Annotated in this window: 57 protein-coding genes and 10 pseudogenes (2 of these 67 running past the window's edge); 48 read left to right on the forward strand and 19 right to left on the reverse strand. The window is 51.8% G+C overall.

Annotated elements, in window-relative coordinates:
* The 6 genes and pseudogenes from ACHHV8_RS10700 to ACHHV8_RS10725 all read left to right on the forward strand — a co-directional run.
* Positions 1-312, forward strand: a pseudogene (locus ACHHV8_RS10700) (DegV family protein) (it extends 544 nt beyond the left edge of the window).
* Positions 313-317: 5 nt separating this feature from the next.
* A pseudogene (recG, locus tag ACHHV8_RS10705) lies at positions 318-2366 on the forward strand (ATP-dependent DNA helicase RecG).
* A gap of 140 nt (positions 2367-2506) precedes the next feature.
* Positions 2507-2794 (forward strand): stage VI sporulation protein F, encoded by a 288-nt coding sequence (locus ACHHV8_RS10710; RefSeq protein ID WP_395158258.1) that lies wholly within the window; start codon positions 2507-2509, stop codon positions 2792-2794.
* 184 nt (positions 2795-2978) lie between these two features.
* Positions 2979-4316 carry a right-handed parallel beta-helix repeat-containing protein gene (locus ACHHV8_RS10715; RefSeq protein WP_395158259.1) on the forward strand — a complete coding sequence of 446 codons (1338 nt, stop codon included), beginning with the start codon at positions 2979-2981 and terminating at the stop codon, positions 4314-4316.
* A 200-nt stretch (positions 4317-4516) separates the two neighbouring features.
* Positions 4517-4798, forward strand: a complete 282-nt coding sequence (locus ACHHV8_RS10720; protein ID WP_395158260.1) for a hypothetical protein — start codon at positions 4517-4519, stop codon at positions 4796-4798.
* Positions 4799-5101: 303 nt separating this feature from the next.
* Positions 5102-6911, forward strand: a pseudogene (locus ACHHV8_RS10725) (glycoside hydrolase family 35 protein).
* 22 nt (positions 6912-6933) lie between these two features.
* On the opposite strand, the gene ACHHV8_RS10730 reads toward ACHHV8_RS10725, so the two are convergent.
* From ACHHV8_RS10730 to ACHHV8_RS10740, 3 genes and pseudogenes are all read right to left on the reverse strand, one after another.
* Positions 6934-7428, reverse strand: a complete 495-nt coding sequence (locus ACHHV8_RS10730) for a YhjD family protein (RefSeq protein WP_395158261.1) — start codon at positions 7426-7428, stop codon at positions 6934-6936.
* A pseudogene (locus ACHHV8_RS10735) lies at positions 7425-8670 on the reverse strand (DNA polymerase IV). Before ACHHV8_RS10735 ends, ACHHV8_RS10730 begins: the two are co-directional and overlap by 4 nt.
* 27 nt (positions 8671-8697) lie before the next feature.
* On the reverse strand, positions 8698-9069 hold the full coding sequence (locus ACHHV8_RS10740) for a YhjD family protein (protein WP_395158262.1): 372 nt from the start codon (positions 9067-9069) through the stop codon (positions 8698-8700).
* A gap of 237 nt (positions 9070-9306) precedes the next feature.
* Here ACHHV8_RS10740 and ACHHV8_RS10745 point away from each other — a divergent pair, with 237 nt between their 5' ends.
* The 9 genes and pseudogenes from ACHHV8_RS10745 (at position 9307) to ACHHV8_RS10785 (ending at position 16624) form a co-directional block, all read left to right on the forward strand.
* Positions 9307-9753, forward strand: coding sequence for a hypothetical protein (locus tag ACHHV8_RS10745; RefSeq protein ID WP_395163469.1), 447 nt, complete (start codon positions 9307-9309; stop codon positions 9751-9753).
* A gap of 187 nt (positions 9754-9940) precedes the next feature.
* Positions 9941-10234 carry a hypothetical protein gene (locus tag ACHHV8_RS10750; protein WP_395158263.1) on the forward strand — a complete coding sequence of 98 codons (294 nt, stop codon included), beginning with the start codon at positions 9941-9943 and terminating at the stop codon, positions 10232-10234.
* Positions 10235-10719: 485 nt separating this feature from the next.
* Positions 10720-12259, forward strand: a pseudogene (locus tag ACHHV8_RS10755) (extracellular solute-binding protein).
* A gap of 143 nt (positions 12260-12402) precedes the next feature.
* The gene (locus ACHHV8_RS10760) at positions 12403-13638 is read left to right on the forward strand and encodes a glutathionylspermidine synthase family protein (RefSeq protein WP_395158264.1); all 1236 of its coding nucleotides are present in this window, start codon (positions 12403-12405) and stop codon (positions 13636-13638) included.
* 15 nt (positions 13639-13653) lie between these two features.
* Positions 13654-14088 (forward strand): DUF350 domain-containing protein, encoded by a 435-nt coding sequence (locus ACHHV8_RS10765; RefSeq protein WP_395158265.1) that lies wholly within the window; start codon positions 13654-13656, stop codon positions 14086-14088.
* A gap of 1 nt (position 14089) precedes the next feature.
* On the forward strand, positions 14090-15001 hold the full coding sequence (gene sigJ / locus ACHHV8_RS10770) for an RNA polymerase sigma factor SigJ (RefSeq protein ID WP_395158266.1): 912 nt from the start codon (positions 14090-14092) through the stop codon (positions 14999-15001).
* A gap of 95 nt (positions 15002-15096) precedes the next feature.
* Positions 15097-15540: a carboxymuconolactone decarboxylase family protein gene (locus ACHHV8_RS10775; protein ID WP_395158267.1), complete on the forward strand. Its 444-nt coding sequence runs from the start codon at positions 15097-15099 to the stop codon at positions 15538-15540.
* 198 nt (positions 15541-15738) lie between these two features.
* Positions 15739-16059, forward strand: a complete 321-nt coding sequence (locus ACHHV8_RS10780; RefSeq protein ID WP_395158268.1) for a hypothetical protein — start codon at positions 15739-15741, stop codon at positions 16057-16059.
* A complete protein-coding gene (locus ACHHV8_RS10785; protein ID WP_395158269.1) occupies positions 16019-16624 on the forward strand; it encodes an ABC transporter substrate-binding protein in 606 nt (201 codons plus the stop codon). The genes ACHHV8_RS10780 and ACHHV8_RS10785 overlap by 41 nt, the downstream gene beginning before the upstream one ends.
* A 477-nt stretch (positions 16625-17101) precedes the next feature.
* Here the strand turns inward: ACHHV8_RS10785 and ACHHV8_RS10790 are convergent, their stop codons facing one another.
* From ACHHV8_RS10790 to ACHHV8_RS10820, 7 genes are all read right to left on the reverse strand, one after another.
* Entirely contained in the window at positions 17102-17842 is a 741-nt protein-coding gene (locus ACHHV8_RS10790; RefSeq protein ID WP_395158270.1) for a polysaccharide deacetylase family protein, read from the reverse strand.
* 180 nt (positions 17843-18022) lie between these two features.
* Positions 18023-18229, reverse strand: coding sequence for a hypothetical protein (locus tag ACHHV8_RS10795; protein ID WP_395158271.1), 207 nt, complete (start codon positions 18227-18229; stop codon positions 18023-18025).
* A gap of 158 nt (positions 18230-18387) precedes the next feature.
* The gene (locus ACHHV8_RS10800; protein ID WP_395158272.1) at positions 18388-18837 is read right to left on the reverse strand and encodes a NucA/NucB deoxyribonuclease domain-containing protein; all 450 of its coding nucleotides are present in this window, start codon (positions 18835-18837) and stop codon (positions 18388-18390) included.
* A 90-nt stretch (positions 18838-18927) separates the two neighbouring features.
* Positions 18928-19305, reverse strand: coding sequence for a YhjD family protein (locus tag ACHHV8_RS10805; protein WP_395158273.1), 378 nt, complete (start codon positions 19303-19305; stop codon positions 18928-18930).
* Positions 19306-19497: 192 nt separating this feature from the next.
* Positions 19498-19647, reverse strand: a complete 150-nt coding sequence (locus ACHHV8_RS10810; RefSeq protein ID WP_395158274.1) for a hypothetical protein — start codon at positions 19645-19647, stop codon at positions 19498-19500.
* A 108-nt stretch (positions 19648-19755) separates the two neighbouring features.
* Complete coding sequence (locus tag ACHHV8_RS10815; RefSeq protein ID WP_395158275.1) at positions 19756-20304, reverse strand: DUF3231 family protein; 549 nt, start codon at positions 20302-20304, stop codon at positions 19756-19758.
* 75 nt (positions 20305-20379) lie between these two features.
* Positions 20380-20805: a CBO0543 family protein gene (locus ACHHV8_RS10820; protein WP_395158276.1), complete on the reverse strand. Its 426-nt coding sequence runs from the start codon at positions 20803-20805 to the stop codon at positions 20380-20382.
* Between the two features lie 299 nt (positions 20806-21104).
* Between ACHHV8_RS10820 and ACHHV8_RS10825 the strand changes: the two genes are divergently transcribed.
* From ACHHV8_RS10825 to coaD, 7 genes are all read left to right on the forward strand, one after another.
* Positions 21105-21794, forward strand: coding sequence for a peptidylprolyl isomerase (locus ACHHV8_RS10825; protein WP_395158277.1), 690 nt, complete (start codon positions 21105-21107; stop codon positions 21792-21794).
* A gap of 8 nt (positions 21795-21802) precedes the next feature.
* Entirely contained in the window at positions 21803-22339 is a 537-nt protein-coding gene (locus tag ACHHV8_RS10830) for a GNAT family N-acetyltransferase (protein ID WP_395158278.1), read from the forward strand.
* Between the two features lie 359 nt (positions 22340-22698).
* Entirely contained in the window at positions 22699-23016 is a 318-nt protein-coding gene (locus tag ACHHV8_RS10835) for a pyrophosphohydrolase domain-containing protein (protein ID WP_395158279.1), read from the forward strand.
* A gap of 33 nt (positions 23017-23049) precedes the next feature.
* Positions 23050-23694 (forward strand): hypothetical protein, encoded by a 645-nt coding sequence (locus ACHHV8_RS10840; RefSeq protein ID WP_395158280.1) that lies wholly within the window; start codon positions 23050-23052, stop codon positions 23692-23694.
* 94 nt (positions 23695-23788) lie between these two features.
* Positions 23789-24553 carry a hypothetical protein gene (locus ACHHV8_RS10845; protein WP_395158281.1) on the forward strand — a complete coding sequence of 255 codons (765 nt, stop codon included), beginning with the start codon at positions 23789-23791 and terminating at the stop codon, positions 24551-24553.
* A 306-nt stretch (positions 24554-24859) separates the two neighbouring features.
* Positions 24860-25471 (forward strand): 16S rRNA (guanine(966)-N(2))-methyltransferase RsmD, encoded by a 612-nt coding sequence (gene rsmD / locus ACHHV8_RS10850; protein WP_395158282.1) that lies wholly within the window; start codon positions 24860-24862, stop codon positions 25469-25471.
* The gene (gene coaD / locus ACHHV8_RS10855; RefSeq protein ID WP_395163470.1) at positions 25467-25970 is read left to right on the forward strand and encodes a pantetheine-phosphate adenylyltransferase; all 504 of its coding nucleotides are present in this window, start codon (positions 25467-25469) and stop codon (positions 25968-25970) included. Before rsmD ends, coaD begins: the two co-directional genes overlap by 5 nt.
* A 24-nt stretch (positions 25971-25994) precedes the next feature.
* Here coaD and ACHHV8_RS10860 read toward each other — a convergent pair whose 3' ends face one another.
* On the reverse strand, positions 25995-27314 hold the full coding sequence (locus ACHHV8_RS10860) for a nucleoside recognition domain-containing protein (RefSeq protein WP_395158283.1): 1320 nt from the start codon (positions 27312-27314) through the stop codon (positions 25995-25997).
* A 132-nt stretch (positions 27315-27446) separates the two neighbouring features.
* On the opposite strand from ACHHV8_RS10860, the gene ACHHV8_RS10865 reads away from it, so the two are divergent.
* Positions 27447-28535 (forward strand): SepM family pheromone-processing serine protease, encoded by a 1089-nt coding sequence (locus tag ACHHV8_RS10865; RefSeq protein WP_395158284.1) that lies wholly within the window; start codon positions 27447-27449, stop codon positions 28533-28535.
* Between the two features lie 321 nt (positions 28536-28856).
* Here ACHHV8_RS10865 and ACHHV8_RS10870 read toward each other — a convergent pair whose 3' ends face one another.
* Entirely contained in the window at positions 28857-30104 is a 1248-nt protein-coding gene (locus tag ACHHV8_RS10870; protein ID WP_395158285.1) for a nucleotidyltransferase, read from the reverse strand.
* A 224-nt stretch (positions 30105-30328) separates the two neighbouring features.
* Between ACHHV8_RS10870 and ACHHV8_RS10875 the strand changes: the two genes are divergently transcribed.
* The 25 genes and pseudogenes from ACHHV8_RS10875 (at position 30329) to ACHHV8_RS10995 (ending at position 53164) form a co-directional block, all read left to right on the forward strand.
* Positions 30329-30850: a YceD family protein gene (locus ACHHV8_RS10875; protein ID WP_395163471.1), complete on the forward strand. Its 522-nt coding sequence runs from the start codon at positions 30329-30331 to the stop codon at positions 30848-30850.
* 58 nt (positions 30851-30908) lie between these two features.
* Positions 30909-31082 carry a 50S ribosomal protein L32 gene (gene rpmF, locus ACHHV8_RS10880; RefSeq protein WP_028550384.1) on the forward strand — a complete coding sequence of 58 codons (174 nt, stop codon included), beginning with the start codon at positions 30909-30911 and terminating at the stop codon, positions 31080-31082.
* Between the two features lie 208 nt (positions 31083-31290).
* A complete protein-coding gene (gene fapR / locus ACHHV8_RS10885) occupies positions 31291-31884 on the forward strand; it encodes a transcription factor FapR (RefSeq protein WP_395158286.1) in 594 nt (197 codons plus the stop codon).
* Entirely contained in the window at positions 31868-32866 is a 999-nt protein-coding gene (gene plsX, locus ACHHV8_RS10890; RefSeq protein ID WP_395158287.1) for a phosphate acyltransferase PlsX, read from the forward strand. Before fapR ends, plsX begins: the two co-directional genes overlap by 17 nt.
* A gap of 3 nt (positions 32867-32869) precedes the next feature.
* Positions 32870-33856 carry a beta-ketoacyl-ACP synthase III gene (locus tag ACHHV8_RS10895; RefSeq protein ID WP_395158288.1) on the forward strand — a complete coding sequence of 329 codons (987 nt, stop codon included), beginning with the start codon at positions 32870-32872 and terminating at the stop codon, positions 33854-33856.
* 49 nt (positions 33857-33905) lie between these two features.
* Entirely contained in the window at positions 33906-34844 is a 939-nt protein-coding gene (gene fabD, locus ACHHV8_RS10900) for an ACP S-malonyltransferase (protein WP_395158289.1), read from the forward strand.
* Between the two features lie 50 nt (positions 34845-34894).
* A complete protein-coding gene (gene fabG / locus ACHHV8_RS10905) occupies positions 34895-35635 on the forward strand; it encodes a 3-oxoacyl-[acyl-carrier-protein] reductase (RefSeq protein WP_395158290.1) in 741 nt (246 codons plus the stop codon).
* A gap of 149 nt (positions 35636-35784) precedes the next feature.
* On the forward strand, positions 35785-36018 hold the full coding sequence (locus ACHHV8_RS10910) for an acyl carrier protein (RefSeq protein ID WP_395158291.1): 234 nt from the start codon (positions 35785-35787) through the stop codon (positions 36016-36018).
* A gap of 132 nt (positions 36019-36150) precedes the next feature.
* Positions 36151-37388 (forward strand): annotated as a pseudogene (fabF, locus tag ACHHV8_RS10915) (beta-ketoacyl-ACP synthase II).
* 57 nt (positions 37389-37445) lie between these two features.
* Positions 37446-38143: pseudogene (gene rnc, locus ACHHV8_RS10920) on the forward strand (ribonuclease III).
* A gap of 201 nt (positions 38144-38344) precedes the next feature.
* Positions 38345-41915 (forward strand): annotated as a pseudogene (gene smc / locus ACHHV8_RS10925) (chromosome segregation protein SMC).
* A gap of 47 nt (positions 41916-41962) precedes the next feature.
* A complete protein-coding gene (gene ftsY / locus ACHHV8_RS10930; RefSeq protein WP_395158292.1) occupies positions 41963-42970 on the forward strand; it encodes a signal recognition particle-docking protein FtsY in 1008 nt (335 codons plus the stop codon).
* Between the two features lie 124 nt (positions 42971-43094).
* Positions 43095-43445: a putative DNA-binding protein gene (locus ACHHV8_RS10935; protein ID WP_395158293.1), complete on the forward strand. Its 351-nt coding sequence runs from the start codon at positions 43095-43097 to the stop codon at positions 43443-43445.
* A 119-nt stretch (positions 43446-43564) separates the two neighbouring features.
* Positions 43565-44938: a signal recognition particle protein gene (gene ffh / locus ACHHV8_RS10940; protein ID WP_395158294.1), complete on the forward strand. Its 1374-nt coding sequence runs from the start codon at positions 43565-43567 to the stop codon at positions 44936-44938.
* 52 nt (positions 44939-44990) lie between these two features.
* Positions 44991-45263 carry a 30S ribosomal protein S16 gene (gene rpsP / locus ACHHV8_RS10945; protein WP_094016497.1) on the forward strand — a complete coding sequence of 91 codons (273 nt, stop codon included), beginning with the start codon at positions 44991-44993 and terminating at the stop codon, positions 45261-45263.
* 21 nt (positions 45264-45284) lie between these two features.
* Positions 45285-45515: a KH domain-containing protein gene (locus ACHHV8_RS10950; RefSeq protein ID WP_395158295.1), complete on the forward strand. Its 231-nt coding sequence runs from the start codon at positions 45285-45287 to the stop codon at positions 45513-45515.
* Positions 45516-45586: 71 nt separating this feature from the next.
* Positions 45587-46090, forward strand: a pseudogene (gene rimM, locus ACHHV8_RS10955) (ribosome maturation factor RimM); the annotation flags it as partial.
* A gap of 18 nt (positions 46091-46108) precedes the next feature.
* Positions 46109-46858, forward strand: a complete 750-nt coding sequence (gene trmD, locus ACHHV8_RS10960; protein ID WP_395163472.1) for a tRNA (guanosine(37)-N1)-methyltransferase TrmD — start codon at positions 46109-46111, stop codon at positions 46856-46858.
* A gap of 260 nt (positions 46859-47118) precedes the next feature.
* Entirely contained in the window at positions 47119-47460 is a 342-nt protein-coding gene (gene rplS / locus ACHHV8_RS10965) for a 50S ribosomal protein L19 (protein ID WP_094016501.1), read from the forward strand.
* Between the two features lie 90 nt (positions 47461-47550).
* On the forward strand, positions 47551-48126 hold the full coding sequence (gene lepB / locus ACHHV8_RS10970; RefSeq protein ID WP_395158296.1) for a signal peptidase I: 576 nt from the start codon (positions 47551-47553) through the stop codon (positions 48124-48126).
* A 41-nt stretch (positions 48127-48167) separates the two neighbouring features.
* Positions 48168-49068 (forward strand): annotated as a pseudogene (gene ylqF, locus ACHHV8_RS10975) (ribosome biogenesis GTPase YlqF).
* Positions 49069-49528: 460 nt separating this feature from the next.
* A complete protein-coding gene (locus ACHHV8_RS10980; RefSeq protein WP_395158297.1) occupies positions 49529-50140 on the forward strand; it encodes a ribonuclease HII in 612 nt (203 codons plus the stop codon).
* A 127-nt stretch (positions 50141-50267) separates the two neighbouring features.
* Positions 50268-52475 carry a hypothetical protein gene (locus ACHHV8_RS10985; RefSeq protein ID WP_395158298.1) on the forward strand — a complete coding sequence of 736 codons (2208 nt, stop codon included), beginning with the start codon at positions 50268-50270 and terminating at the stop codon, positions 52473-52475.
* Positions 52472-52786 carry an EscU/YscU/HrcU family type III secretion system export apparatus switch protein gene (locus ACHHV8_RS10990; protein ID WP_395158299.1) on the forward strand — a complete coding sequence of 105 codons (315 nt, stop codon included), beginning with the start codon at positions 52472-52474 and terminating at the stop codon, positions 52784-52786. The genes ACHHV8_RS10985 and ACHHV8_RS10990 overlap by 4 nt, the downstream gene beginning before the upstream one ends.
* 3 nt (positions 52787-52789) lie before the next feature.
* Entirely contained in the window at positions 52790-53164 is a 375-nt protein-coding gene (locus tag ACHHV8_RS10995; protein ID WP_395158300.1) for a YraN family protein, read from the forward strand.
* On the opposite strand, the gene ACHHV8_RS11000 is transcribed toward ACHHV8_RS10995, so the two are convergent.
* From ACHHV8_RS11000 to ACHHV8_RS11030, 7 genes are all read right to left on the reverse strand, one after another.
* Positions 53161-53526: a magnesium chelatase subunit ChlI family protein gene (locus ACHHV8_RS11000; protein ID WP_395163473.1), complete on the reverse strand. Its 366-nt coding sequence runs from the start codon at positions 53524-53526 to the stop codon at positions 53161-53163. The two genes, ACHHV8_RS10995 and ACHHV8_RS11000, sit on opposite strands and share 4 nt — an antisense overlap.
* Positions 53527-53600: 74 nt before the next feature.
* A complete protein-coding gene (locus ACHHV8_RS11005; protein ID WP_395158301.1) occupies positions 53601-55625 on the reverse strand; it encodes a recombinase family protein in 2025 nt (674 codons plus the stop codon).
* Between the two features lie 87 nt (positions 55626-55712).
* Positions 55713-56168 (reverse strand): recombinase family protein, encoded by a 456-nt coding sequence (locus tag ACHHV8_RS11010; protein ID WP_395158302.1) that lies wholly within the window; start codon positions 56166-56168, stop codon positions 55713-55715.
* A complete protein-coding gene (locus tag ACHHV8_RS11015) occupies positions 56156-56653 on the reverse strand; it encodes a hypothetical protein (RefSeq protein ID WP_395158303.1) in 498 nt (165 codons plus the stop codon). Before ACHHV8_RS11015 ends, ACHHV8_RS11010 begins: the two co-directional genes overlap by 13 nt.
* Positions 56643-56891 (reverse strand): hypothetical protein, encoded by a 249-nt coding sequence (locus ACHHV8_RS11020; RefSeq protein ID WP_395158304.1) that lies wholly within the window; start codon positions 56889-56891, stop codon positions 56643-56645. Before ACHHV8_RS11020 ends, ACHHV8_RS11015 begins: the two co-directional genes overlap by 11 nt.
* A 170-nt stretch (positions 56892-57061) precedes the next feature.
* Positions 57062-57418 carry a hypothetical protein gene (locus tag ACHHV8_RS11025; RefSeq protein WP_395158305.1) on the reverse strand — a complete coding sequence of 119 codons (357 nt, stop codon included), beginning with the start codon at positions 57416-57418 and terminating at the stop codon, positions 57062-57064.
* Positions 57400-57671: the 3' portion of a hypothetical protein gene (locus ACHHV8_RS11030; RefSeq protein ID WP_395158306.1), read on the reverse strand. Its footprint extends 43 nt past the window's final position; the window shows 272 of its 315 coding nt (coding positions 44-315); the start codon falls outside the window, past its right edge; its stop codon occupies positions 57400-57402. Before ACHHV8_RS11030 ends, ACHHV8_RS11025 begins: the two co-directional genes overlap by 19 nt.

The raw sequence follows: 57671 nt of genomic DNA on the forward strand, positions 1-57671 counted from the left end.
GTCGGTTCGCTGCTGAACATCAAACCAATCCTGTCGATTTCCGATGAAGGAGAAGTCTACTCGGTGGATAAAGTGCGGGGACATAAGAAGGCGATGGCCCGCATCATTGAGCTGCTGCAGGCGGACTTTGCGGGAACGCCGATTCATGTCACAGTGGCTCACGCGAATACATTGGCTTCGGCAGACGAGCTTAGCGGCCTGCTGAAGCAGCATTTTGAGGTGAAAAGTATGCTTTATACAACGATTGGTTCCGTCATCGGAACGCACGCCGGCCCCGGAGCCGTAGCGGCTTTCGTCACGCCGGCGACATGACGGGCATGAATTTATACCATATTCCGGTCAAGGATGTTCATGGAGTCAAGGGAAAGAAGCTCGAGGAGTTGTCCGTTCTGGGCATCGCCACGGTTGGCGACCTGCTGGATTATTATCCGTTCCGCTATGAAGATTACACGATCCGCGATCTGACGGAAGTCAAGGACGGCGATAAAATTACCGTGAAGGCGACGATTGTCGGGATTCCGATGGTCCAGATGTACGGACGGGTGAAGTCGCGGCTAACCTGCAAGGTCATGGTGGATTCGCTGTTTGTCACGGCGGTCTGGTTTAACCGGCATTTCCTGAAAGACCAGCTGAAGAACGGAACGGAAATGGTTCTGACCGGAAAATGGGATCAAAAAAGGCTGCATCTGACCGTATCGGAGTCCGAGTTTCCGGGGAAGGAACCTCCCAGATCGGTACGCTGCAGCCTGTTTACTCGGTGACCGCGGCGCTGACGCAGAAATGGATGCGCCAGACGTTAACGCAGGCGCTGACGCAGTACGGCGGGCTTATTCCGGAAGTGCTGCCACAGGAGCTGCTCTCCAAGTATGATTTGATGCCCCGCAAGCAGGCGGTAACGCTGCTCCATATGCCGGGTTCGATGGAGGAGGGGCAGCGTGCCCGCAGGCGGATGGTATACGAAGAGCTGTTTATGTTCCAGCTGAAAATGCAGGCCTACCGGGCGCTCAACCATGATCGGGCCGATGGCGTCGCGCATCCGCTGGACATGCCTGCGGTACGCGCCTTCGTGCGCGCGCTGCCGTTTACGCTGACCGGCTCGCAGAAGAACGTGCTGGCCGAAATTTTGCATGATCTGCAGCAGCCGTTCTGCATGAACCGTTTGCTGCAGGGCGACGTAGGTGCGGGGAAGACGGTCGTAGCGGCGTCCGCGCTGTACGCCGTCGTGAAGGCCGGCTACCAGGGAGCGCTGATGGTGCCTACGGAAATATTGGCCGAACAGCATAAACGGTCGCTGGAGCGGCTGTTCGAGCCTTACGGCATCCAGGTGGCGCTCCTGACGGGAAGCTTGACGGAACCGGCAGCGCAGAGACGTGCTTGGCTCGCTGCAGATGGGCATGATCGATGTCGTCGTGGGCACGCATGCGCTTATCCAGGAAGACGTGTTCTTCCGCAAGCTCGGTCTGGTCGTGACCGATGAGCAGCACCGGTTCGGCGTCAACCAGCGCAGTATACTGCGCCGCAAAGGCTTGAACCCCGATGTGCTGACGATGACGGCGACGCCGATCCCGAGGACGCTGGCTATTACCGCCTTCGGCGACATGGACGTATCGACGCTGAGCGAGCTGCCGAAGGGGCGCAAGCCGATCAAGACGTATGCGGTCACGCATGACATGCTGGAGCGTGTGCTCGGTTTTATTCGCCGCGAGGTAGCCGAGGGACGCCAGGCTTACGTCATCTGCCCGCTTATTGAGGAATCCGAGAAGCTGGACGTGCAGAATGCAATTGACGTGCACGCCCAGATGCAGTTTGCCTTCCCGGATTATAAGGTCGGCCTGCTTCACGGGCGGATGACGCCTGCGGAGAAGGATGAAGTGATGCGCGAGTTCAGCGCGAACCGCGTTCATGTGCTTGTTTCGACGACCGTCATTGAGGTTGGCGTCGATGTGCCTAACGCTACGCTGATGGTCATCTACGATGCCCACCGCTTCGGGCTGTCGCAGCTCCATCAGCTCCGCGGCCGCGTCGGCCGGGGAGAGCATCAGTCCTACTGTGTGCTGATCGCCGATCCGAAGAATGAGGTCGGCAAGCAGCGAATGAAGGCGATGACGGACACGAACGACGGCTTCGAAATCGCCCGGCGCGATTTGGAGCTCCGCGGGCCGGGCGACTTCTTCGGAACGAAGCAGAGCGGGCTGCCGGATTTCCGGATTGCCGATATGGTGACGGACTTCGAAGTCATGGAGCAGGCGCGCGACGATGCCGCGGAGCTGGTACGGCGCCCGGACTTCTGGACCGCCGCGGGCTATGCGCACCTGCGCGAATTTTTGCAGCGGGAGCATATTACCGAAAGCGAGCTGCTGGATTAATGCCTATTTGTTATTCGAGCGGAATTTTATAGGACACATGTCCGAGCCCTCCGTCATAAACTTACGGTGAGAGGTTTGCAGCATACCCGAATTGGATGAGCATACCTGTATTCATATCCGTTATCGGAGGTGTTCGTGACATGAGCTATCAGAAATACGGGTTCGATCCTGCTTTTGTGGAACGCGTCAAGCTGAAGATGAAAAATCCGGATACGAAAGAACGGATTAAAATGATTCTGCAAGGGGTGACGAAAACGGATCTTCAAGACCGCACGAAGGTCAGAAGGTTTGTCGCCATGCTGTCCAAGGTGCTGGGGGAGAGACCTACCGACCAGCAGACGGAGCATATGGTTAATTTCGTCATCGCGCAAAAAATCGACCCCAACAACACGTTTCATCTTATTAAATTATGGGGGATGTTTCGTTAAAGCGGGCCGAGGCCTGCCAAGGAAACGGATTCCAGGCATTGAAAACAGGCGGACGGCCTGTTTTCTTTTTTATTCAGGCGTCTCCCAAGGATTGGTATCCCAGCCTGCTGACTGACAGGGTTGCCTTCTTTCTCTATGAAAGCTATAATTTTCATAGAATTGCCATGAAGAGGGGGAGCTTTTCGTGCCAACCAACGACACACCGAACGATCAGAATCAGAAGCCTATGACCCGCAGGCAGCTGCTGGCTTCTATGGGCGCGGCGGGCGCTTTGCTTGCTGCGGGCGCAGGTTTTGGGGGAGGGGGAACCGCCTACGCCGCTTCCTCTGCCGCTCCTGCGAACAGCACCGGAATCTATTATAATGTAAAAGATTTCGGCGCCCGGGGAACCGGCCGGCTGGACGATGACGACGGTCCCGCGATTCAGGCGGCTGTTAACAGCGCTGCGTATTCGGGAGGTACGGTTTTTTTTCCGGCGGGGACTTATACCATTCGATCGACGATTTTTATTAAATCCAAGGTTCATTTATTAGGCGAAGGCGCAGAGGCCACGGTTCTCAAATCCGGGGTGAATAACCTGCAGATGCTGATCTTCGGCAGCAGTGCAAGTCATTGTTCCATTCAAGGATTTACGATCGAGGGCATCGGGGTGCCGAACGGAGCGTCGGCTGGCGTGGAGAAAGGCGTTACGGCGTTCGAAGCCTCGCACATTCTCATCAGCCGATGCGCATTTAAATACATAACCAATGGTATTTATTTGACCCGCGCCGAGCATGTTTCTATTCATCAATGTACTTTCCAGTTTATTTTAGGCTCCGAAAGCTTGTACGAAGGCTACGGCATCGTTGTAGAAGGCGGAGTGAACCATACCATAGCGGGAAATCATTTTAAAAATGTGTATCGCAACTGCATTTATCTTACATCGGGCAGCACCTACTCCACGATTGTTAATAATGTCATAGAGCAGTGTAAAGATACCGCTATTCTCTTATCCTCCAAGCTGAGCGTATGTTCGCATCATCTGATTGAAGGGAATATGATTTCGGCTTCCGGACTGGGCTCGGAGGAGACGAGCTGCACTTACGGCATCCGTCTGAAGGATGCGAGCAGCTTCAATACCGTAGTTAATAATGTCGTAGCGCAGGCCGCCTCTGCCGGCATCCAGCTGGATGCGGAAGAAAATGCCGGAGACGACCGTCCTTACGGCAACAGCATAGCGGGCAATACGGTTTATGATGCGCCGCGGGGGATTGCCGTGCTGAACGGCGACGGCAATGCGATCAAAAATAACGATGTGCGCAAAACGGAAGCCGGTATTTTGATCGATACGATCGGCGAAGGGAGCGGCTACTCGGCCAAGGGGAATCTCGTGACCCATAACAGCCTCTTTCAGTGTTCGGCTGCAGCAGTGCGGATCGGTTCGGCTCGATGCCAGTTGAATACCGTATTCAGCAATGCCGGGACAGGCAATACGGAAGGGCTGCAAGACAACGGCACAGATACGGGTACAGCCGGATTTTGAATAATCCATCGAAAGTCGTCCTCCATTTCATGGGAGGGCGGCTTTTTACATGGTTGATGAGATAAAGGCGGATCCATTAGCGGGCAGCCGTCCAATTTGCCGCCTAAACCGTAAGGATAAGCATCTATTCCGATTTGGACGGCATAAGTTGTGGAGGTAATGAACCATCTTATCGACATGGAAAAGGGAGGATTTTCTCAATGGCTCAAAATAAAAGATCGTACCAGCAATATCCTCAGCAGGGAACGCAGCAGCAGCAGTGGATGCATCATCACCCTCATCCGCACCCTTATCACCCTTACGTCTACCATCCGCATCCCTATCATCCTTATCACCCTTACGGGCATCATCCGTATGGCTATCATCACTATCCGCACTATCCTTACGGGCACGGTCATGGATATGGTCACGGACATGGGCACGGACAGGGCCACGGACAGGGCCACGGTCAGGGACATGGATACGGGCAAGGCCACAGCTAACTTCAGGTAAGCACAAGTCCCGTCAACGGGCTTCAGGGAAGGTCCGTCCATCTTGCCTCCTTGGGCGGACCTCGCAATGAGGCCGACAGGCTGATGGCGGGGCGTCACAGCGCCGCAGCGAGCGCTTGGATAGATGTCTTTTCTTTCTCCTCATAGACCTTTCCGGCTCTAAAAAAGAGTTCCTTTCCCATTAAATGAGATTGTTATCGTCAAATATATGATTGAAACCATCAAATCTATGAAATATAATTACATATATTATAGAGACATCCTATATTTAGATGAGAGGAAGCTGCCGGTTTGATGACACCGTTAGAGGTGAAAGGAAATCAGTTTCTTTGGAATGGAGAGCCGGTCAGGCTGTTGTCCGGCGCTATTCATTATTTTCGCGTTGTTCCCGAATATTGGAAGGATCGCCTGCTGAAGCTGAAGGCTTGCGGCTTTACTATTGTAGAAACGTATGCAGCCTGGAATGTGCATGAGCCGAAGGAGGGTGTATTTTGCTTTGAAGGCATGGCGGACATCGTCCGTTTCATTGAATTGGCGGGCGAATTGGACTTGCAGGTGATCGTTCGTCCAAGCCCGTATATTTGTGCCGAGTGGGAATTCGGAGGCCTTCCGGCCTGGCTGCTCGGTTATTCGGATATGCGTCTGCGCTGCTCGGACCCGCTCTTTCTGTCCAAGGTCGACGCTTACTATGATGTGCTGCTGCCGAAGCTGAAGCCGCTGCTTAGCACAAACGGCGGACCGATTATTGCAATGCAGGTGGAAAACGAATACGGCAGCTACGGTAACGATAAGCAGTATCTGGAATATTTGCGGCAGGGCATGCTGAGCAGAGGCATTGACGTGCTGCTGTTTACTTCCGACGGTCGCTACTGACGAAATGCTTCAGGGCGGGACGCTGCCCGGCGTGCTGGCGACGGTCAATTTCGGTTCGAGGGCGCTGGAATCGTTCGCCAAGTTCCGCGAGTATCGTCCGGACGAGCCGCTGATGTGCATGGAGTTTTGGAACGGGTGGTTCGATCATTGGATGGAGCCGCACCATACCCGAGACGGGGCCGATGTAGCGGAGGTGCTGGAGGAGATGCTCGAGGCGGGCGCCTCGGTGAACTTTTATATGTTCCATGGCGGGACGAATTTCGGATTTTACAGCGGGGCCAATCATATTCGGGCGTATGAGCCCACGGCGACCAGCTATGACTACGATGCGCCGCTCTCCGAATGGGGCGAGCCTACGGCTAAATTTTATGCGGTGCGCGATTTGTTGAGAAAGTATTCTCCAAAGGCGGAAGAAGCGTGGGAATTGTTCCCGGCGCCTATACCGCGCAAGAGCTACGGCGAGGTGCGTTTGGCACGATACGCCCGGCTGCTGGAGCAGCTGGACCGTTTGGGGATTCGAGCGGAGCTGACGTATCCGGAGCCGATGGAGAAGCTTGGCCAGCAGTATGGATTTATTGCGTACACGACCCGCGTGAGCAGCTCGCGCCGGGGGCAGGAGCTATGGCTGCAGGAAGTGCGCGACCGGGCGCAGGTTTTTATCGACGGCGTGCCGGTCGGCGTCGTGGAGCGTTGGGATCCTAAGCCGCTGCGAATCGATATTCCCGCCGAAGGCGCGGAGCTGACTGTGCTTGTTGAGAATATGGGACGCATTAACTACGGCCCGCTGCTGCAGGACAGGAAAGGGATTACCGAAGGCGTGCGTCTGGACAATCAGTTTTTGTATGGCTGGACGGTGTATTGCCTCCCGCTGGAAACGCCGGAAGGACTGTTGTTTCAGCCGATGCCGGAGAGACCGGTTTCTTCGCCGGAAGGCCCTGCTTTCTATGCAGGCACCTTTCACGTAGACGAGGCGGCCGACACGTTCATCCGGTTTGACGGCTGGACGAAAGGCTTGGTGTTCGTAAACGGCTTTCATCTGGGACGTTATTGGGAACGCGGGCCCCAAAAGACGCTGTACCTTCCGGGTCCGCTGTTAAAGCCGGGCGAGAACCGTCTTGTGGTCTTCGAGCTGCACGGCGCCGGCGAGCCGGTTGTGCTGCTCACGGACACGCCGGATCTTGGCGAGCCGGCGGGTGTAGATCCTGATGTATTGAGTTTTACAGAACAATGATCGCATGGACGGCGGCAGGGGATTAACGATCCCTTGCCGCCTTTTGAATAGCTGCCGCCAGGCTTCTTGCGTACCTGCCGATCTTCAGGCTGATCTCGGCCCGCATAAAGTCTTTGGTCAGCAGCAGCTTATCCTCATACCCTCGGCACACGTAACGGTAAGTGAGCTGTGTATCATCCTTGGCCTCCTCGAACATCCGGATGCTTTGTTCCGCCAGCCGTTTTCTCGACTGCTGCAGCTCATCGCGAATATGACCGGCCAGCACCTTCGCGGCGGCGGCGTACAGCAGCTTGAGCGTCTGCCCCGACAGCTCAATTTCTCTGCAGTTTTTCTCTACAATATGAAGGGCGACGGGAAGGATGATACAGTCCTTCATCAGCTCCAGCTCTTTTTTCGTCGGGGGCTCGCGCTTGAGAGAGGGCTTGGAGTTCTGAAGCGACAAGGCCTGCTCTTTATGCTGAGGCAGCATCATCCGGCTGGATTCCCATAATCCGTTGCCTTCCAGCTTTTTGCTCATTTATAGTGCCCCCCGATTTTCTGTGATCTGACTTGCGCCTGTCCGGAAGCTGTGACCGAGGAGGCTCTGACGATCGACGCGCTGCCATAGCGTTCTTTGATCCGGTCGGTAGCCTGATCCAGAGCTCTGAGCTTGACCTGATCCTCAAACAGCGTCAGCTGATAGCCCCGGTCGTCTATCAGGCTGCTCAGCGTGACGCCTACGCGGCGTACAGGCATTTGGTCCCAGTAGCGGTAAAACAGCAGCTTGACTGCTTCATACACGGCGCTCGTATGATTCGTCGGATCAGGCATTTTCATCTGCCGGGAAAATCCGGTCGGCGACTCGAACGGACTGCACATGCAGCTGACGGTAACGACGCCTCCCATATATCCGCTGCGCCGGCAGTCGCGGCATACCTCTTCTACAAGCTCAAGCAAAATGGTGTTGACCTCGGAGGACTCCGCGTAGTCTCTGGGCAGCGTCATCATGTGGCCGATCGATTTCGGCGGCGTATTGAACGTGCCCGGAGTAACGGGGGAGTCATCGAGCCCGTTCGCCGTGCGCCACATGACCTCGGCGTGAATATCGCTTTGCCTGCCGAAGTGGGCCCGGAACCGCTCTTTCAGCCGCGTCAGCGGCGTTCGGGCGATATCCCCGATGGTCAGCATGCCGAGCCGGGCGAAATGAGCGGTCATCCGGGAGCCGACGCCGAACATTTTATGGACGGGCTCTTTCCACAGCAGCTCCTGCACATCCGAAACCGGCAGGGTGAAAATGCCGCTGTCGTTCTTTTTAGCCCAGATGTCGGTGGCGATCTTCGCCAATACTTTATTGGAGCCGATGCCGATCCGCACCTTGACGCCGGTTTGCCGGAGTACCTTCTGCTGAATCGAACCGGGCAATCGACTCGGGATCGCCGAGCATGCGCATGCTCCCGGACAGATCCAGAAACTGTTCGTCGATCGAAAATATTTCGACAAGGTCGGTATATTCTTTGTAAATTTGTGTAATCATGAGGGAAACGTCGATATAGTGCTGCATCCGGGGGCGCATGACGATAAGCTGCGGGCACTTGGCCAGCGATTCGCCCAGCCGTTCGGCCGTGGTGACGCCGAATGTTTTGGCGACCGGACAAGCTGCGAGAATAATGCCCGAGCGCAGCGCAGGGTCTCCGGCTACCACGACCGGCTTATCGCTCAGCCCCGGGTGCTCGGCCTTCTCCACGCTGGCGTAAAAGCTCTGGCAGTCCGCCAGAAAGATGGTGCCTTTCGTTGGTTAGGGTTCCGCTCATTCTGCTCGCCTCCGTACATTCATAAGCATGTTCATCAGCTCCGCTTTGATCAGGCTTCGTAACATATTGAAATGATGGATATAGCCGCGAACCTTGTATTCCACATCAATGCCCAGCGCGTTCGTTTCCGTATGCAGAATCTGAATGTTCTGCTTCCTCATCCGGCCCTTCAGCCGGTACAGCTCCTCATGAATCGATGTCTCCACTTCTTTCAGGTAAGCAATCGCATGATAATAAACAATTTTCCCTTGATGCAGGGCCAGCTCGTCGATATCCCTTGCCAGCATATCCAGCAAAATGGGCAGTAATGTGTGATCTTTCACGATTTGAACGTCTTCTTCCGTCTCGAGTCTCGGGTTAACAGTCATCTTCTACACCACCATAATACGAACGTGTATTCGTATTCTATTATATACAGAACACACGTTCGTTATGCAAGTGAATTTTCTGGAAGTTGGCGTGGGATTTATTTCCTGCCGCCGGAGGCTCGTTCTGCAAAATTGAGAACAACGGCCTACGCATCTTTTGGCGGGCTTGCGCGTATTACATACATCACGGTTCAAGTCATGGTGAGTATTATCCACAAGGGAGAAAGGGGCATGCGCTTGGCACGCTTGGAATATCGTTTATATGAAGAAGGCGGGGATCTGCCGCTATTGTATTATTACGAGGCTATCGAACGCGAAGAAGCGGCTTTACGGTTCGCTTGCGATTATTTGATCAAGGACGGGACGGTCTATGAGAAGACTTCCTGCGCGGTGGAGCCGGACTGTTACGTGATTTATGTGAAGACGGCGGAGGATGAGAAGGCTATGCCTTGGGACCGACCGTCGCCGGGAGTGTCCGGCGGTTTATGTATGGAGCTTAGGGAGTATCGGGAGACGGGGGCTGATTATCGCCTCGTGCATACGTTCAGCTTCCAGGACAGCCTTGAGGCTATGCTTCATCTGCAGGCGAATTATTTGTACGTGGACGGCCAGGAATGGTACCGGACCTCGGTAGAAATCGATGAAGAGCGCGAGACGTTCGTTTATTATGCGGAGATGACCTGAGCATGATTTCGATGAAGCGGAGACAGGGAGGGCTTGCCTGGGCGATAAAGCCGGTGCAGGCCCGTCTTCGCGGAAAAGGGCTCTTAACTTGAAACGTTGATGCGGGCGGAGAATCGCCTGAAGGCAGATCCCGTGCAAGCATTCGAAGCAGGCAGCGCCGAAGGCGTGCTCTTGGGAGGAAGGTAAAGTGGAACAGAACAGACACGGCAAGACGCATAAGCTGGTTACTCTGTTTGTAGCCGCTGCGCTGGTAGCGGGAACCGGATGCTCGAATACGAGCGCCAATTCAAACTGCGTCGACCAGAATAAGGACGGGTATTGCGATAACGGAGGCGGAAGCAGCTCGACTTCGTCCCGGAGCTTCTTTCATTCAGGCTCCTCGTCCAGCACGGGGGGAGCCTCGGACGGCTCCTCCGGCATTTCCCACGGTTCTTCGTCACACGGAGGGATCGGCAGCAGCTCGGGCTCCAGCTCGAGCTAACCTTGAACGAACCTCAAGCTAATGAGGGAGCAAAATACGCGTTACATGCGATATTCTAAAATTAACAGCGTGCGCTGAGCGTACGCTGTTTTTGTTGCTGCGGGCGTTTGCGCAGTCTGCGCGCAAAGGGCCATAAAACCGCGGAAACCGCGCGGCTGCTGGCATAACAGAGGTTCGGGAGGAAGTTAAATAAAGACGATTGTTTGTTATTTGAACGCCAACGTATAATTTGCTTATCGCAAGCGGAGCTGGTTCTGCGAGCGGAGGGCATCGGTTCTCGGATGAACCAATCAACAAAATAAATGCGCTTACATGAGAGGGGTTTCGTGTCGAAGGGGGTATCGGAAATTATACCGGGACTGCAGCCTTATCAGACGGCAAGGTAAAAAACGAAAAAATGAAAACGTTGTCAAAAAACGCGTGTGACTCGTGTCCGTATGGGGGACAGCGCCCATGCAAATAATGATTAAAGGAGTTAGTGCCTAATGAACAAGAAACGTAATAAATGGATCGCGGCTGTAGGAGCCGTTACTGTAGCGGCTGGCGTACTCGCAGGCTGCGGAGGAGAAACGCCGGCCCAAACCGCTCCGGCAGGCGACAATAAAACGGCGGCGAAAGAAGATACGACTCCATTGGAGCTGTCGGTCGTTATTCCTCAGGTCGGGGATATTCCGGCTAAGGGCAACGTCATCGAGCAGGAGATTGAGAAATATACGAATACGAAGCTGAACATTCAGTGGGTGCCAAACTCCACCTATGACGAGAAGGTCAATGTTATGATCGCGGCGGGGAGCCTGCCGAAAATTCTCAGAGTCAACTATATTCCTACTTCGATCAGCGCTATGCAGTCGGGCCAATTCTGGGAATTGGGGCCGTATTTGAAGGATTATAAAAATTTATCCGCACAAAACCAGCAGTATTATGAGAATATCAAGGTAGACGGCAAAATTTACGGCATTCCTCAATTCCGCGAGATTGGCCGCAATGCGATTGTATACCGGAAGGATCTGCTGGATAACCTCGGCCTGCAGGTGCCCAAAACCATCGACGAATGGTACAACGTATTAAAAGCGATGACTTTGAACGATCCGGATAAAAACGGGAAAAACGACACCTACGGCCTTCTGCTGGATAAGAAGTATAACGACGGCACGGCTTCTTCCTTGACCCGCTTTGCGGTGACGCAAGGCGCTCCAAACCGCTGGGGCGTGGACAACAACGGCAAGTTTACGCCGGAGTTTGTTACGCAGCCTTTCATGGATACCTTGAAGCTGTTCAGAAAGCTGTATGCGGAAAAGCTGATCAATCAAGACTTCCCTGCGCTGGATTCTACGGAGCTGGAGAAGCAGTTTGAATCCGGCCGCGCCGGCATGAAAATCAACAGCGTAGCGACGAATGCTACGGGGCTGCAGGACCGCATCGTGAAAAATATCCCTTCGGCCGTGATCGACGTTACGCCGTGGGAAGGAACCGCAGGGCATCCGCATCGCCGGCGGTACAGGCAACAACGGTATTCTGGTCATTCCGAAGTCGTCCGTCAAAACCGAAGCCGAGCTGAAGCGCATTCTGACCTTCATGGATAAATTGTTCGATCCTCCAATGTCCGTACTGCAAAAACGCGGTATTGAAGGCACGCACTACAAGAAAGTCGACAACGGCATGGTAGAATGGGTAGATTTCACTGCATTTAACCGCGAGGTAAAGCCTTACCGCGATAACTTCTTGAACTTCGAAACCTACAACGTGCCTGTAGTAAAAGATACGCCGCTTGGTATGAAAGCTACGAAAATGGAGCCGGACGGTTTGAAATACTCCGTGGCTAACCCTGCCCTGAATTTGACGTCCCAAACGTATTCCGAACGCGGAAGAGACCTGGAGCTGATGATCACGGACGCGGAGACGAAGTACATTGTCGGCAAAATCGACGATGCGGGCTGGCAGGCAGCAGTTGACGCGTGGCGCAAAGCAGGCGGTGACAAACTGATTAAAGAGTACGAGGAGTCCTACGCCAAAAACAAAAAATAAGGCTGTGAGAAGCGGAAGCGGGCTGCCGGAAGGCGGTCTGTTTCCGCTTTAACGTCTATGGGAATATTGCCCAACATCTCCGAAGGGGGTATACTAACAATGTGACAGGATCATGAATACATACGACAAAGGATTGAAGAGCTTTGACCTATCGTCAAAACAGGGCTTCCATCTATGATCGAATGAAGTCCGAAGGCATATTTACATGGGACCACATCGACGGGGAAGAGTATGCGCTCGCTTCCGTTATCACGCTTCCCGGGGAGCTTCACCGGCAGCTGCAGGAGGCGGCGTCAGGGCTCGCGGGCATCTTCAAGAAGACCTTGAGCATCGTTCAGCATAACGACGAGCTGATGCTCCAGCTGGGCATCCCGGAGGCGGCGCTGGAGACAGTGAAGCTGACGATGGCTTCGCAGGCCCCGACGGTGGTGGGGCGCTTTGATTTTGCCAACACGCCGCAGGGCTTGAAGATGCTGGAGTTCAACAGCGATTCGCCCACGTCCGTAGTCGAGGCCTATTATGTGAACGGCATCGTATGCGAGCATTACGGGTTCAAAAATCCGAATGAGGGATGCAGCCGCCACATCGAGGAGGCCTTCTCGGAAGTGGTCCGCGACTACCGGGAGCAGGGCTGCGCTTGCGAGTCCGTTTATTTTACGGCGCTTGAGTGGCATGAGGAGGACGCGGGCACGACGCGTTATTTATTGAAGCAGTCGGGGCTTAACGGGCAATTCATCGATTTGGCCGACCTGCGCGTCTATGAGGATACGCTATGCGCCTGGGACGGGGAGGAGCACACGCCCATCGATCTGCTGTACCGGCTGCATGCGCTGGAGAAAATCGCCTATGAAACGGACACCGACGGGTATCCGACAGGGGAGCATCTTCTGGATCTGATCGCACGGCGGAAGACGGCGATCATTAATCCGCCCGAAGCTTTTATAGCGCAGAGCAAAGCGTTTCAGGCGCTGGTCTGGGGACTGCATGAGGCGGGGGAATTTTATACGGCGGAAGAGCACGAGTTGATCGGTATCTATATGCTGCCGACCTATTTGGACAACAAATTTATAGGCAGCTCTTCTTATGTCACGAAGCCGATTTACGGCAGGGAAGGCGGCGGAGTCGCTATTTTTGACCGGGAGGGCGCTTGTTCCGTTAAGGATGAGGGAGAATATTATTGGGAGCAGCCGATGGTGTACCAGCAGTTTGCGGAGCTGGAACGGATTCAGGTCGAGACGCTCCGGGGGGAGAAGGAAGGACACCTTTTATGGGGGGCCTTTGTGATGGGAGGCAGGCCGTCTGCCGTCGCAGCCCGCTTGGGCGGGCGGATTACGGACAATAACGCCTATTTTGTGCCCATACGCTGTGAAGATAAATAAAGAGGGGGAGAACGGGTGACACAGCTTGACGCTATCGTTAATTTTTTAATTTATTTGGGGATTACCGCTCCGATGCTGGGACTGGGCATTTTATTTTTTGCCTGGACGACGCCTTACAGCGAGTTCAAAATGATTCGGGAAGGTTCGAATGTGACCGACCCCGTCAAAGTAGGGGCGGCCCGTGCCGCGGCTTACGATCTGGGCGGGAAAATATTGGGTCAGACGCTGGTGCTGGCTTCAGCGGTGTACCACTCGGTAGGCCTGGTCGATTTGATCGTCTGGGGACTGCTCGGCATTGCCTTCCAAGTCATCGTGTTCTATTTATTCGAGCTGCTGACACCGTTTAAGGTGCTGGCGGAGATTCCGAACGGCAACGTATCCGTGGGGCAGTTCTCCTTTTGTCTGAGCCTGGCTTCTGGGCTGCTCATGGCATCGCTGATCAGCTATTAGTATGGAAGCGGAACTGGAAGAGCTTTATGCGGCTTACAAGCCGCTGCTGCAATCGATCGCCTACCGGATGCTTGGCTCGATTACGGATGCGGAGGACATGGTGCAGGACGTTTTCGCCGCAATGCAGCGGACTCCTGCCGGAGACGTGCGTCATATGAAGGCTTACCTCGTCAAAATGGTGACGAACCGCTGCTTGAATGTGCTGAAGTCAGCGGCTCGGCAAAGAGAAGTGTACGTGGGGCCATGGCTGCCCGAGCCGGATATCGGTGACGTGTTCTCCGTGCCGACGATGATGACGCCCGAGGAACGCGCTGTGCGGGAGGAGACCGTTTCTTATGCCGTGCTGGTGATGCTTCAACAGCTTTCGCCTGTCGAGCGGGCGGTGTTTGTGCTGCGCGAGGTGCTGGCTTACGACTATAAGGAAATCGCCGGGATACTGGGGAAGACGGAGGCGGGCTGCCGGAAAATATACAGCCGGCTCCAGCCGAAATTAGCGCCGGAGCCGGGATCGGATAGGCTGAAGGCCGTGTCTTCCGTGACGCCTGCCGACGCATCGCCGCTTGTGGCGGCCTTTCTCCAGGCGTCGAGAACGGGGGATTTTCAGCCCTTCATCCATCTGCTGGTGGATGACGCGGTGCTGGTGTCCGACGGCGGAGGCAAGGTGCGCGCGGCGATCCGTCCTATCCTCGGCAGGGACCGTGTTCTGGCTTTCCTGGAAGGGATAAGCGGCAAAGGCTCGTTCCAAGGCGAGCTGCGGCCGGCCCGGATCAATGGGGAAGCAGGCCTGCTTCTGGTCCGGGACGGCATCCTGCAGGCAGCTGTATGCTTCGGCTGGGCCGACGGCGGGACGTCCCGCTGGAAGACGATTTATCTTATTACCAATCCGGATAAGCTGCAGCGGCTGCGCTCCTGATTTATTTTTTGCTGAAAGGGCCATGACGGTCACAAAATCTCTTCGCCAATTGTCTTAGTTATGGAAAGACAGAAACTAGACGAGGAGAGATCGATATGGAACCAAGAATGGATTACAGGAGCGTTTACCCGGAGGCTTTTCAGACGATGCTGAAGCTGGAACAGTTTATGGCAGGAACAGGAATCGATAAGCACTTGTACGAGCTGATCAAAATCCGCGCTTCCCAAATAAACGGCTGCGCCTTTTGTCTCGATATGCATACGCGGGATGCCCGCAAGCTGGGCGAATCGGAGCAGCGGCTGTACCTGCTCAGCGTCTGGCACGAGGTTCCTTTCTACACGGAGAAGGAGCGGGCGGTATTGGCATTGACCGAAGCGGTGACCCGGATTTCTGACGCGGGCGTGCCCCAGGAGATCTATGATAACGTGCGTAAGCACGTGAGCGACAAAGAATATGTCACGCTGCTGATGGCGATCAATACGATTAACTGCTGGAACCGGATTGCCATTTCCACTCAGATGGTTCCGATTGAAGGCTAACGGAAAAACATAATCGTTATACATCACATCACCTTAATCTGATACGTCAGGTTAAGGTGCTTTTTTATGTGGATAGCTGCACCGCATACCGTTCAATTTCATTGTTCACAAGAAATGATGTAAAATATATTTACATGTACATAACATAAATATATAGTGGATAGAGAGCTGTTTTACAGATAGAGAGGAGCCTGTTGTATGTGGAGAAAAACGAAAACGAGAAAAAAAGCGGTGTACGGCTTAACGATTGCCCTTCTGCTGTGCTATGTGTCCGGCTGTGCCTCTTCGGCCCCTGCAACGGGATCGAAGGAAGCTGAAGCCGGAGCCGGAGGAGAGCGTAATGCGGCTGCGAAGCCTCTAGTCCCCGCCAAGCTGATTACCGCCTGGTTTGCCAAAGGAAACGACGGAGGGCTGTTTGCGGCGCTCCAGCAGGGCTATTATAAGGACAACGGCATCGATATGACGATTCAGTCCGGCGGTGCCCGGCATTTCAGCACTGCAGATCGTTTCATCCGGTAAAGCGGATTTCGGCATCAGCTATGCCGACGATATTTTGAAAGCGAGAGAACAAGGCATTCCGGTTGTCGGTCTGATGACCACGTTTCAAGTCGACCCTCGGGTGCTTATTTACCATCAAGGGAATCCGATTTCCAAGTTCGAGGATCTCAACGGGAAGAAGCTGTTTGTGAGCAACGGCGTGATGTATTGGGAGTTTGTCAAAAACAAATATCACCTGGATCAGGTGAACCAGATTAACTATTCCGGCCAGCTGGCAAATTTTATTTCGGATAAGGATTCGTTGAATCAAGGCTACATTTCCAACGAGCCTTTTGTATTGAAAAAGCAGGGGGTGGATGTGTCGTATTTGAAAATCGCCGATTCGGGCTATGCGAATTATGCCAACATCTTGTTTACGACGGAAAAATTTATTGCCGAGCATCCGGACGTAGTTGAGGCCGTTGCTAAAGCGAGTCAGAAGGGATGGGAATATTACAACGAACAGTACCAGACGGTTAACCCGCTGATCCATCAATATAACCCGGATTTGCCGGTTGAAAACTTGGATAATGAGGCGAAGACCTAAAAAGACCTGATCGTATCCGGTGACGCCGCTTCCCACGGGCTCGGATATATGTCGAAGGAAAGATGGATCACGCTGCAAAACCAGCTGCTGGAGTTGGGCATCTTGAAGGAAAAGCAGGATGTCGCTGCGATGTTTACGATGAAATTTTTACAGACGAAATAAGCGGCTGCAGAGTGGAAGTGGAGGGGGCGGCATGAAAAAAAGCCGCTCAGCGGCCTTTTTCGCTCCTTCCGGCAGGCTGGTTGCCAGCTCGCTTCTCCGTGTCCTCTCCGCGTTCTTGAATCTCTGCGCTGAACTCCGCCGGTGCTTGCCCTGTGATGAGGTCGAAGGGAGCATGGTCCTGAGCCGGCATCCTTCGGTTTGACCGCATTTTGGAGAAGACGATGCCTGCGAGCAAAAGGATGGGAACGATTAATGACAGTGTAGCGTAAAACCCGAAGCCGTACATACCATCTCCCCTTGGACGCCATAATCTCTTTATTTTTTGACCGGATTGACCTTGCTGTATGTGAGCAGCTCTGAAATGGTGACGAACCGGTATCCTCTCTGCTTCAATTCAGGAAGGATGATTTTCAAAGCCTCTACGGTTTGCGTTCGTCCTTCGATATAGTCGTGGAACAGGACGATATCTCCGTTTTTCGTATGGTTCAGCACCCGGCTCGTTATTTTACTGACCCCGGGCGTTCTCCAATCCTTCGTATCCTGATGCCAGGACCACAGCACTACTTTATAGCCCTCCTCCTTGGCGACAGCAATAAGCCGTTCATTAAAAATACCGCCCGGCGGACGGAATAAGTGGCATTTTTGCCCGGTAATGCCGTAGATCAGCTCTTCCGTTTGATTGATTTCCTTCTTGATGTTCAAGTTTCGGCTCAAGTAGGCGTGCGTGTAGGTGTGATTGGCCAGCTCGTGCCCTTCGGCCACCTCTCGTTTGAGCAGCTCGGGAAAGCGGGCTACTTTGTTGCCGACAACGAAAAACGTCGCCTTGGCATCGTACTGCTTGAGCAGATCAAGAATTAGAGCCGTATGCTCCGGATGAGGACCGTCGTCAAAGGTCAGCGCGATAATTTTCTCCTCCGTCGGCACTTCCCACACGACCTCGCCCCGGTTTTCGTAGTAGGCGCGATCTTTTTTGGGGGCGGCCGCCGTTTCGATCGGGTACAGGAGCAAAGACAAGACGGATGCGGTAAGCGTTAGTTTGGTCCAGCGAAATCCCATGGGCTCTCCTCCAAAGCTGTAGTTAAACATGATTAAGATTACATTTTCCTGTGGGAATTGAATCTATACATGTATAAACAACATGGGCGGGAGCGGCAGGCCGGAATACGTTGAATCTGCAGGCAAAAAAAAGAGAAGGACGGCATCCTTCTCCAATAAAAGGGATATTCGAATTCGAGTTTATTTTAAAAGCGCAAACAAAATAAGAATGACAATGACCAAAGCGATGATGCCGAAAATAATTTTGGAAGCGTTGTTTGCGGGCTTCTCGGCCGTCAGAGCGGAAGCGTCCGTGGTGTTGTTCTTGACAGGCACATTGCAGTACTTGCACAATAACCAGTCTTCTTCTACTCTTTCGTTGCAATTTGAGCAAATTTTAAATGCCATTTCGTTCACTCCCCAATCCCATGAGATTTAAGTGAAACATAGCAATACTTATCAGTATGTGCATGAAATGAGATTATTAATGCTCAAATGCGAACAGTGTCCAAGCTAATAGGCTGAAAAGTCATATGGGACGGGCTGCGGCCAGTCCATTCTTACTCTTATTTCACTAAAAACTGGACTCTTGTGCCGTCGGGATAAGCGTCCAGCTGATTGCTGACCCAGCTGCCGGCTCCGCGGTTATCGGACGGCGTTATGTATCGGATATCTGCGCCGGAGCCGCCCTCGTCGCACATGGCCATCGGCCATTCGTCACGGTCATACCCCTTGCGGGTAGGATAATCGTGCAGCGATTTTTTTCGGTTCTCCTCGGCTCCGGCCCGGTCGATGGTACAGATGGAAGATTCGCCGGCCGCGATGGCCTCTTTAATGTGCTTTCCTGTTTCGGGATAACGGTTCGCCGGAAAGACCAATTGGACGGCCGCTTCGCTGTTGGTGACCGCATCGTAAGAGGGATGATACTTCTCGTACAGCGCGGCTGCGATCAACAACAGGAGTGCGATAACGATAGTTATGCCGCGGGGTTTCTGTTTCCTTCGTCGTTTCTTCACTGGAACGCTGCCTGCCCTTCAAGTCAAATTTCGATAATTTAAAATTGTAAAGGTTTGGGCTGCAGGTTGTAAAGCCTGAATTCCTCCTCCTTATGAACAGGAAAACCGCAAGGCTTCCTTCATATACCGCTTTAGCCTGGCTTTGATCTCCTGCCTTGCCGTTTCTTTCTGAATGACAAACTCAAGGCGCCGTCCCTGATAGAGATAGGGAAAACGGCCCCAGTCACCGTCCTGCTGTTCTTTAGTATGAATTACCGAGATGTTGAGCTCCTTCAATTGGCCGCGCACGGATTCGAGATCCGCCCGCATTCGGTTGATAATGATTGAAGCAATGGCAGTGTAGAGCGAGCGGAGCGTGTAAGGGGAGTCCTTCAGCTCTAATCGGTTTTTGTTGACAATGGTAATAACGATGGGGAGGATGAAATAATCGCAAATCAGCCTGAGTTCCTTCTGATTGTCAGAAATCATAAGGCTCCCTCCATTCAACCTGGGTAAGAACAATGGTTCCCTGATGCATTTGGAGATATACAAGAAACAGAACATATGTTCTTGTTTAATTATAATACAAAACGGGGACGGGAGTAAAGGCGCTTCGTGCAGTATGGATGTCATGCCGTGGGAAGAGAGGTAATTCAATCTTGGGGGGATAAAGGAGGACGCTTAGTCCTCCGGGGTACGATCGAGGAAGAGGCGTGTGACGGAAGTGTAATCGCCTTGACTCTTTTCTTCCTCTGTTGCTTTTTCTTCCAGACCATCGTGGGTGTTCATACCTGGGGCGATGGTAGGCTCTTCATCATGCTGGTTCTCCATTGTTTATCACCTCAGCGGTTAGCATTGACCATGCGCTGCCAAGAAATACACGGACGGGCTGAACGTTGAAAAATGGCCGCCGGCAATCTTTTACCGTGGCCATTCAGATCAGGATTTCGGCAATCCTGGCGGGTTATAGTACGGAGGCGACTTGAGCCAGCTCCGTTTTTTCATCAGAGCTTTGAGCGTAGCGCCATATTTGAGCTTCTCGGCCTGAAACTGTGTAAACATCATACCGACATCGCTGCGGATGGATTCGGAAGCGGATGCCGCGCAGTGGAGGATGGCCGCAACGGTTTTGATGCTTGATCCGTTGGCGATTTCATCGTCCGTCATTTTGACGCCGATCGGAATATCGTCGGGTTCCGACTTCGGCTTCGCTTCCGATGTCGGCGGTAAAGAGAGGCCTTCGTGTCTCATGAAGTCCGTTAACTGCCTGGATTCAGACTGACACTGATCTCTCGAATCGACTAATGATTGAGACAGGTCTCTGTCGGTCGTCGTATTCAGAGCGATCTCAAGATAGCGGGAGGCCTCGTTGAGAATAGCCAGATAAGTCCAGCATGCCATCGCTTCGCCGATATGTAAAGGCGGCTTCGGTTCATCGTCCATAAAGGTTTCGAACACACTTTTTAAAGCTTCTATAGCCGTTGTCATCGTGTCACCTCCTTCTGCATTAATATCTCACATTTGCGGCAGGAGGATTCTTTAAGCCATACTTTTGGCAAACGGTCATTGCAATTTATTGTAACGCTCCCTTTTAGTAAAGTAATAAGCTATCAAATAAATCAGGATTTGAATCGGAACGGAATAGGTATATTTCCAGTTTTTCGTAACATAGATGCCAAGCCAATGAAAGATCGGTTCGCCGATATACGAGGTTAACAATCCGAAGATGACGGCTTTTATAAAAGGACTTGCTTTCGGTTTAATTTGAAGCAAAAACATAATGGTGACGGGCATTAGAGTCAAGTCCCAGGGAAAGTAGGTGGGCAGGATCGGAATTAAGTTAAATCGGTAGTACCAAAAACCGAACTGGTCGCCTAAAACATCCAATACGAGCGCGGTAATCATCACGAACAGTCCGGCATGCATCAACCGGTCGGAGCTTTGCTTTTTTCTAAATACAATCCATAGGATCCAAGGAATAATGGACAAGCAAAAGGCGAGCCACCAATAAGAGGAGAACACCACGTGTTCGGAACCAGATTTTTATTTTTTGGTGGATTAGCTGCTGAATTTGTTCCGTATTTTCGTCGATAAGCTTGGCTATTTTAGCTTTTTCGTTGTCCACGATGGATCTCCTTGCAATTGAGGCGGATTTTTATGTTTAATTTGCCCATAAATAATTAGGAAATTCCGGAGCGGGCGGTTTAGCTTGGCCGTTCTCTATATATACTTTTTTGGCGAATTTTGTTATTTTGTTATTAAACTTTTATAAAAGGAGAGATACAAGCATGAGTTCAGGTATACTAGGCCTATTTTTGCTTCTGGCTGCTTCTCTGCACTTTATTAGTACAAGCAATGACAGTTCCGCGGCCCTAAACGATAAACGAACGGAGCAGCGGGTCGAGATCGATAATAGTGCTGTTGTGAAAGAAGAGGCCGGCAAAAAACAGTACGCCAATCCGCCGGAAATGACGATTGATGTGAATAAGTCGTATCAAGCGCGCTTCAAGACGAACAAAGGTGATTTTACAGTTGAGCTTTATGCTAAAGCGGCGCCCAAAACAGTCAACAATTTTGTGTTTCTTGCGAGGGAAGGGTTTTATGACGATATCGTATTCCATCGGATTATTAAGACCTTTATGGTTCAAACCGGAGATCCTACAGGCACCGGCACAGGCGGTCCGGGGTATCAGTTCGAAGATGAACTAAGCTCGCAGTATACGTATGAGCCCGGCATTGTAGCGATGGCTAACGCAGGCCCCGATACCAACGGCAGCCAGTTTTTTATTTGTACGGGGGAAGATAGCAAGAGCTTGGATCAATTCCCGAATTATACGATTTTCGGCAGGGTTACTGACGGCATGGATACGGTTTTGAAGATCGCAGATACGAGGGTGGAAAGAAGCAAGATAACGGGCGAGGAAAGTCAGCCGGCTGAGAAAGTAATCATTGAATCGATTATCATATCTGAAAGTTGAGAAGGAGAGTGAACAACCCAGTCTATATTTATGAAAGCGAGCGGCTCAAGTTTCGAAGAATCGGCATAGAAGATTATGACGATCTGGCAGAAATGCTCACAGATCCCGAGGTCATGTACGCCTGGGAGCATACTTTTACACGGGAGCAGATAATAGAGTGGATAGACCGGCAGCTTGAGTATTACCATCGGGACGGTGTCGGCTATTTTGCGGCGGCCTCTAAGGATACAGAGGAAATTGTCGGCCAGATAGGACTGCATTACAGCGACTTTCAGGGGAATCGCGTACTGGAGGTTTGCTACATGCTGAAGAAACGGTTCTGGAATCAAGGCTATGCGCTGGAAGGCGCGAAGGCCTGGTTAGATTACGCGAAGGAGCAACTAGGGGTAAACGAAGCTTATGCCTTCGTGAGGACATCCAATCCATCTTCCATGCGCGTGGCCGAAAAAGCCGGGATGCACAGAGCAGGCACTTTTGTGAAGCATTATAATGGTATGGATATGGAGCATTTTATTTATTTGGTGAGATGGAAGGGGGAGTGTTAGTGCGGTGGTTGAGGAAAAGAGGTCAACGGAGCACGTAAAGTTAGGATCCTAGAGGAAGATGAGATCCCACGTAAACCTTTGGGCAAGTCCAACGAGACGCCTTCAATAGATTATGTTGTTCCCTAGTCCTATTTACTCCGATGATAGTATATGATCACCTAAACTGTAATAACAGTAAATCGAATGTCATCCCTTCTGAGAGTGTAATTATAGAACTGGAGGAAAAGAAGCTGAGGCCGCTTAATCAGCTATGAGCATCTGGAATAAATAAGGACAAACATATATACAAACTTGAATTTGCAATTCAAAATAATCCGGTACGGAAATTCTGGATTTCATGCCAGGGATAGGTGAGGAAAATGAAAATCTATAATAAACTCATCCGTGATAAAATTCCCCAAGTTATGGATGCAAAAGGGGTTACATATTCAATTCGAAAGCTGAGCGATCAGGAATACGTCGAGAAACTTAATGAGAAGTTACAAGAAGAACTGAACGAATATCTGGAGGCTGATGAAGAGGACCAAATTGAAGAACTTGCAGACTTGGTGGAACTTGTATATGCTGTCCTAGATAACAAAGGAGTAAGCCTAAAGGATTTTGAAAAGGTAAGGTTAGAGAAGAGAGAAGAGCGGGGCGGATTTGAACATAAGTTATTATTGCTTGAGACAGATTAAATCAACATTTACATCAAGAGGGGTCATTAAGAAATGCAAAGCAAAAACTCAGGTACCACAGTAATGGCTATAATTATTATTGTCTTGTGTTTATTTGGAATACTTTTACGGAGTTGCCGTGAGTCAGAGAAAGAGAACCGCGAGAAGGAGCTAATAAATAACTTTAAGAAATATAACATTGAATCCATGTTGTTTGATGAAGAAGATATTGCTAAAAAGATGAAGACAGAATATAACATTATCTTCGCAAAAAATAAGGAGCCAAATCCCGATACATATGTCGCAGAAATAAGAAAGGGAACATCAGTACTATTACATGCTTATGATGAGGATTATCATAAGGATAACTTTGCTCATAAGGTAGCGTCTGTAGCAATTTTATCCGAACCTGAATATTTAGCATCGCCAGAAGGTATCCAGTTAACGATGCAGTTGTTAAAAGCATTAAATAAATCTTTAACTGAGAATGAGATTAAGGAAACCAGTCTCAAGTTTTTCGAGAAAGTAAAAGGAAAGAAATGTGTCTATGGTGAGGAGTCATTAAAGGAAATCGAATATGAGCGTAGTTGTGGATCGAAGGGATTAGACATGACTGCATTGAGAATTAAGGTTCTAGAAGAGAACGTGGTCAAATTAGCAAGAGAAGCCGAGGCAATAAATAAGAAGAAAGAGCAGTAAATAGATTTCCAGGAAGAGCTATACGAATATTGGGAAGCCGCTTATATCTACTATTTAAATTTATTGTAAGAAATTAAAGCAAGGGGAATTCAAAGTGAACAGTAGGTTCTGGGAATTTTATTTAGTTAGGTATCTTGCTGGTACAATATTTGGCATCTTAGTTCTATGGTATTTGTTTTTGAACCATGGACCAGAGATTAGTAAGTCATTCTATAATGGGAACCTTGATAATTATCTACCTAAGCAAATTTACGGTATGTTATTTGAAACTACATATACCCTTGAGAATTTAAATATCAACATTGATGGAAACGACATTGACTTGAGGGATAAAATTGTTTTTGATGGATATAACTTAGGAACCCGAAACTCAGATGGAGTGGTTACTTTTAAACAAGATGGTCTTACGGTATTAACATCAGTAATTTTAGCAATTGCTGGATTTTTGTATATGTATATTTCGAGCATGTTTATTCTTGTATATCATTCACTTAGAATTATAATTTTTAGAGGAGAAAAAAGTAAGGGGATTTACAAGTTCTATAGAAGCTTAAGTCAGCTTAGGGCTAGAGGGAACTTTAAGAAAACTATTAAAACTGATATGGGCCTTCTCAAAAAATCAGAAAAGATAAGTTATAATGAAATAAAGGAATTTGTAGAATCTTATAGGCATCTAAGAGAGCATGGGAATGCATTCTTTATTTTACTATCAGAAATATTATTTGCTGCTTGGTTAATCCTTTTCGATTTTCATCTTTCCGGATTGATTATATGGTTTTCTATTGGAACAATAGCGTGGTTTATTGGGACATATCTTGAAATAAAGTTTGTTGAGGATACCTCAAGTAGTGATCGCTAAACGAATTGTAGTTGGATCCATTTTAATGGGTCTTTTTTTATGCTTGGTATATCAACGTTTTTGAAAAACTATTCCATAAAATAAATTCGGGCCCCCTTGCGGGAGCCCTTCATGGGAGAGGAGAAACCGGACGAAGAGCTTATGGGGAACGTAAGTCTTCTCCGCGGTTGTCTACGACATTTTCGGATGTCGATGATATAAGGATAGACACATTTGGGCAGTTGTATACATCGTTCTACAAAATTTTGTGCAAAACTTTCCGTTTGTGGTACGATAGCATTACTATCCGGTAAAAGGTGGACAAGCATGAGAGTCATTTCAGGAACTGCCAAGGGAAGGTCGCTGAAGGCCGTACCCGGCATGAACACCAGGCCGACAACCGATAAGGTGAAAGAGGCCATTTTCAGTATGATCGGCCCTTATTTTGATGGGGGCCATGTGTTGGATTTGTTCGCCGGCACAGGCGGATTAAGTATTGAAGCGTTAAGCCGCGGGATGGACCGGGCGGTATTGACCGACATCGAGAAGAAAAGCATCGATACCATCAAACATAATCTAGAGGTTACAGGGCTGAGCGGACAGGCGGAGGTTTACCGCAACGAGGCGGCTCGGGCTTTGAAGGTTCTGCACAAAAGGGAGGCGAGATTCGATCTGGTGTTTCTGGACCCGCCTTACCGGTTAAAGGTTATCAAGGATCTGATTGAACAGCTGGACCATAACAGCATGTTGAATCCGGATGCAACGATTGTGATCGAGCATGATGCCGAGGATACGTACAGCGATCCGATCGGCCGTTTGGAGTGGGTACGGCGGGCCGAATACGGAGATACGGCGGTTACCATTTATAGAAACACCGCTTCGGGGAATACAGTAGAGCAAGCGGAAGCGACGGAAGGAGCTGAAGGACGTGAGCATTGAGCATTTTGGCGTCAAAATAGCCGTCTACCCGGGGAGCTTTGATCCGGTAACCAATGGGCATCTGGACATTATTCATAGAGCGTCCAAAGTATTTGACAAGCTGGTTGTAGCCGTTTTGAACAATACGAGCAAAAATCCGCTGTTCAGCTTGGAGGAGCGCGTGGAACTGCTGCGTCAGGTGACCAGCGATCTGCCGAATGTCGAAATCGACAGCTTCCGGGATTTGCTTGTTAATTATATGAGGCAAAAAAATGCGCACCTGATCGTCCGCGGACTGCGGGCGGTGACGGATTTTGAATATGAGCTGCAGCTGGCCTCGATGAACCGTAAGCTGGACGATAAAATTGAAACGTTTTTTATGACATCGACGCCGCAGTACTCGTATTTAAGCTCCAGCATTGTAAAAGAAATCGCCCGCTTCCATGGACCCGTCGGCGATTTGGTGCCTGACGAAATCGAACGGGCGCTGCGGGCGAAATATGGGAGCGAAAGTAAATAACATATAGACCAATACATAGAATAATTAAGATTTGGCATTCCCGTCCGGACTGCGAAGAGCAAGCGACGTGAAAAGGGACAAGACCAGCATGACCAGCAAAATGCCGCTGAACCAGAGCATGGCGGGGCTAATCATAGGCCATAGATTAAAGCCGTCCAGGCTCCATGCCTTTGCGGAGACGGAAGCGGAAGCGTCGGGCTCGGCAAGTATGGTCATATGCTGCAGCGTCGGGGAAGCTTCGAAGACGAGCCTGCTGAGCGGCTGCCACAGCGTTCCTGCGGCAGCGAACGAGAGGGCTGCGTGGATCAGCCGGGCGCGCAGAAAAGAGCTGTAACGGATATCTGTGGAGAAGGTAAAGCTTTTGACCTGGGCGTGTGTGGACAAGCCTCCCCAGGCAAACAAAGCGCTAAGCAAGGCGTACTGCCACGACCCGGAAATCGCATCGCTTTGACCGAGTGTGAAGGCGCCCAGATGCATTTCGAACAATCCCGGCAGGAGCGCGCTCAATACATTCTGCACGTCGGCGGAGCTGCTTATGCCGAAGGCGGACACGAGATGTCCCGCAAAGCTGAGCACTTGGGTTAAGGTCACGACATGGATCAGCACGGAGAACATCATCATCAGGCCGCCGACAGCCATAAGCTGCTGCACCGCATGGACGACGGAATCGCCGAGCAGCTTGCCGAAGCTCCGCCCGTCTTCCGCCTGTGCATGCTTCCAAGCCGTCAGGCTTCGACTTACCAGACCCTGTCCGTTAAACAGGCTTTCAGCGGCCCGCCGGTTTACGACCACATCGGGCTGAGCAGGCACCCGGGGCTGCGACAGCCGATGCCAAATCCCGAGCAGCAGCGCGGTACCGTAATGAATAACCGCAAGGACAAAGCCGGTTTGGGCATTATTTAAAAAGCCCACGCCGACAATAGTGACAAGAAATACGGGGCTGAGCACATGGCTTATCGACAAGAGCCGCTCGGCCTCTTCGCGGCTGATTAGCCGGTCGCGGCGCATTTTGCTTACGGCTACGGCGCCGGACGGAGCTCCTGCGGTAAAGCCCAGAGCGATAGCCCAGCCGCTGATGCCGGGGAGACGGAATAAGGTTCGCAGCAGCGGATCGAACAGCGAGCCCAAGGCGTGAAGAACACCGAGACCGCGGGCAATTTCCGTCACGATGAGGAAGGGGAGCAGGGCCGGGAAAACTAGCTTCCACCACAGGTTCAACCCCTGAAGCGACGATTTAAAGGCTTGATCCGGGAACAAAATGATGCTGACGACAAGCAGCAGCGCCAGGCCTCCCAAGACGAGGGTAGTCAAGCGCTGAGAAGACATTAAGGCTAAGCGAGCCATAGGGAACCAACTCCGGAACATAGGATGGTACATGTTTACGCTTTGTCCGTATGGTTTAGACCAAGCAGGTCAACCCTACTGACGAGAAGAGCTGTAAAAGGAGCGGCGGCAAGCGAGGTAAGGGGGAAGAGGATGGAAGACGCCAGACACATGAAACAAGCGTCACGTATTGTCATTTCCGTTTTTGCAGCGATAGCTGTAGTGTATTTGGTTTATTTTTTACCGCTGCCTTTATTTATTTTTTCGGCGGGGACGGCTGAGGTGACGAGACCGATGGTTCAAGTGAAGCCGGATTCCTTCGAGGAGAAGGGATCCTTAATGCTCACAACGGTACGGGTCAGCGACGCCAGTGTATTTAGTTACTTATTGTCCTTTTTCCGGCCTTATGACGAGCTGCACAAAAGATCCGAGCTGCTGAACAAGGACGAGTCCGAGGAGGAGTATACCCAGCGGCAGGAAGTCAATATGCTTTCTTCGCAGTCCGATGCCATTCAGGCGGCCTACCATAAACTAGGCATCCCTTATCATATCAGTCACGATGGTGTAGTTGTCGTGCAGGTATTTAAGGATTTTCCTGCGGCAGAGGTGCTGCAGCCGGGGGATTTTATTGTGAAAATCGACGATGCGGAAATTCAGGACAGTGCGGATCTGCAGAAGCGGCTGAAGGATAAAAAAGCCGGAGACACCGTGAAGGTGGAATACAAACGCAAACAAGCCGTCCAAACGGCCACTCTAACGTTGGCCCTCCTGCCGCCGGATCCAGGAGCAAAGCCGGAGGAGCGCAGAGCGGGACTTGGCATCTCGCCTGCCAATCTGCAGAGCGTGAAGGCGGATGACGAATCGAAGCAGGTGACGATTCAAGCCGGAGAAATTGGCGGCCCCTCGGCCGGACTCATGTTTTCGCTTGAAATTATGAACAAGCTGACGCCGGAGGATCTGACGAAAGGCTACCAGATTGCGGGTACCGGCACCATTGATGTCCAAGGAAACGTAGGCGTCATCGGAGGGATTCAGCATAAAGTGATCGCAGCCGACAAAGCCGGCGCGGAAATTTTCTTTGCTCCCAAAGATTATGTATCCTCGGACGGTCAAAGAATTAATAATTATACGGATGCGATTCAGCGGGGCGATGAGATTCATACCAAAATGAAAATCGTTCCGGTCGGAACGATGGATGATGCGCTGCAGTATTTGCAGTCGCTTCCGCCTAAAGCCCCATAAATAAAGCCTCCAGTCTTCGTGCCGGATAAGTTATCCGGAGCGAGGGCTAAAGGCTAGGAGGCTGCGAACAGCTCGGGGCTCACTTGGTTCTGGGCTATCGCATGGGAAAGACCCAGCCGGCGCGAAGCACGACAAAGCGCGCCCGGATTCGCATGCGCTGGATGGCGGGGCGGCTCCCCTGTAACCCTGTAAGTTCTCTGTTATCTTAGATAGCGGAAGAAAGCTCGATCGCCGCCATGTGCCCGGCAAGTTCCAAGTGCACTCGCCCGGTATTCGAGTATGTTGGAACTTACCGGTCGCAGATGCAGGCGTCCTTCGCCATTAAAGCTGGACAGGGGGCTCGTAGTAGTCCCGGAACAAATCTTTGTCCGTGGGGGAGGCGTAGCCCAGCGCATAGACTGAAGTCGCTTGCAGGTCAAGCTGCAGCAGCGGCAAAGCTTCCGGAGCGTTCGCCACTTTGGTGATGATCGGAGCTTTAGCCGTTTTTTTCATTCGCTTCAGCAGCTCCCGGCCCACAGGGCTAAAGCCGAGCACGCGAAGGTACGGCACGCCCTGCCGGAGGACGTCAGCGGATAGTTGCGTCTTCCGGTGGTTCAGCAGGATGCGCAGCAGCATCCGCTGCAGCTTGGTGCGCGTGTAGCGCTTCGTCTTGAGCCGCGCGAGAAGCGCCTCGACGACGCCTGTACCGTCGGCGCCGCCCAAGGCTCCAAGCGCGGGCAGCGCCTGCTTGACGCGGTGCTCGAGCCCCTCGGTCACCTCGTGGAACTCGGCGAGCTGCTCCGCGCTGTGCTGCAGCAGCTGGAGCAGCAGCGGCCGCGCGTAGGCCTCCCAGCCCACCGGCGCGCGCCCGGCGAGCCACTCGCGGCGCAGCACCTCGTACGTGCCCTCCGGCACGTACGGAACCAGCTCTTCGAGCGTGCCGTGCTCGAAGAGCAGCCGCCGCAGCGCGGTAGCGCTTGCAATCCGCCGGTCGGTAATCTCGACCTGGCTGTAGCCCGCTTTCTCCCGCGTGAGGGTCAGCGGCCGGATCGCGCTGCCGAGCCGCCGCAGCGCGAGCAAATAATGCAGCCCAAGCGTATTGTTGGGCTGGGCGAGCGCGGCCGCATCGGTGCCCGGCACGAAGGCGGCCACCGCTTTGCCGTAAGCGGCCGGGTACGGCAGCCCGGCCTTGAGCTCCCGCTGGAGCAGCTCGCCGAACTCGGCGGACTCGCTGCTCATCGCGTCGGCGACGGCGTGCAGCCAGCCGATCTCGCCGCTTTCGCTGCCGAAGCAGAGGCTGTCGACGACGCCGGTCGCTTCCAGCGCGGATACGGCGCCGTAAGCGAACCATTCGGCCGGCTGGGCCGAGAAGGCGACAGGCAGCTCGAGCACGAGATCGACGCCCATGCGCAGCGCCATTTCGGCGCGGGCCCACTTGTCGACGACGGCAGGCTCGCCCCGCTGGAGAAACTGGCCGCTCATGACCGCAATGCTGGCCTCGGCGCCCGATAGCTTTTTCGATTGTTGGAAATGATATTGATGACCGTTATGCAGCGGATTGTATTCCACGATCAGTCCGACGGTTTTCATGGAAGGACCTGCCTTTCGTATAATGGCCGCGGCTGCAGGGCTTGGCTTAGGCTTAGCTTATCCCGGCAGGTCGAGTGCGGCGGCTTTTTTAGGAGCGGTAGGAGATGAAGCCGGCTGGTTTTACCTGTTTCTATCTACGTTCCTTAATTATTTCACTATAGCATGATCTGAAAATGTTGACAAAATAGAAGGATTATCGCTATAATAATCTTTGTTTGTTTGGGGTGATACTATTGTTCATTCGATTGAAAGAGTTGGCGAAGAAAGCGAACACGGTACATATTAATGAGACCATTGATTTGACCGATGTTTTGAAGAATCGCAAGGATTTGCTGAGCTTCGGCCCTCTGCAGGTGAACCTGCAGGCCCGTCCCCTTGAAGAAGGGAAGGCGGAAGTGACCGGAGAGCTCGGCATCGATGTGGAGCAGGAATGCTCGCGTTGTCTGAATCCGGTGAAGCAAAGGCTGGAGATTCCTTTTCACGAAACGTTTGCCCTTGCTGCAGATGAGTCGGAGCCTGATGACGAAGATGATGATACGCATTACGTCACAGATGAGAAGATAGAATTGATGCCCTACTTGATTGAAAATGTGCTTTTGGATTTACCGTTCGTGCCGCTGTGCGATGAGAACTGCCAGGGCTTATGCCCGACTTGCGGCACCAACCGCAATGAATCGTCTTGCGAATGCAAGAATGATAAGGTGGATCCTCGTCTCGCGGGCTTAGCGGACTTTTTCAAGCCGTAAGGCCGGCAAACAATGGTTTATCGAAAGTGGTTTTAATTCGTTGAAGGAGGTGGGATAGATGGCAGTACCTCAAAGGAGAACATCCAAAACGCGTCGCGACAAGCGTCGTACTCACTTTAAATTAGTAGTTCCAGGCATGGTAAAGTGCGATAACTGCGGTGAATTGAAATTGGCTCACCGTGTTTGCAAAGTGTGTGGTTCCTACAAAAAAAGAGAGATCATCAAGCAATAGTTCATTCGAACGCAGAAGCGGTAGCACTTCATCTGACGGTGAGGTGCTATTTTTATGCTTCCCTTTTCCTAAGGTATCCATTATACTATCTCTTATTACTTGGTCATAAGATAAAGTGTCATCCCATTTGGGTACACTAGGTTACATAGATCTCCGAAGATGATCTTCAACCGGTTTACACGATTACATGGAAAAGGTGGTGTCCGGCATGGAACGCCTTCCTAAACGACAGCGTCAGCAGCAATTGGCCGGCGCTATTGAAGACAACCCGTTTATTACCGACGAAGAGCTGATGCGCACGTTTCAAGTGAGCATCCAGACGATTCGGCTGGACCGATTGGAGCTGGGGATTCCCGAGCTGCGGGAACGCATGAAGCTGATGGCGGAGCAGTCGTACGATCAGGTTCGCTCGCTGCCTCTGCACGAGGTAATCGGGGACGTCATCGATCTTCAGTTGGACAAGAGCGGGATCTCGATGTTTGAAATCAAGGAAGAGCACGTATTTTCAAGAACGAAAATCGCCCGCGGCCATCATATTTTTTCCCAGGCGAATTCGCTTGCGGTTGCTTTAATTAACGATCCGATAGCCTTGACGGCAGCGGCGGACATCCGTTTTGTCCGTTCGGTGCATTTGGCGGAGAAATGTATTGCCAAAGCTTACGTCCGCTCGATTTCCAAGGGCAAGGCTAAAGTGGAAGTATTCACCTATGTCGGAGACGAAATCGTGTTTCAAGGTAATTTCATTATTTATCATTCAGCAAAAGATCGTACAGAGGGGGAGCCAGATGCGGATAGCAATTGATGCGATGGGCGGCGACGATGCTCCTGACGTGGTCGTGGCCGGGGCGCTGGAGGCAGCGCGGGAATGGTCCGATACGACCATTATTTTAGTAGGAGATTCCGCCCGGATCGAACCGCTGCTTCAGGGCTCCAAGCCCTCCAATCTGGTCGTCCGCCATGCGGCGGAGACTATTGAAGCCGATGACGAACCGGTAAAGGCCGTACGCAGGAAAAAGGATGCCTCCATGGTCGTGGCCGGCCGGATGGTCAAGGAAAAAGAGGCTGACGCGATGATTTCAGCAGGCAATACAGGCGCCCTTATGACTACGGGACTGCTTGTCGTGGGGCGGATCAAGGGCATTGAGCGTCCGGCGCTCGCTCCGATGATTCCGACGGTGGACGGAAAAGGCGTACTGGCCCTGGATTTAGGCGCCAATATGGATTCAAGTCCCGAGCAGCTGCTCCAGTTCGCCATTATGGGCAGTATATATAGAGATAAGGTTCATGGCGTTTCCAAGCCGAGGGTAGGACTTTTGAACGTGGGCACCGAGGCGATGAAAGGCAATGAGCTGACCAAAGCCGCGTTTCCTCTGCTGGAGAAAGCGCCGATTCAATTCATCGGGAATGTGGAGTCAAGAGAGGTGCTGAAAGCTCCTTGCGACGTTCTGGTATGTGACGGCTTCGCCGGTAATATTATGCTGAAGTCGATCGAAGGAACGGCTTCCGTCATTTTCTCCGTCCTGAAAAAAGAGTTTACGCAGAGCTTGTTCACCAAGTTGGCTGCGCTCATTTTAAAACCGGGCTTGACCAAGTTCCGCCGCAGCTTCGATTATTCGGAGCATGGCGCCGCGCCGCTGCTCGGCATAGACGGGCTTTTGCTGAAGAGTCACGGCTCTTCCAATGCACTTGCTATCAAAAATGCCGTCAGACAAGCGCGTATCGCTGTAAAAAATGATCTCGTTGGCAGCATATCGAAGGAAATTAGTAACGGAAGCGAGTTGTGACCTATGAACTTACTGCCGGTTGGCATTATTGGATCAGGAAAATATGTGCCTGAACGGGTACTGACTAATAAAGAATTGGAGCAAATGGTCGAGACGAACGATGAATGGATCGTGACTCGGACCGGAATCCGGGAGCGCCGTCTGGCGAGCGCCGAACAAGCGTCCTCGGACCTGGCTTACGAAGCGGCGCTCAAAGCGCTGGATATGGCCGGGATTACGGCCGAGCAGCTGGATCTGATCGTGGTGGCGACAATTACGCCGGATATGTCCTTTCCTTCGACGGCCTGCATTTTGCAGGACAGGCTCGGCGCCAAAAAGGCCGCGGCATTCGATCTGTCCGCTGCTTGCTCCGGGTTCATCTACGGCTTGGCCAATGCGTCGAATTTCATTGCGGCGGGGATTTATAAATATGCGCTTGTGATAGGCGCGGAATGCCTGTCCAAAATTACGGATTATACCGATCGTAATACGTGTATTTTGTTTGGTGACGGAGCGGGTGCGGTCGTTCTTGGACAAGTGCCGGAGGGCCGCGGCTTTAAATCGTTCGAGCTTGGCGCCGACGGTTCCGGCGGAGAGCTGCTGAACATCAAAGGCGGCGGTTCCCGCTGTCCGTCTTCGTCTGAGAGCCTTGAAAGCAAACGGCATTTTATTTATATGGCCGGCAGCGAAGTCTTCAAATTCGCAGTCCGTATTATGGGCAGCGCAGCGGAAGAGGCTCTTCGCAAAGCGGGACTTGAAAAAAGCGACATCGATCTGCTTGTGCCTCATCAGGCGAATATCCGGATCATTCAGTCGGCTTTGAACCGGTTGAATTTAAATGAAGACAAAGCTATGATTAACTTGGATAAATACGGCAACATGTCCGCAGCCTCCATTCCGGTCGCTTTGGCGGAAGCCGTGGAGAGCGGAAGAGTCAAGGAAGGCGACTGCCTCGTGCTGGTCGGCTTCGGCGGCGGATTAACATGGGGAGCCTCCGTATTGGTCTGGTAAGACGTTTTTCTTGTAAAACGGAGGCTGTTGGTGAAAGGAGCTACGGTAAATGGGCAAAATAGCATTTGTATTTCCGGGGCAGGGCGCGCAAGCCGTCGGTATGGGCCGCGATATTTATGAAGCGGACGCTGCGGCCAAGCAGCTGTTCGATCGGGCCGACGCTGCATTGGGCTATTCGCTTTCTTCCATTATTTTTGAAGGTCCCGATTCGGAATTGAAAATTACGTATCACACGCAGCCCGCGCTTCTGACAACCAGCGTAGCGTACCTGGAGCTGTTCAAAGCAAAAGGCGTTAAGCCGGATTACGTAGCCGGCCACAGCCTGGGTGAATACAGCGCCTTGGTGGCGGCAGGCGTGCTCGGCTTCGAGGATGCGGTGCGCACGGTGCGCGCCCGCGGCGAGTTCATGGAGCAGGCGGTTCCAAGCGGACAAGGCGCTATGGCCGCCGTGCTCGGCGGAGAGCGCGAAGCGCTGCAGCAGCTGTGCGAAGCTATCTCCCGCGAGGTTGGCGTCGTGGAGCTGGCCAACCTGAACTGTCCTGGACAGATTGTCGTTTCCGGCAGCAAGGAAGGCGTACAAGCTCTGGTAGAGCGCGGAAAAGAAGCCGGCGCGAAGCGCGTCATTCCGCTGGAAGTAAGCGAACCGTTCCACTCTTCCTTAATGAAACCGGCCTCCGAGCAATTGGCAGGGGTGCTGTCGGAGCTTGAAATGAGTCCGGCTTCCGTTCCTGTAGTAGCGAATGTGACCGCGCGTCCTGTCCAGGATCCGGCGGAAATCCGCGATCTGCTGGTGGAGCAGGTGCATTCCTCCGTCTTGTGGGAAGACAGCGTAGCTTGGCTGATTGAGCAAGGCGTGGATACGTTTGTGGAAATCGGATCCGGCACCGTATTGGCCGGTTTGATTAAGAAAATCGACCGTTCCGTGAAAGTATACGGCATCAACAGCAAAGAAGCGTTGGATCAGTTCCAATTGGAGCCAACCGTTTAAACCGGAAGCGCAAGCTTCCCGGTTTAATCTAATGAGGGAGGAAAAACGCGATGTTGACGGGGAAAGTAGCACTGGTAACCGGCGCATCCCGGGGAATCGGGCGTGCGATTGCGCTTACGCTTGCAGAGGCCGGAGCCGATGTAGCGGTGAATTACGCGGGAAGCGAAGCGGCGGCGGCCGAAGTGGTGGCTTTGATCGAGGCGATGGGCCGCAAGGCTGTGAAGGTGAAGGCGGATGTCAGCTCCACGCAGGAAGTGGAGGAGATGTTCAAGCTTGTGCTTGAAACATTTGGCAAGCTGGATATTCTGGTGAATAATGCGGGCATCACGAGAGATAATTTGATTATGCGTATGAAGGAAGACGAGTTCGACCAGGTCATCGCTACGAACCTGAAGGGCGTGTTCAACTGTGTCAAAGCAGCGACGCGTCCGATGATGAAGCAGCGTTCCGGACGCATTATTAATATTTCTTCGGTCGTTGGCGTGCTGGGTAATCCCGGTCAGGCTAATTATGTCGCTGCGAAAGCGGGCGTCATCGGGATGACCAAAGCGACTGCGAAGGAGCTGGCTTCACGCGGTATTACCGTTAATGCGGTAGCGCCGGGCTTTATCGAGACGGATATGACCGACAAGCTGCCTGAGGAGATGCGCACGCAGCTGCTGCAGCAGATTCCGCTGGCGAAGCTCGGGCAGCCTGAAGATATCGCCAAAGCGGTACGCTTCCTGGCTTCCGATGACGCGTCTTACATGACGGGGCAAACCATTCATGTAGACGGCGGTATGTACATGTAAACCGCCCGAATAGGCGCGTAATAAATGACAGCTGCTGTTGTCAGGCAATTGTCACTATTCGCAAATATTGTTTTTTTCAGACGAACCGTGTGCTTCCTATGGCAATTTGTCCGCAAGTTCAGTATAATACCATGGAGGAGGTGAACCGGATGTCCGATGTTTTGGATCGCGTGAAACGTATCGTCATTGATCGTCTTGGTGTGGATGAGGCCGAAGTTACCCTCGAAGCCAATTTTAAAGATGATCTAGGCGCTGATTCTCTAGATGTAGTAGAATTGGTTATGGAATTGGAAGATGAGTTTGATATGGAAATCTCTGATGAAGATGCGGAGACAATTACTACTGTAGGTCAAGTAGTTGAGTACATAAAATCTCATACTTAATGATATAAGTCCCGTTTGGTTCATAAGACGGGACTTATCTCCATTCAGCCCTGACGACAGGTGAATAAGCGAATGAATTTTTAACCAAGTAAATACATAACAAAATGTTATTTTAGATAGAGGTGGATGGAAGTGAAGCAAAGAGTTGTCATAACGGGTATGGGTGTCATGACCTCCTTGGGTCATGATCTCGAAACGTTCTGGGGAAACCTGCTTGCCGGTAAATCCGGGGTAGGGCCGATCGAACTGTTTGATGTAAGCGAATATCCTACACGTATTGCTGCAGAGATTAAAGATTTTAATCCGGAGCAATATTTCGATAAGAAAGAAGCGCGCCGGATGGACCGCTTTGTGCAGTTCGCCGTTGCGGCGAGCCTAAGTGCGCTGAAGGACGCAGGCTTGAACGTAAAGGAAGATACGGATCCGGAGCGCGTAGGCGTTTACGTCGGTTCCGGCATCGGGGGATTGAGCACTTGGGAAGAACAGCATAAGATCCTGCTGGAAAAAGACCGAAGCGTGTCAGCCCGTTCTTCATCCCGATGATGATTGCCAATATGGCTTCCGGCCAAATCTCGATGATGACCGGTGCCAAAGGGCCTAACAGCACGGCGGTAACGGCATGTGCCACGGGGACGCATTCCATCGGGGATTCGTTTAAAATGATCCAGCGCGGCGATGCGGACGTGATGATCTGCGGCGGAGCCGAAGCGACGATCAGCCCGACCGGGGTGGCCGGCTTCTGTGCGCTGCGCGCCATGTCCACTCGCAATGATGAGCCGGAGCGGGCCAGCCGTCCGTTCGATACGGACCGCGATGGTTTCGTTATGGGAGAAGGCTCCGGTATTCTGATTCTTGAGTCGCTGGAGCACGCGCAAAAACGCGGAGCCCGCATTTACGGTGAAGTGATCGGCTACGGTATGAGCGGCGACGCTTACCATATGACGGATCCGGATCCGGACGGCGCTGCCCGCTGTATGGCTAAGGCGATCAAAGACGCCGGCATTGCGCCGGAAGAGGTCGGCTACATCAATGCACACGGAACCTCGACGCCGGTAGGCGACCGTTCGGAGACGACGGCTATCAAGAAGGCGTTCGGCGACCATGCCTACAAGCTTGCGGTCAGCTCGACCAAGTCGATGACTGGGCACTTGTTAGGAGCAGCCGGCGGTGTGGAAGCGCTCATCTGCGGCTTGACCTTGAAGCACGGGATCATTCCTCCGACGATTAACTTGGAGAACCAGGATCCGGAGTGCGATTTGGACTATGTGCCGAATACGCCTCGTCAAGCGGATGTTGACATTGTCATGTCCAACTCGTTTGGGTTTGGCGGTCACAACGCTACGATTATTTTAAAGAAATTTGAACAGTAATTCCCGCCGCATGACGGAAATGACAATACAGGATGCTCTTGAGTAGGTGGTGAAGGTATGCATCGAAACCTGAAACAGCTGCAGTCGGCGTTGAATATTACGTTTCGGAAGCCTGAGCTTTTACGGCAAGCGTTTACCCATTCTTCCTATGTGAACGAGCATCGTGTCGGCAATTATAAGGATAACGAACGGCTGGAATTTCTGGGCGACGCGGTGCTGGAGCTGACCGTTTCCGAATATTTGTTCGATACGTATCCGGAGCGTTCGGAAGGCGAACTGACGAAGCTGAGAGCTTCCATCGTATGCGAGCCTTCGCTCGTCGGGTTTGCCGAGGAATTGGATTTCGGCGCTTATGTGCTGTTGGGCAAAGGTGAGGAACTGACAGGCGGCAGAACGCGGCCTGCGCTTCTTGCCGATGTGTTTGAATCGTTTATAGGAGCATTGTATCTGGATCAGGGGCTTGACGTTGTAAAGACCTTTCTCCGCAAGCATCTGTTTCCGAACTTGCCGCATCAAGGCAAGCTGTTGACCGTAGACTTCAAAACACATCTGCAAGAATATACACAGCAGCACAATATGGGCGCGCTGGAATACAGGATTGTCGATGAGCGAGGACGGCCCACGAACGAGAATTTGTTGCCCAGGTTATGGTGAATGAAACGCTTCTCGGACAAGGCTCGGGCCGATCGAAGAAAGAGGCGGAGCAGCATGCGGCTGCGCAAGCCCTGGAAGCGTTGAAAGTCAATGTTCAATAAGGATAAGGAAACACGTCCTTCGGTTTCGGTCAGAATAAGGAAGCGGCGGGGCAGCTGTTAAGGCTGCTTTCGCTGCTTTTTGTTTTCAGGATAATTATGCTGCTGTGCAGACGGTTTCGCTGCGCGGGCTTCCCGGCACTGGCGGGCCTGGAAGGTATCTACAGCAGGGAATGTGTGGTACAATAACGTTGAGGTGAGACGATGTTTTTAAAGCGTATTGAGCTGTCAGGATTTAAATCGTTTGCCGATCGAACGGAGCTTGAATTCGTCCAAGGCATCACGGCCGTTGTAGGGCCGAATGGCAGCGGTAAGAGCAATATATCCGACGGCATCCGCTGGGTGCTGGGAGAGCAGAGCGCCCGCAGCTTGCGCGGCGGTAAGATGGAGGATATTATTTTTGCCGGCAGTGACGCCCGCAAAGCGGTAAACTATGGCGAAGTCTCGCTAACCCTCGATAATACCGACCAGTCGCTCTCGCTGGACTTTAACGAGGTGACGGTGACGCGCCGGGTGCACCGCAGCGGGGACAGTGAATATTTAATCAATAAGCAGCCGTGCAGGCTGAAGGATATTACCGAGCTGTTCATGGATACGGGGATAGGCAAGGAAGCTTACTCCATCATTGGACAAGGTCGGATTGAAGAAATATTGAGCACGAAATCCGAGGACCGCCGCGGTATTTTTGAAGAAGCGTCGGGTATCGTAAAATATAAATCGCGCAAACGCGAAACGGAAAAAAAACTGCAGGAAACCGAGCAAAATTTGCTGCGGATTCATGATTTGGTGGTAGAGCTGGAGGATCAGATCGAGCCGCTTCGTCTGCAATCCGAGAAGGCGATTCGCTTCAAAGAGCTGAAGGAACAGCTGAAGAGCAGCGAAATCGCCATGTATGTGTATCAAATCGAGCAGATCTATGCTTCTTGAACCGACACGAATGCGAGGCTGGAGAAGCTGAAGGAAGAGCAGCTCGAGCTTGCTGCCATTGTAGGCCAGCATGACGCTCACCTAGAGAAGCACCGCTGGGAAACCCGCCGTCTTGAGGAAGAGATCGAACGCTTGCAGCAGCACTTGCTGCAGCTCAGCGAAGAATTCGAGAAGTGCGAAGGACAAGGCGAGGTATTAAAGGAACGAAAGAAGAACTACGGAGCGAATCAGGCCCAGCTGAAGCAAGCGGTTGCCCAGCAGGAGCAGCGGATGACGGAGAAGCAGGCCGATTTGCAGCAGCTGCAGGAGAAAATCGCTGTCATTTCGACGGAATTGATCCAGTTCCAGGGAAAGCTGAAGGCGGAAGAAGACCGTCTGCTCGGCGTAAGCGGAGGAATCAGCTCCGGCGAGGAAGACCGTCTGAAGGCGGAGCTGCTGGAGATTTTGAACGAAATGGCGAACGCGCGCAACGAAGTGCGCTACGCGGAGCAGCAGAGCGAGGGATTAACTAAGCGGTTGGACAGGCTCGGGGATGAGCACCGTAAATGGAAAGAGCAGCAGCAGAGCATCACGGAGCGCAAACGCGATTTGGAAGAGCGTCTCACGACAGTTGTAGAGCAGATTGCCGAAGCGCGCAACCGTTATCTTGAACTCAGCCAAGGCTTGAAGTCCAAGCAGCTGTTGTCCGAGGAGACGCAGTCGACCGTCCGGAAATGGGAGCAGAAGCTGGATGCGATGGTTTCGCGCCGGGATACGATGCGGGAGATGGCCAACGACTACGACGGTTTTATGCACGGGGTCAAGGAAGTGCTGAAAGCCAAAGACCGCGGTGATCTTCGCGGTATCCGCGGAGCGGTCGCCGAGCTTGTCAAGGTGCCCGCCAATGTCGAAGTCGCGATGGAGACCGCCTTGGGCGGGGCGCTGCAGCACGTAGTGGTGGACAGCGAAGGCAACGGCCGCGATGCGATCGCTTTTCTGAAGCGGCGTCAGCTGGGCCGTGCCACGTTTTTGCCGCTCGATGTCATTCGAGGCCGTTCCATTCCCGAAGGGGAGAAACGGGCGATCGAAGGGATGGAAGGCTTCGTCGGCATCGGCGTCGATTTGGTGCATTTCGACGAAACTTACCGGCAGATCGTCGGAAGCTTGCTCGGCAACGTCATTATTGCCAGCCAGCTTGACATTGCCAACCGGATTGCGGCTAAGGTGCAGTACCGCTACCGCGTTGTGACGCTCGAGGGAGACGTTGTTAATCCCGGCGGATCGATGACCGGGGGAAGCCAGCAGAAAAAATCGACGAATTTGCTGAGCCGTCAGCGTCAAATCGAGGAAATGGACAAAGAAATCGCCGACTCCGAACGTCAGCTTCAGCTGCTTCGGACGAAAGCGGATGCCGTCCGCAAGGAGATCCATACGGAGACGCATACGCTGGAGGAGATTCGCCAAACCGGAGAGACGCTGCGTATCGAAGAACAGCAAATTCGGGCCGGCTTGCAGCCGCTTGAGCATGAAGCCAAGCAGGTCAGCGACCAGCTGGCGCTGTACAGCCAGGATGGCGATGCGCTCGATACCGAGCGCCGCGATCTGGACGGGCGGCGTACGGCTGCGCTGGCCGCGCTGGAGAGACTGCAGGAGCAGGAAACAATCCTGCAGCAGGCAATCCGTGAAGCTGAGCTTGCGCGTAAGGCGGGTGAACTGGCGAAGGAAGAGCTGCAGACGCAGCTGACGGATCTGAAAATTAAAGTCGCTTCCCATTCGCAGGAGAAGCAGCTGCTGCAGGAGCAGGAACGGCGGTCCAGCCTTGAGACGAATGAGCTTAAGAGGGAGCTGGATTTGAACCGCAGTCTGATCCAGCAGCTGGAGCGGGACATGGCCAACCACGAGCAGGAGACGGTTCAGCAGATCGAGCAGTTAAACGATCTCAAGCTGAAGAAACAGCACTGCACCGAGCAGCTGGAGCTCAAACGAGCCGAACGGGCTCAATGGCAGGCCAAGCTGGAGTTCGAAGAGAACAAAACGAGAGAAGAGCGCACGCAGCTTCGCCAGGTTGAGGAGCAGCTTCACCAGACCGAGGTGCGCGTCACCCGTCTCGATGTTGAGCTGGAAACGCTCTTGAAAAAGCTGTCGGACGATTATGAGCTCAGCTTCGAGCTGGCGAAAATCCGTTATCCGGTACCGGAGGACGTGCTCGGACCAGAATCTCGTGCGCGAGCTGAAGCGTGAGATCGCTATTCTGGGAGATGTAAACCTGGGTGCGGTGGAGGAGTTCCAGCGGGTCAACGAGCGCTTCCAGTTTTTGAGCGAGCAAAAGAACGATCTTGTTGAAGCGAAGACGACGTTGTACCAAGTGATCCGGGAAATGGACGAGGAGATGTCCAAACGGTTCCGTACGACGTTCGATGCGATCCGGTCGCACTTCGTGGTTGTATTCGCCAAGCTGTTTGGCGGAGGCCGGGCGGACCTGATTTTGTCCGAGCCGGACAGCCTGCTCGATACGGGGATCGAGATCGTAGCCCAGCCGCCGGGCAAAAAGCTGCAAAACCTGCAGCTGCTGTCGGGAGGCGAGCGCGCTTTGACCGCGATTGCGCTGCTGTTCTCCATTATCCGCGTGAAGCCGGTTCCTTTCTGCGTGCTGGATGAGGTGGAAGCCGCATTGGATGAGGCTAACGTCACACGGTTTGCAGAGTACCTGCGAGAGTTTTCGGAGCAGACACAATTCATCGTGGTAACCCACCGCAAAGGAACGATGGAGGAAGCCGACGTCTTGTACGGAGTCACGATGGAGGAAGGCGGCGTATCTAAGCTCGTATCGGTACGTCTGGAGGAAGACGAAGCGATTATTGCGAGCTGAGTGAGCTGCGGAACAGAATGAATTAGACAAACAGGGGGCTGAAGCCGGTGAGCTTTTTTAAACGATTGAAGGAGAGCATTTCCTCGAAGGCCGAGGCGGTGACGAATAAATTTAAAGAAGGCTTGACAAAGACTCGCGATGTATTCGTAGAACGTGTGGAGGACTTGTTCACCCGCCGCAAAAAGATTGACGAGGAATTTTACGAAGAACTGGAAGAAATTTTGATCGGCGCCGATGTAGGCGTCAATACGGTATTGAAGCTGATCGACGATCTCCGCGCGGAAGTGAAGAAGCGGAAGATCGAGCAGCCGAGCGAGCTGCAGCCGATTTTATCGGAAATGCTGATTCATCTGCTCAAGGGCGACGAGAACACCGATTTGAAGATGGCCGATTCCGGTCCGACGGTCATTTTGTTCGTCGGTGTGAACGGAGTAGGTAAGACGACGACGATCGGGAAGCTGGCGCATCATTTGAAATCGCAGGGCAAGAAGGTTATGCTGGCTGCGGGAGATACGTTCCGCGCAGGAGCGATTGAGCAGCTGGAAGCATGGGGACAGCGCGCAGGTGTGGATGTGATCAAGCAGCAGGCGGGTTCAGACCCGGCGGCTGTCATGTTCGATGCGCTGCATGCGGCCAAAAACCGCGGCGCGGACGTGCTGCTGTGCGATACGGCGGGAAGGCTTCAGAACAAAGTGAATTTGATGGAGGAGCTGAACAAAATTTACCGCGTCATCCGGAGGGAAGTACCGGACGCCCCGCATGAGGTGCTGCTGGTGCTGGACGCAACTACCGGTCAGAACGCGCTCAGCCAAGCAAAGAACTTTGACGAGAAATCCGGTCTGACGGGTCTCGTGCTGACCAAGCTGGACGGCACAGCCAAGGGCGGTATTGTTGTTGCCATTCGTCAGGAGCTGAAGCTGCCGGTCAAGTTCGTCGGACTGGGCGAGAAAATGGACGACCTGCAGCCGTTTGATTCCGACCAATTCGTTCATGCGTTGTTCAGCAAATGGATTCCGGAAGGCGAACAGGAGAGCTCGGAAACGCTGAAATCGTAGCTCGGGCAGCGGTTTTTGAAGTTTTATCGGGGTGACAAGGAAATATGCTTGACATCGTTCTTCATTTTGAGTATTATAATTTCTGTTGCTGTAAAGTGTTTTACCTTAACGGAGGCGAGACACTATGACGGAAGATAACGTACTGATGAAGACGAACCGCATTAACCTGCTGTTTGACTTTTACGAGAAGCTTTTGACCGAGAAGCAGCAAACGTTTTGCAAGCTGTATTTTCATGACGATTATTCCCTTGGCGAAATTGCTGCGGAGTTTCAGATCAGCCGTCAAGCGGTTTATGAGCATATTAAGCGGGCCGAAGCGGTGCTCGAGGATTACGAGACGAAGCTTGCGCTGCTGTCGAAGCATGAGGAGCGCGTCCAGCTGGCAGGCCAGTTTGAAGAGCTTTTCTCAGAGCTTCCGGAGGAACGCCGGAACCAAGCGGGCGCACTGCTTGAGCAATGGCTGACGCTGGATTGAACCTGGTAAGCTTGGCAGTACCGGATGAGCTGATGATTTCAATACTTAACTGGTTTTCGTTTGCATAGATGATGCAGGTACTTACGGAACACAAGGAACGCTTTAGGAGGTGAATTCGTATGGCATTCGATGGATTAGCAACCCGTCTGCAGAATGTATTCAGCAAGCTGAGGGGCAAAGGCAAGCTAACGGAAGACGATGTAAACGAAGCTTTGCGCGAAGTTCGTCTTGCGCTGCTTGAAGCGGATGTCAACTTTAAGGTTGTCAAAGAATTCATCGCCAAGGTGAAGGAACGGGCGATCGGCCAGGAAGTGCTGCAAAGCTTTACACCTGCGATGATCGTTGTCGATATTGTAAACAAAGAACTGACCGATCTGATGGGCGGTACGCAAAGCAAGCTGGCCCGCTCGAATCGGCCGCCGACGGTCATTATGATGGTCGGTCTGCAAGGGGCAGGTAAGACGACAACAACCGGTAAGCTGGCTAAGATGCTTCTCCAGCAGAACCACCGTCCGCTGCTGGCGGCGGGAGATATTTACCGTCCGGCAGCGATCAAGCAGCTGCAGGTGCTCGGTGAGCAGCTCAAGGTGCCCGTATTCTCGATGGGCGACCAGGTCAGTCCGGTCGAGATTGCGAAGAACGCGCTGCAGCACGCCAAGGATCATGGCAATGACTACCTGATCATGGATACGGCGGGACGGCTTCACATCGATGAACAGCTGATGGAAGAGCTGAAGCAGATCGTCGAGGCGATCAAGCCGGATGAGATTTTGCTGATCGTCGATGCTATGACCGGTCAAGAGGCGGTCAATGTCGCGGAGAGCTTCCACAAGCAGCTCGAAATGACAGGCGTCGTCCTGACGAAGCTCGACAGTGATACCCGCGGCGGTGCGGCCATTTCGGTTAAAGCCGTTACCGGCCTGCCGATCAAGTTCGCGGCGATGGGCGAGAAGATGGATGCCCTCGAGCCTTTTTATCCGGACCGGATGGCCTCCAGAATTCTGGGGATGGGGGATGTGCTTACCCTCATTGAGAAGGCGCAGGCAGGCATCGATGCGGAGAAAGCCAAAGAGATGGAACGCAAGATGCGGACCGCCGAGTTTACCTTTGACGATTTCCTCGATCAGATGGAGCAGGTGAAGAAGCTTGGACCTCTCGATCAGATTCTGGACATGCTGCCCGGAGCGAACAAGATGAAGGGCATGAAGGATCTGAAGGTGGACGATAAGCAGATGGCGAGAGTTGCTGCGATTGTGAAATCGATGACGAAGGAAGAGCGGGCGAACCCGGATCTCCTGAGTCCGAGCCGCCGTAAACGGCTTGCTGCGGGAAGCGGCAACTCTGTTCAGGACGTGAACCGGTTCATCAAGCAGTTCGACGATATGCGCAAGATGATGAAGCAGTTCTCCAGCATGATGGGGCCTAAGGGCAACAAAATGATGAAGAACCTGAAGGGCAAGATGGGCAAAGGAATGAAGTTTCCGTTCGGCTAAGCCGTCCGGATGACTATACAGCTTTTATTCTATGATGGAGGTGATTTTCAACATGGCAACACGTATTCGTCTTAAGCGTATTGGTGCTCACAAAGCTCCTTTCTACCGTGTGGTGGTATCGGATTCCCGTTCCCCGCGTGACGGCCGCTTTATCGAAGAGATCGGTACTTACAACCCAGTGGCTAAACCAGCACTTGTAAATATTGATGAAGAGAAAGCATTGAAATGGTTGCAAACAGGTGCTCAAGCTTCTGATACAGTTCGCAGTCTGTTCAGCCAAGCAGGTATCCTGAAGAAGTTCCACGAGTCCAAACTGCAGAAGTAATCTGCAATTTCGGAGGGTGCTATGAAAGATCTAATTACCGTTATCGCTAAGGCGTTGGTGGATCATCCCGAAGAAGTGCAAGTGAAGGCAGTGGAAGATGAGCGCAGCATTACGTTCGAGCTGTCGGTTCATCCCGATGATGTCGGGAAGGTAATCGGCAAGCAGGGACGTATTGCCAAAGCTCTTCGGACCGTCGTCACTTCAGCTGCAGTCAAGGAAAGCAAGCGAGTCTCGGTTGAGATTGTATCATAATGGATACATTGGAGAGTTAGGAGGAATCCTAACTCTTTTCTCGTATCCTGAATTATTGCCGGAGGGGCACAATGAGCGAAAAACTATATACGGTTGGAAAAATTGTCAACACGCACGGTATTCGCGGAGATTTGAAAATTTTTCCGGAAACGGATTTTCCGGATGAGCGGTTTGCCATAGGCAGCGAACTGATATTTTTTGATCCGCAAAGTCAAAAAACATTGCCGGTGGTCGTAGAAGCGGCCCGAGAGCACAAAAAGCTGTTTATCATTAAGTTCAAAGGCTTTCACAACATCAACGAGGTCGAGAAGTATAAGGGCTGGCTGTTGAAGGTGGAAGAACAATATTTGTCGGAGCTGACGAACGACGAATTTTATCACCATGAGATTATCGGCTGTAAGGTTATCACTGACGAAGGAGAAGAGCTCGGCACGATCAGTGAAATTCTGTCTCCCGGGGCCAATGACGTCTGGGTGGTCGAGCGCCCGGCAGGCAAGCCGGTCCTGCTTCCCTATATCGACGATGTCGTGCTGGATGTGGATGTGGAGGCCAAGCTGGTTAAGGTCCATGTGATGGAAGGCTTATTGCAAGCTATGAGGATCGATGTGCTGACCTTATTTCCTGCCATGTTCGACGGCGTGTTTTCCTCGAGCATTTTGGGCAAAGCCCGGGAGAAGGAGATCGTCCGGCTGAACACGGTAAATTTCCGCGATTACGCCAACAATAAGCACAATACGGTGGATGATTATCCGTATGGCGGAGGCGGAGGCATGGTATTGAAGGCGGAGCCGATTTTTTCGGCGGTAGAAGCGCTGACCGAGCCTCTGGCAGCCAAGCCGCGCATTATCCTGATGTGCCCCCAAGGCGAGCCGTTCACTCAGCAGAAGGCGGAGGAGCTGTCCCAAGAGGATCACCTCGTTTTTATTTGCGGTCATTATGAAGGCTACGACGAACGGATCAGGGAGCATCTGGTGACCGATGAATTCTCTATCGGCGATTATGTGCTTACGGGGGGAGAGCTCCCGGCCATGGTGATGATCGACAGCATCGTACGGCTTCTACCGGGCGTGCTGGGCAACGAAACCTCGGCTGTGACGGATTCGTTCAGCACCGGGCTGCTGGAATACCCTCATTATACCCGTCCGGAGCAGTTCCGGGATTGGAAGGTGCCGGATATTCTGCTGTCAGGTCACCATGCGAACATTGAGAAATGGCGCAAGCAGCAGGCGCTGCTCCGCACCTTAAACAAGCGGCCGGATTTGCTGGAAAGCTATCCTTTAACCGCCGCCGAAAAGCGTTGGCTGGAGGAAGAACGGCGCAAGCTGGGACCGTCGGAGACGTAGACGGAACATATCAGAATTATAGCTTTTCGGGGCCCCCGCAAAGTACCTGAGTCCGCTTCAACGCATAAGCCCCACTTTGTGGGGGTATTTTATTAAATCTATGACCAGGCGGGATTATTGCTTGTGTTTCCATAGAGTTTATGCTAATATATACAACGTTGTGGCATTTTTGCCCGATTACGGTGGTCCTCTACGCATGACATCGATGGAATTGACTTCAGAGGCGGAATGAACACCTGTGTGGAAGGAGGGAGTCATACATGAGTTTAATCCAGGAGATTACGAAGGAACAACTTCGCCAAGATTTGCCTAAGTTTCGTCCAGGGGATACAGTTAAGGTACACGTAAAAGTTATCGAGGGATCCCGTGAACGTATTCAGCTGTTCGAAGGTGTTGTTATCAAACGCCGCGGCGGCGGTATCAGCGAAACTTTCACTGTTAGAAAAATTTCTTACGGTGTTGGCGTAGAAAGAACGTTCCCGATTCATTCGCCGAAGATTGATAAGCTTGAGGTGGCTCGCCGTGGTAAAGTTCGTCGCGCGAAGCTGTACTACTTGCGCGGTCTTCGCGGTAAAGCGGCAAGAATTCAAGAGATTCGCTAAGACGAAAACAAACAGGGGCTTGTTTACAAGCTCCTTTTCGTTTTTTCGGAATTCTTTTTACGGGCACATCATGAGAAGGGCAGGTCTATTATGGAGCAGGAACAAACGATGGAGAAGTCAAGTCCGCTGAAGAACGAAGCCTGGGAATGGATCAAGGCGCTGCTCATTGCAGCGGTTCTCGTTTTTTTTATCCGCTGGCTGATCTTTGCTCCGTTTATTGTAGAAGGGCCGTCGATGGAACCCAACTTTTACACCAGTGAGCGCCTGATTGTCAACAAGATTATTTACTCGATACATAAGCCGCAGCATGGCGAAGTGGTTGTATTTCACGCCACGAAGGATAAGGATTACATCAAGCGTGTCATTGCGCTCCCAGGGGAAACGGTGAAAGTCGACGGCGACAAAGTGTATGTGAACGGTCAGCTGGTCGACGAGACTTATTTGAAGAAAGCGTTGGATGACGCCGCAAAAAAAGGGATACCCTATAATACAAGAAATTTCCCGGAAAAAACGGTTCCTGAGGGGGCGGTCTTTGTTATGGGAGACAACCGTTCCAACAGCCAGGACAGCCGTGATATCGGTTTTGTTAAATACGATCAAATTGTAGGACGTGCCGACCTGATTTTCTGGCCTTTCGATAAAATCAGTTTTGTGCATTTCAAGTAAAGTTCTGCAGCATATGTTGAAAGAGAAGCAGAGGTGACCGTATGACGATTCAGTGGTTTCCAGGTCACATGACGAGAGCCCGTCGTCAGATTCAGGAAAAGCTGAAGCTGATCGATGTCGTGATTGAGCTGTTGGATGCGAGAATTCCTTTGTCCAGCAGAAACCCGATGATTGATGAAATATTACAAAACAAGCCCCGGCTGGTGCTGCTGAACAAGCAGGATCTGGCGGATCCGGAAGTAACCGCCCAGTGGGTGGCGTATTTTGCGGAGCAGGGCCTTCAAGCGCTGCCTGTGGATGCCGCTACGGGGAATCAGATGAAGGAAATTATGTCCCGCTGCAAGCAGCTGATGGCCGAGAAAATCGAGAAGCAGCTGAGCAAAGGGATCAAGCCGCGTGCGATCCGCGCTTTAATCGTAGGCATTCCGAATGTCGGAAAATCCACGCTGATCAACCGGCTGGCAGGCCGTAAAATCGCGGCTACCGGGGATAAACCCGGCGTCACGAAAGGTCAGCAGTGGATCAAGGTCGGCACGGAGATGGAGCTGCTCGATACGCCTGGGATTTTATGGCCGAAGTTTGAGGGACCAGCAGGTGGGCATGAGGCTCGCGGCAACCGGAGCGATCAAAGAAGAAATTTTATACCCCGAAGAAGTGGCCTTATTCGCGGTACGCTACTTGGCAGGCCATTACGGAGCTTCGCTGCAGGAGCGCTTTGGCATCGCGAAGCTGCCTGAGGATCCGGGCGATACCGAGGCTATTATTGAGGTCATGGAAGCGATAGGCCGCAAGCGCGGGGCTTTGCTGAGCGGAGGCCGCGTCGACTTGGAAAAGGCGTCGTTAACCATCTTGCGCGAGCTTCGCGCCGGAAAGATGGGACGGGTCAGCCTGGAAGCGCCAAGCGATATTCCCGTTTTGGACATGGAGCCGGAAAGCCGTTAACCGAAGCATGTAATTGATTTGAAAAGAGTCGTCCCGGCGGCGGTCACTGAAAAACTTACGGAGGGTACGGAAATGTTCTGTAGAAGCGTAACCGTTCGCCTTTGTCCTTGGATTTCAACCGCTACAAGCGGAACATAATCAGAGAAATACAGGGACAACAGCGATCGGAAGAATGTTCCGTACTCGTAGCAATGACTTTTTCAGTGGCCTCCCCGGCGGGCGGCTTCTTTTTTTGTTCAATAATAGTGCCTACGCATACATTCTGAAAGTCTCGCTAAGAGAGGCCGTTATGGAAGGATAGCATGTCCGATGCGTTAAGAGCGGGCTTGGAACGCGGCGATAGTTTATGCAAAGTTTGCCTTTGGAGAAAACATATCCGTTTCTGACGAATTCTAGTATAATGAAGTGCAGGTTTTAACAGATTGGGAGAGTAGAAAGCCGGGAAGGAAGATCAGAGCGCATGCTGTTGGAATATGAGCAGTCATTATGGAATCAGGGCAGGAGCGCGATTGCGGGTGTCGATGAAGTAGGCCGGGGCTGTCTGTTCGGCGATGTTGTCGCTGCGGCGGTCATTTTGCCGGAAGGACTTGTGCTTGAAGAAGTGAACGATTCGAAGAAGCTGTCTGAGAAGAAGCGCGAGAAATTGTTCGAAACGATCCAACAGGAAGCCGTGGCGATAGGTATCGGCATTGTGGATGTAAGAACGATTGAGACGATAAATATAAAGCAGGCGGCGCGGTTGGCCATGAAGCAAGCAGTGGAGCAGCTTGTAGCAACACCCGATTACTTGCTGGTGGATGCGGAGCGGGTTGACAGTCCTATCGAGCAGATGGCCGTCATTCACGGAGATGCGCTGAGCCAATCGATAGCGGCCGCTTCGATCATTGCCAAAGTAACGCGCGACCGCATGTGCCTGCAATGGGATCTGCAATATCCTGAGTACGGCATCGGATTACATAAGGGGTACGCTACCAAGCTGCACCGGGAAAGGATCGCCGAATACGGTCCGTCGCCGCTGCATCGCAAAACGTTTTTGAAGAACATACTGGCAGAGCAGCAGCTGTTATTTTAGCGGAGCGGGCTGCTGATGGAGAAGGGCTGGCTTGAGCAAAGCCGGTCCTTTATTTTCGGAGCCCCGCTGCCGATAAACAATATATACGTATGTGTAACGCCATAGAAAGGTCGGGAGGAATGCACCCGTGAATATAAGCGGTTTGATACGAAGCTTTGTTGGCGGCGATCTGCAGGCAGCCGAGCCGAAGAAGCTGGAGCTTAAGGCAGGAGAGGTCGTCAAGGGAGTTGTGCAGCAGCAGCTGCCGAATGATGAGGCCATACTGAACATCAGCGGCGTGCAGGTAAGGGCCAAGCTGGAGACTCCGTTGAAGCAAGGCGAGGTGACGATGCTTCAGGTGCAGCCGGAATCAAGCTCGGAACAGATCGTCTTGAAGCCGCTAAGCGGGTCCAGTGTGCAAATAGCGGACAGCTCCATGTCCGAGCTGATGAAAAATATCGGTCTGCCGGATACGGCGGCAAACCGCCAGCTGGTGCAGGCACTGCATCAGGCCGGAATTCCTTTGGCGAAGGAGACGATTCAAGCGTTTGCCGAGCTGCAGACGAAAATGCCGGAAACCCTAAAGCAGGAAGAATGGCTGCCTTCGGCTATTATCGCGTTTCAAAAAGGGCTGCCGCTTACGCCGGACAGTGTCTCGGCTGTCCGGCAAGCGACCACAGGCCCTGCTTTTCATGAGACGCTGCGGCAGCTGGACACGCAGATCACCGCATTGCTTCAAGGCGGTGAGGGTTTATCGGCTTCCTCCAAGTCGGCATTGGAAGCATTTCAACAAATATTGGGTGAGATGAAGTCGGTTTCCGGGCAGGTGATGCGGCCATCAGACGGGGCAGCGGCCCTGAAGGAGTCTGCGGAAGGCATGGGAAACCCGGTGCCTGGGGCAGGTACATCTAAAGGCTCAGACGGAACGGCAGGCCGTCTGACAGCGTCTTTGGACGGTGCTGCTGTGGGAAAGCAGGCGAATCCCGGAAGCCTGGGAGGCAGCCCAGCCGCTGCAGGAGCTGCAGCGGCTGGGGCACTGGAGGCGGTTGGAGCCGATCAGGAGGGCCAAACCGCCGCAGGCTTGAGCCTGCCTGAAGCGGTTGAAGAAGCCGCCGCGGAGCCAAGACGGCAAGGGCAGGCGCCGCCGGCCGGCACAGCGGCTCAAGCTGCTAGCGCTGGGGCTGCGGCAGCTGCGGGCAGAGGCGTGCCTGCAGCCGCGCCAGGCGGCGTGACGCTCCAGGGGCACGAGCCCGATCCGGCGGGATCGGGCGGTGGCCAGGCGGCCCCGGCTGCGGGCGACGAAGGAGCGGCTCCCGGCGGTGCCGCCGCCCCAAGGCAGGAGCCGGCGATGCCGGCCGCGCCGCAGGGAAGCGCTGGAGCGGGCGAAGCGCCTTCGGCCCGCAGGCCCGATGCCGCGGGGATGACGCCTGAAGCTCCGGCGGCAGCCGCTGCGGATCCGAACGGCGCGGAGCCGGCGGCCGACACGGCGGGCCGAGCGTCTGGGGCCGACGGCCAGGAGGCTGCCGTTAAGAGCGGCGCTGCTGCGGATTCGCGCACTCAAGCTTCGAACCCGAACGGGGGTGCGGCGGCAGACGGAAGCGAGGGGCATTGGCTATCGCGGCTGGTGAAATCTTTGGGCATAGAGCATGAGAGCAGCCTGTTCAAGCTGCCGGAGCACGGTCGAAGCCAGGCACCGATGCAGGCGGACCACGACGGGGCTGGCGGTGGTATTCCGGTACTGGCGCAGGGCCAGGGAAGTTCGCCGGAGTCGTCGAGGATGACGGAGACCTTAAAAGGCGCGCTGCTGCAAATGATGCAGGCGGACGATATTCCCGCTTCCTTGAAGGAAACGGCGCAGCAAGCGGTGCAGCACATTACGGGCCAGCAACTGCTGCTGAATTCAGATAAAGCGTCCATGTTTTCGCATATTACTTTGTTCGTGCCGTTGCTCAACGCGAATGGAGAGCAGACGGCGGCGATTCATATTCAATCCCGCAAAGGGAAGCGGGGCGAGATTGACGCGCGCAACTGCCGTCTCGTTTTTGATCTCAGAATGAAAACCTTGGGCGACACCATGGTCGACGTTCAGGTGGTCGATCGTATTGTCAGCCTTCAAGTCCATAATAATCAGCCTTATATTCCAGCGCTGCTGGAGGCGCGCAGGGACGATATCGCGGCAAGTCTTTCAAAGATCGGCTACCAGTTTATCTCTATAAAATGCAGTCCTTATCCTGAATTAAGGCAGGCTGGCTCTTTATCCGGCGATTCGGATAAGAGGGATACCGCAACTGTGCCTGTGCCGCTGCAATCGGTATATGGCAGCAAACCATACAGGGGAATGGATGTTCGTGTATGAAGGATCCAAGGATGAAGCAGGAGCAGACGCCCTATCCGATAAAAAAAGCGGTCGCTCTGAAATATTCCCCCGATCAGTCCAAGGCGCCGACCATCGTCGCCAAGGGCAAGGGGCAAATTGCGGAAACGATTATGAAGAAGGCACAGGAAAACGGCGTGGCTATCCAGGAGGACGCCTCGCTGGTGGAGGTATTGTCGAAGCTGGAGCTGGATCAGGAGATCCCTCCTGAGCTGTACAACCTCGTTGCCGAAATTTTAACCTTCATTTATCGCTCGGATCAGCGGGCCAAGGAAGCGGGGGCGAGGTACTGATCTATGAAAGAGACAGGCTTGAACCGCAAGCAATTAGGCGCTTTGGGAGAAGAGAGAGCGGCGCAGTATTTGGAGGGCCTCGGCTACCGGATCCGGGAGCGGAATTGGCGCTGCCGGACCGGAGAGATCGACATCATCGCTGAAAGCGGCCCGCTTCTCATATTTGTTGAGGTCCGCACACGAAGCGGAAACCGGGCTTTCGGCACGCCGCAGGAGTCGGTCGATTACCGGAAGCAGCAGCAGGTAGCGGGTACCGCGCAGGTTTATATCCACCGCTGCCAGCTTCAGGAGCTGCAGCCGAGATTCGATGTAATATCCGTCATGACCGATAAAGCAGGCGGCAGCATTTCCATAGAGCATTTCGAGAACGCATTCTAGCGGGGGAAGCCTGCGGAATGCGTTTTTTTGTCCAGGCTGCGGTACTGGAGCGCCTCCGCGAGATGAGGGGTGTCCAGTGTGTCGCTGCCGTCCAAATCGGCAATGGTGCGGGCGATTTTCAGAATCCGGTCATAGGCCCGAACACTCAGTCCGAGCACCTCGAACGATTTGCGCAGCAGTGTCTCCGCTTCCTTATGCAGCCTGCAATGAGCGCGCAGAAGCTTGCCTTGCAGCTCGCCGTTAAATGTAATCCCCATTTGCCGGTATCGCTCCAGCTGGAGCCGGCGCGCCCCGTCCACCTGCACTTTCATTTCTGCGGAGGAGAGCTGAGGCTGCGCCTCCAGGATTTGATTGTAGTCCATACGTGGGACTTCTACCTGCAGGTCGATGCGGTCGAGCAGCGGAACGGAAATTTTGGAGCGGTAATGCTCGATCTTCAAGGGACTGCACGTGCAGGGGTGAGCCGTTGTCTCCGCCCCATAATAGCCGCATGGGCAAGGGGGTGTGCCGGTATCACCAACAAATCGCCGTTTTCGGCATTTTTAGAGGCAATACCGGCCAAATCAAAAGGGACGGCTTCCTCCACCAATCTCTTGTTATATTCTTCAAGCACATATGCCACTGTTTGAAGAACAGTTCCTTCATCCTCCGTAAGTTCTTTCTTATCCCACAAATACGAAAGCATGTACAGAAGTTTTCTATGATCAACTTCTTCTGCTATGTTTCCTTTAACCCGCTCAATCAGTCTTTGTTGTTTCTCAAACTCTGCTTTCTTTACTTTTTCATCATCAGGATTGTCAACCTCAACTCGGATATCCCTCTTGGCAAATTTTAAATGAATAACAACCTTGTCTTTGTAATAGAAGACACATTCAATAATTGTTTCTAGATATCTTCGTAAGACAGGTCTTTGTTCATCAGCAATCAACTCAGGTGTCTTTAAAAGCATTCCCACTAATTCATGCAGGTTAATTTTCTTAACAGAAGCACTTTCTTGCCCTTTAACGAACAGTTCTTTTTCTTTCTTTACCTTTTGCAATTCATTTTCTTTTTCATCAATCGATTCCATGAACCTCCGTTTTACATTTTCACTTGTAGTGTAACGAAAACTATCCATGTCTTTTTCAATTTCATCATTTAGGACACGAATACGATTCTCTAAACCACTAAGTTTATTAATGTAATTTTGTTCGCGATCCTTATTGTTCTCCTGATGTTCTGCAATGGTTTTAATGATAGCCAGGATTGTTGCTGTATTTCCAAAAAGTCGCAAGACTACATCATCGATCACACGGCACGGAACATTGTCTTTGTTGTCACATGCTGCTCCAAGGGAAGAATGTGTTCGGCAATAGTAATAGTGATGAATAGTCTGTGTGGTTGAACCCCGTTCTTTTCGGCCTGTCATTGCATAACTGCAACATCCACATCTTAATAATCCTGACAAAAGGTAAGGAGAGTTGAAGCGCCGTGGCTCGTATTCTTTCCGTTCCTTTGGGTTTCTTGATTTTCTAATATGCTGTGCTTTAAACCAAGTTTCTAAATCAACTAGGGGAGGAAAGTCTGGTTCCTTACCCTCAAGAAAATTATTGCTCCAAATCCATTCGGATTCGGGCAATTTCCTGTGTTTTATTTTTGAAACCTTTTCCCTTGTTTTGCAAGCGTAGCCTGTGGCCTGTGTGGAACTTAAGATCCTAACAATTTTGCTTTTGTTCCACTTCAGAACGGATTTTCCGTCCATAAGATCTTTTGCTTTTCCTTTTCGATATTTTTTTACTGCTTCAACATCGACAAGGTGAGAATAATTTTGATTAAGAAAACGAACAATTTCCATATCAGTTACATTATCTTCCGTATACATTTTATATATCAGCCGGACAAGTTCAACCTTTTCCATATCGTCATATTCGTAGGATGTTCGTGTTACTTCCTTATCACCGATACGAAACTTTATTTTGCATTTTTTTAGCGCAAACATTGCTGGCGATCCTATCGAGTGGCCATCGGCCACCATCTTATTGAAATTAGCCTTTACTGTTGCCCGGATATCCTCCCTCTGTTGGTGAGCGAACATGGCCTTAAAAATGCTGTACATACTGTTGTAGTTCCAATTTCGTAAATCGATGTTATTGTTATCCTCTGCTGTCCAGAGGTTAACTTGTTGTGCCTGAAGTTGTCTTGTCATGTCTATGAAGTCGAAAAAGTCCCGTGTGTACCGGCTTAAATTCCAAAACACAATTGTTTTAATGTTTAGTTTTTGAATATCCATCAGCATACGGTTAAATTCAGGGCGACCAACCATGCTCCCGCCGCTGACGTCGATATCCCTATATATCTCGTACACTTCCCAACCATTTCTATGTGCAAAAGAACGAATTGCATCTGCTTGTTGCTCAGGGCTGACTTTTTCACCTGTCTTGTCAACGGATACGCGAACATATCCTACACAGTAAACTGCCATCAAAATCTCCTCCTCGTTGTGTTAATGAATGCTATGATTTTCCTCCTTGCGGATATATGTTGTGGGGGAAAAGAGAACCCCTCGGCTTCAAGGGGTCTGTGCTGCTTTCTTCTTTCTATATATTTCTTTCATCCTTTGGCTGTGTTCAGAACGTCGTTCAGATGTCCACCATGATTTAGCAATCTTACTCATTTTTTCTCTATCATATTTATTTAGAATGGCAATCATGGACTTCATATGGTCATCTAGTTCAGAACTAGGAGGCGTTAACTGCTCCCTTGTTTGAGCAAGATATACAATCAAGTTTTCTTGAACGATTAAATCTAAAAACTTATAGTAAACAAACATGTCTCTTGTAATACGACTAAGGTCGAAAAAAACGATTGTTTTTTCGTTAAATGAACTGAAATCAACTTGCTGAATGTCACTGAACTCTATGAATATGGGAGTAAAACCCTTCATTTCGCAGAACTTATTGATTTCTACTTTTTGTTGCTGAATTTGTTCCTCCGACTTACCTCTAAGCAATGCTAAAACTTGCATGCAATAGTTCCCTCCTTGTCGCTTGTACGGTCTTTGACTTGCCAAGAAATATTATGAAAGAAGTTGGATACTTGGATATTGTTAAATTCAGTTACACCAACAGATTTTAAATAGCCTTTACAGACTTTGTAGAAAGAGAATGAATGCACAACCTCCATGCCATAATCAGAGAATAAAATGCAGGCATCCTTTTTAATAAGTTCCCTCACATTTTTCAATGAACCAATGTGCGATGGATTAGGCATAATAATAAGGAAACCTTTTGGTAGTCTTTGGACAAACTGTTCAAACAAAATGTTGCTACCTACCGGCTCCAATGCCCAAATAGAAGGGGCAATTGTCATGTCATGATTTTCAATTGCTTTATTTATCTTTGAAATCTCATTTTTGGCTTTTATTGCTTTCTGTTTCGTGTCTCTAAAGTAAATCAGTGACATATTAGTATTTTCGTTTTTACGATTAAAAGCACCAAAGTTATTTATCATCGTTTTCTTCCTCCTTATTTGCTTTTTCAATCAATTCATTTGCTTCTTCACGGGTAATCGAAAGGACTGGAGTATAATGCTTTTCCAATGCCTCCGTAATCGTTAATTCCACTCCACGGAGTAATGCTTCTGTTAAACTGAGTTGAATCAATCCTTTGTCCTTCAATAAATTGAAGTTTTGATGAGTGTTTCTAGGAATGCGGATACTAACTTGGATGGACTTACTGTTGCTTGTCATCTTGATTCCTCGCTTTCTATTTTTAGTCTAACCAAATTATCATTTCGAATACTCAATTTGACTATTCAAACTGACTACTCACTTTGTATATACAGTTAAACGCGGCACTAATAAAAAAGTTGCGTGGGGTCTCAAAACTTTTTTGAAAAATAAAAAAGTAGGCTTTTCGCCTACGTAACTGTGTATGTGTATGTTGGCCGTTCTTCGTTAATTAGTGCTCCCATGTGGTCTTTCACCGTAAACACTGATCCTGCAGGATAGTGCATTTCTCCTCGAGCAAACATGTAGAATTGCTGCTGGAACTGTATAATCAATTCGTAAAATTCATCTTTACATTTTTCAAGAGAGTGCCCGTCCCAGAGCAAAAGTAGCATAGGGCTTCGTTCCAACAATTCTCGTTTAAGATCGGCAACGGTGTGGGCGAAAGCAACAATTTTATAACCAAGATGGCCGGTTAACTTTCGGATGTTGTCCAGTTGTTCTTGTGGTACAGATGGAATAAAAAACACTACCTCGTTGATTCCCATTCAATCTCCTCCTTGATATTGTTTAATATGTTGAAGTCCTCTAAATGCACATGAAACCACTTCCGTTGTCCTACAGCCATAACCAACCGAAGTTTCTCTACGTTGTTCCAGTTTGCATTGAAATCCTTAATGGCAATTACTTTAATATCTTGTTCCTGCAAGATACTCTTAAGTTCATCAACACCTCTTGCTGTACCAACATATCTAAATCCTCTAGCCGCAAACTGTTCTTTTACTTCAAGAATTTCATGTC

It is taken from the genome of Paenibacillus sp. TAB_01, from assembly GCF_043945595.1.
Taxonomy (GTDB): Bacteria; Bacillota; Bacilli; order Paenibacillales; family NBRC-103111; genus Paenibacillus_S.

Coding starts and splice junctions, on each gene's coding strand:
- rsmD (WP_395158282.1), top strand. CDS start 24,860: ATGAGAGTCATTTCAGGAACTGCCAAGGGAAGGTCGCTGAAGGCCGTA.
- ACHHV8_RS10980 (WP_395158297.1), top strand. CDS start 49,529: ATGCTGTTGGAATATGAGCAGTCATTATGGAATCAGGGCAGGAGCGCG.
- ACHHV8_RS10710 (WP_395158258.1), top strand. CDS start 2,507: ATGAGCTATCAGAAATACGGGTTCGATCCTGCTTTTGTGGAACGCGTC.
- ACHHV8_RS10935 (WP_395158293.1), top strand. CDS start 43,095: ATGACGGAAGATAACGTACTGATGAAGACGAACCGCATTAACCTGCTG.
- ACHHV8_RS10860 (WP_395158283.1), bottom strand. CDS start 27,314: ATGGCTCGCTTAGCCTTAATGTCTTCTCAGCGCTTGACTACCCTCGTC.
- fapR (WP_395158286.1), top strand. CDS start 31,291: ATGGAACGCCTTCCTAAACGACAGCGTCAGCAGCAATTGGCCGGCGCT.
- ACHHV8_RS11020 (WP_395158304.1), bottom strand. CDS start 56,891: ATGACAAGCAACAGTAAGTCCATCCAAGTTAGTATCCGCATTCCTAGA.
- ACHHV8_RS11010 (WP_395158302.1), bottom strand. CDS start 56,168: ATGCAAGTTTTAGCATTGCTTAGAGGTAAGTCGGAGGAACAAATTCAG.
- fabG (WP_395158290.1), top strand. CDS start 34,895: ATGTTGACGGGGAAAGTAGCACTGGTAACCGGCGCATCCCGGGGAATC.
- ACHHV8_RS10950 (WP_395158295.1), top strand. CDS start 45,285: ATGAAAGATCTAATTACCGTTATCGCTAAGGCGTTGGTGGATCATCCC.
- ACHHV8_RS10720 (WP_395158260.1), top strand. CDS start 4,517: ATGGCTCAAAATAAAAGATCGTACCAGCAATATCCTCAGCAGGGAACG.
- rpmF (WP_028550384.1), top strand. CDS start 30,909: ATGGCAGTACCTCAAAGGAGAACATCCAAAACGCGTCGCGACAAGCGT.
- rpsP (WP_094016497.1), top strand. CDS start 44,991: ATGGCAACACGTATTCGTCTTAAGCGTATTGGTGCTCACAAAGCTCCT.
- ACHHV8_RS10780 (WP_395158268.1), top strand. CDS start 15,739: ATGTGGAGAAAAACGAAAACGAGAAAAAAAGCGGTGTACGGCTTAACG.
- ACHHV8_RS10805 (WP_395158273.1), bottom strand. CDS start 19,305: ATGATTTCTGACAATCAGAAGGAACTCAGGCTGATTTGCGATTATTTC.
- ACHHV8_RS11025 (WP_395158305.1), bottom strand. CDS start 57,418: ATGGGAATCAACGAGGTAGTGTTTTTTATTCCATCTGTACCACAAGAA.
- ACHHV8_RS10990 (WP_395158299.1), top strand. CDS start 52,472: ATGAAGGATCCAAGGATGAAGCAGGAGCAGACGCCCTATCCGATAAAA.
- ACHHV8_RS10865 (WP_395158284.1), top strand. CDS start 27,447: ATGGAAGACGCCAGACACATGAAACAAGCGTCACGTATTGTCATTTCC.
- ACHHV8_RS10995 (WP_395158300.1), top strand. CDS start 52,790: ATGAAAGAGACAGGCTTGAACCGCAAGCAATTAGGCGCTTTGGGAGAA.
- lepB (WP_395158296.1), top strand. CDS start 47,551: ATGGAGCAGGAACAAACGATGGAGAAGTCAAGTCCGCTGAAGAACGAA.
- ACHHV8_RS10795 (WP_395158271.1), bottom strand. CDS start 18,229: ATGGCATTTAAAATTTGCTCAAATTGCAACGAAAGAGTAGAAGAAGAC.
- ACHHV8_RS10790 (WP_395158270.1), bottom strand. CDS start 17,842: ATGGGATTTCGCTGGACCAAACTAACGCTTACCGCATCCGTCTTGTCT.
- ACHHV8_RS10910 (WP_395158291.1), top strand. CDS start 35,785: ATGTCCGATGTTTTGGATCGCGTGAAACGTATCGTCATTGATCGTCTT.
- ACHHV8_RS11015 (WP_395158303.1), bottom strand. CDS start 56,653: ATGATAAATAACTTTGGTGCTTTTAATCGTAAAAACGAAAATACTAAT.
- ACHHV8_RS10775 (WP_395158267.1), top strand. CDS start 15,097: ATGGAACCAAGAATGGATTACAGGAGCGTTTACCCGGAGGCTTTTCAG.
- ACHHV8_RS10815 (WP_395158275.1), bottom strand. CDS start 20,304: ATGACAACGGCTATAGAAGCTTTAAAAAGTGTGTTCGAAACCTTTATG.
- ACHHV8_RS10825 (WP_395158277.1), top strand. CDS start 21,105: ATGAGTTCAGGTATACTAGGCCTATTTTTGCTTCTGGCTGCTTCTCTG.
- rplS (WP_094016501.1), top strand. CDS start 47,119: ATGAGTTTAATCCAGGAGATTACGAAGGAACAACTTCGCCAAGATTTG.
- ACHHV8_RS10870 (WP_395158285.1), bottom strand. CDS start 30,104: ATGAAAACCGTCGGACTGATCGTGGAATACAATCCGCTGCATAACGGT.
- ACHHV8_RS10810 (WP_395158274.1), bottom strand. CDS start 19,647: ATGGAGAACCAGCATGATGAAGAGCCTACCATCGCCCCAGGTATGAAC.
- ffh (WP_395158294.1), top strand. CDS start 43,565: ATGGCATTCGATGGATTAGCAACCCGTCTGCAGAATGTATTCAGCAAG.
- sigJ (WP_395158266.1), top strand. CDS start 14,090: ATGGAAGCGGAACTGGAAGAGCTTTATGCGGCTTACAAGCCGCTGCTG.
- fabD (WP_395158289.1), top strand. CDS start 33,906: ATGGGCAAAATAGCATTTGTATTTCCGGGGCAGGGCGCGCAAGCCGTC.
- trmD (WP_395163472.1), top strand. CDS start 46,109: ATGAGGATCGATGTGCTGACCTTATTTCCTGCCATGTTCGACGGCGTG.
- ACHHV8_RS10840 (WP_395158280.1), top strand. CDS start 23,050: ATGCAAAGCAAAAACTCAGGTACCACAGTAATGGCTATAATTATTATT.
- ACHHV8_RS10730 (WP_395158261.1), bottom strand. CDS start 7,428: ATGAGCAAAAAGCTGGAAGGCAACGGATTATGGGAATCCAGCCGGATG.
- ACHHV8_RS11005 (WP_395158301.1), bottom strand. CDS start 55,625: ATGGCAGTTTACTGTGTAGGATATGTTCGCGTATCCGTTGACAAGACA.
- plsX (WP_395158287.1), top strand. CDS start 31,868: ATGCGGATAGCAATTGATGCGATGGGCGGCGACGATGCTCCTGACGTG.
- ACHHV8_RS11000 (WP_395163473.1), bottom strand. CDS start 53,526: ATGGACTACAATCAAATCCTGGAGGCGCAGCCTCAGCTCTCCTCCGCA.
- ACHHV8_RS10895 (WP_395158288.1), top strand. CDS start 32,870: ATGAACTTACTGCCGGTTGGCATTATTGGATCAGGAAAATATGTGCCT.
- ACHHV8_RS10835 (WP_395158279.1), top strand. CDS start 22,699: ATGAAAATCTATAATAAACTCATCCGTGATAAAATTCCCCAAGTTATG.
- ACHHV8_RS10740 (WP_395158262.1), bottom strand. CDS start 9,069: ATGACTGTTAACCCGAGACTCGAGACGGAAGAAGACGTTCAAATCGTG.